Annotated in this window: 42 protein-coding genes (1 of these 42 running past the window's edge); 24 read left to right on the top strand and 18 right to left on the bottom strand. The window is 71.4% G+C overall.

The genetic code is table 11. The features are described from left to right. Both ALMP_RS22470 and ALMP_RS22465 read left to right on the top strand, forming a co-directional pair. Positions 1-908, top strand: the 3' portion of a protein-coding gene (locus tag ALMP_RS22470) for a Rieske 2Fe-2S domain-containing protein (RefSeq protein WP_264931072.1). It extends 124 nt beyond the left edge of the window; only the last 908 of its 1,032 coding nucleotides appear in the window; its start codon lies beyond the left edge, outside the window; the stop codon is at positions 906-908. A 226-nt stretch (positions 909-1,134) separates the two neighbouring features. After that, positions 1,135-2,745 carry an adenosine deaminase gene (locus ALMP_RS22465; protein WP_264931070.1) on the top strand — a complete coding sequence of 537 codons (1,611 nt, stop codon included), beginning with the start codon at positions 1,135-1,137 and terminating at the stop codon, positions 2,743-2,745. Between the two features lie 73 nt (positions 2,746-2,818). Here ALMP_RS22465 and ALMP_RS22460 read toward each other — a convergent pair whose 3' ends face one another. Beyond that, positions 2,819-2,968 (bottom strand): hypothetical protein, encoded by a 150-nt coding sequence (locus tag ALMP_RS22460; RefSeq protein WP_264931068.1) that lies wholly within the window; start codon positions 2,966-2,968, stop codon positions 2,819-2,821. 71 nt (positions 2,969-3,039) lie between these two features. On the opposite strand from ALMP_RS22460, the gene ALMP_RS22455 reads away from it, so the two are divergent. Continuing rightward, positions 3,040-4,002 carry a nitrilase-related carbon-nitrogen hydrolase gene (locus ALMP_RS22455; RefSeq protein WP_264931066.1) on the top strand — a complete coding sequence of 321 codons (963 nt, stop codon included), beginning with the start codon at positions 3,040-3,042 and terminating at the stop codon, positions 4,000-4,002. Here ALMP_RS22455 and ALMP_RS22450 read toward each other — a convergent pair. Then, entirely contained in the window at positions 3,972-5,282 is a 1,311-nt protein-coding gene (locus ALMP_RS22450) for an acetyl-CoA carboxylase biotin carboxylase subunit family protein (RefSeq protein WP_264931065.1), read from the bottom strand. The two genes, ALMP_RS22455 and ALMP_RS22450, sit on opposite strands and share 31 nt — an antisense overlap. 5 nt (positions 5,283-5,287) lie before the next feature. After that, a complete protein-coding gene (locus ALMP_RS22445; protein ID WP_264931063.1) occupies positions 5,288-6,814 on the bottom strand; it encodes a PqqD family protein in 1,527 nt (508 codons plus the stop codon). Positions 6,815-7,213: 399 nt separating this feature from the next. Between ALMP_RS22445 and ALMP_RS22440 the strand changes: the two genes are divergently transcribed. After that, positions 7,214-8,059: a class I SAM-dependent methyltransferase gene (locus ALMP_RS22440; RefSeq protein WP_264931060.1), complete on the top strand. Its 846-nt coding sequence runs from the start codon at positions 7,214-7,216 to the stop codon at positions 8,057-8,059. A gap of 129 nt (positions 8,060-8,188) precedes the next feature. On the opposite strand, the gene ALMP_RS22435 is transcribed toward ALMP_RS22440, so the two are convergent. Beyond that, complete coding sequence (locus tag ALMP_RS22435; protein WP_264931058.1) at positions 8,189-9,955, bottom strand: trypsin-like serine protease; 1,767 nt, start codon at positions 9,953-9,955, stop codon at positions 8,189-8,191. Positions 9,956-10,611: 656 nt separating this feature from the next. Here ALMP_RS22435 and ALMP_RS22430 point away from each other — a divergent pair. The 3 genes from ALMP_RS22430 to ALMP_RS22420 all read left to right on the top strand — a co-directional run bounded on the left by ALMP_RS22430 (position 10,612) and on the right by ALMP_RS22420 (position 13,051). After that, positions 10,612-10,932, top strand: a complete 321-nt coding sequence (locus tag ALMP_RS22430; RefSeq protein ID WP_264931057.1) for a hypothetical protein — start codon at positions 10,612-10,614, stop codon at positions 10,930-10,932. A gap of 250 nt (positions 10,933-11,182) precedes the next feature. Continuing rightward, the gene (locus ALMP_RS22425) at positions 11,183-11,707 is read left to right on the top strand and encodes a GNAT family N-acetyltransferase (RefSeq protein WP_264931055.1); all 525 of its coding nucleotides are present in this window, start codon (positions 11,183-11,185) and stop codon (positions 11,705-11,707) included. Between the two features lie 192 nt (positions 11,708-11,899). Beyond that, positions 11,900-13,051 (top strand): hypothetical protein, encoded by a 1,152-nt coding sequence (locus tag ALMP_RS22420; RefSeq protein ID WP_264931053.1) that lies wholly within the window; start codon positions 11,900-11,902, stop codon positions 13,049-13,051. A gap of 83 nt (positions 13,052-13,134) precedes the next feature. On the opposite strand, the gene ALMP_RS22415 is transcribed toward ALMP_RS22420, so the two are convergent. Then, positions 13,135-13,659: a tetratricopeptide repeat protein gene (locus ALMP_RS22415; RefSeq protein ID WP_264931051.1), complete on the bottom strand. Its 525-nt coding sequence runs from the start codon at positions 13,657-13,659 to the stop codon at positions 13,135-13,137. A gap of 228 nt (positions 13,660-13,887) precedes the next feature. Here ALMP_RS22415 and ALMP_RS22410 point away from each other — a divergent pair, with 228 nt between their 5' ends. After that, the gene (locus ALMP_RS22410; protein WP_264931050.1) at positions 13,888-14,328 is read left to right on the top strand and encodes a hypothetical protein; all 441 of its coding nucleotides are present in this window, start codon (positions 13,888-13,890) and stop codon (positions 14,326-14,328) included. Then, positions 14,325-18,230, top strand: a complete 3,906-nt coding sequence (locus tag ALMP_RS22405; protein WP_264931049.1) for a tetratricopeptide repeat protein — start codon at positions 14,325-14,327, stop codon at positions 18,228-18,230. Before ALMP_RS22410 ends, ALMP_RS22405 begins: the two co-directional genes overlap by 4 nt. Positions 18,231-18,239: 9 nt before the next feature. Here ALMP_RS22405 and ALMP_RS22400 read toward each other — a convergent pair whose 3' ends face one another. Both ALMP_RS22400 and ALMP_RS22395 read right to left on the bottom strand, forming a co-directional pair. Continuing rightward, on the bottom strand, positions 18,240-18,917 hold the full coding sequence (locus ALMP_RS22400; protein ID WP_264931047.1) for a response regulator: 678 nt from the start codon (positions 18,915-18,917) through the stop codon (positions 18,240-18,242). Then, positions 18,914-20,563, bottom strand: coding sequence for an ATP-binding protein (locus ALMP_RS22395; protein WP_264931045.1), 1,650 nt, complete (start codon positions 20,561-20,563; stop codon positions 18,914-18,916). Before ALMP_RS22395 ends, ALMP_RS22400 begins: the two co-directional genes overlap by 4 nt. A 145-nt stretch (positions 20,564-20,708) precedes the next feature. Here ALMP_RS22395 and ALMP_RS22390 point away from each other — a divergent pair, with 145 nt between their 5' ends. The 5 genes from ALMP_RS22390 to ALMP_RS22370 are packed head-to-tail and all read left to right on the top strand — an operon-like array spanning position 20,709 to position 25,228. After that, entirely contained in the window at positions 20,709-21,671 is a 963-nt protein-coding gene (locus tag ALMP_RS22390; RefSeq protein WP_375803518.1) for a Bug family tripartite tricarboxylate transporter substrate binding protein, read from the top strand. Further along, positions 21,668-22,201 carry a tripartite tricarboxylate transporter TctB family protein gene (locus tag ALMP_RS22385; RefSeq protein WP_264931042.1) on the top strand — a complete coding sequence of 178 codons (534 nt, stop codon included), beginning with the start codon at positions 21,668-21,670 and terminating at the stop codon, positions 22,199-22,201. Before ALMP_RS22390 ends, ALMP_RS22385 begins: the two co-directional genes overlap by 4 nt. After that, positions 22,201-23,706: a tripartite tricarboxylate transporter permease gene (locus tag ALMP_RS22380; protein ID WP_264931040.1), complete on the top strand. Its 1,506-nt coding sequence runs from the start codon at positions 22,201-22,203 to the stop codon at positions 23,704-23,706. Before ALMP_RS22385 ends, ALMP_RS22380 begins: the two co-directional genes overlap by 1 nt. Next, positions 23,703-24,104, top strand: coding sequence for a universal stress protein (locus ALMP_RS22375; RefSeq protein ID WP_264931039.1), 402 nt, complete (start codon positions 23,703-23,705; stop codon positions 24,102-24,104). The genes ALMP_RS22380 and ALMP_RS22375 overlap by 4 nt, the downstream gene beginning before the upstream one ends. Beyond that, on the top strand, positions 24,101-25,228 hold the full coding sequence (locus ALMP_RS22370) for a DUF475 domain-containing protein (RefSeq protein ID WP_264931037.1): 1,128 nt from the start codon (positions 24,101-24,103) through the stop codon (positions 25,226-25,228). The genes ALMP_RS22375 and ALMP_RS22370 overlap by 4 nt, the downstream gene beginning before the upstream one ends. A gap of 22 nt (positions 25,229-25,250) precedes the next feature. Here the strand turns inward: ALMP_RS22370 and ALMP_RS22365 are convergent, their stop codons facing one another. Continuing rightward, on the bottom strand, positions 25,251-27,368 hold the full coding sequence (locus ALMP_RS22365) for a glycoside hydrolase family 36 protein (RefSeq protein WP_264931036.1): 2,118 nt from the start codon (positions 27,366-27,368) through the stop codon (positions 25,251-25,253). A gap of 71 nt (positions 27,369-27,439) precedes the next feature. Between ALMP_RS22365 and ALMP_RS22360 the strand changes: the two genes are divergently transcribed. The 5 genes from ALMP_RS22360 (at position 27,440) to ALMP_RS22340 (ending at position 34,157) form a co-directional block, all read left to right on the top strand. Beyond that, positions 27,440-28,477 carry a LacI family DNA-binding transcriptional regulator gene (locus ALMP_RS22360; protein ID WP_264931035.1) on the top strand — a complete coding sequence of 346 codons (1,038 nt, stop codon included), beginning with the start codon at positions 27,440-27,442 and terminating at the stop codon, positions 28,475-28,477. A 56-nt stretch (positions 28,478-28,533) separates the two neighbouring features. Then, entirely contained in the window at positions 28,534-29,856 is a 1,323-nt protein-coding gene (locus tag ALMP_RS22355) for an ABC transporter substrate-binding protein (RefSeq protein WP_264931033.1), read from the top strand. A gap of 2 nt (positions 29,857-29,858) precedes the next feature. Next, complete coding sequence (locus ALMP_RS22350) at positions 29,859-30,779, top strand: carbohydrate ABC transporter permease (RefSeq protein ID WP_264931032.1); 921 nt, start codon at positions 29,859-29,861, stop codon at positions 30,777-30,779. Continuing rightward, positions 30,776-31,600 (top strand): carbohydrate ABC transporter permease, encoded by an 825-nt coding sequence (locus tag ALMP_RS22345; RefSeq protein WP_264931031.1) that lies wholly within the window; start codon positions 30,776-30,778, stop codon positions 31,598-31,600. Before ALMP_RS22350 ends, ALMP_RS22345 begins: the two co-directional genes overlap by 4 nt. 88 nt (positions 31,601-31,688) lie before the next feature. Beyond that, the gene (locus ALMP_RS22340) at positions 31,689-34,157 is read left to right on the top strand and encodes a CBM35 domain-containing protein (RefSeq protein ID WP_264931029.1); all 2,469 of its coding nucleotides are present in this window, start codon (positions 31,689-31,691) and stop codon (positions 34,155-34,157) included. 99 nt (positions 34,158-34,256) lie between these two features. On the opposite strand, the gene ALMP_RS22335 is transcribed toward ALMP_RS22340, so the two are convergent. The 8 genes from ALMP_RS22335 to ALMP_RS22300 all read right to left on the bottom strand — a co-directional run bounded on the left by ALMP_RS22335 (position 34,257) and on the right by ALMP_RS22300 (position 47,364). Beyond that, on the bottom strand, positions 34,257-34,880 hold the full coding sequence (locus tag ALMP_RS22335; RefSeq protein ID WP_264931027.1) for a DUF998 domain-containing protein: 624 nt from the start codon (positions 34,878-34,880) through the stop codon (positions 34,257-34,259). A gap of 126 nt (positions 34,881-35,006) precedes the next feature. Then, positions 35,007-35,567, bottom strand: a complete 561-nt coding sequence (locus ALMP_RS22330; RefSeq protein ID WP_264931025.1) for a snapalysin family zinc-dependent metalloprotease — start codon at positions 35,565-35,567, stop codon at positions 35,007-35,009. A 364-nt stretch (positions 35,568-35,931) separates the two neighbouring features. Then, positions 35,932-38,049 carry a glycoside hydrolase family 127 protein gene (locus tag ALMP_RS22325; protein WP_264931023.1) on the bottom strand — a complete coding sequence of 706 codons (2,118 nt, stop codon included), beginning with the start codon at positions 38,047-38,049 and terminating at the stop codon, positions 35,932-35,934. Between the two features lie 45 nt (positions 38,050-38,094). Then, positions 38,095-42,228 (bottom strand): Ig-like domain-containing protein, encoded by a 4,134-nt coding sequence (locus ALMP_RS22320; RefSeq protein WP_264931021.1) that lies wholly within the window; start codon positions 42,226-42,228, stop codon positions 38,095-38,097. A 5-nt stretch (positions 42,229-42,233) separates the two neighbouring features. Further along, the gene (locus ALMP_RS22315; RefSeq protein ID WP_264931020.1) at positions 42,234-44,171 is read right to left on the bottom strand and encodes a glycoside hydrolase family 127 protein; all 1,938 of its coding nucleotides are present in this window, start codon (positions 44,169-44,171) and stop codon (positions 42,234-42,236) included. A 4-nt stretch (positions 44,172-44,175) separates the two neighbouring features. Continuing rightward, positions 44,176-44,997 (bottom strand): carbohydrate ABC transporter permease, encoded by an 822-nt coding sequence (locus ALMP_RS22310; RefSeq protein WP_309299521.1) that lies wholly within the window; start codon positions 44,995-44,997, stop codon positions 44,176-44,178. Positions 44,998-45,026: 29 nt separating this feature from the next. After that, positions 45,027-45,998 (bottom strand): carbohydrate ABC transporter permease, encoded by a 972-nt coding sequence (locus tag ALMP_RS22305; protein ID WP_264931017.1) that lies wholly within the window; start codon positions 45,996-45,998, stop codon positions 45,027-45,029. A 49-nt stretch (positions 45,999-46,047) separates the two neighbouring features. Continuing rightward, complete coding sequence (locus ALMP_RS22300) at positions 46,048-47,364, bottom strand: sugar ABC transporter substrate-binding protein (protein WP_264931016.1); 1,317 nt, start codon at positions 47,362-47,364, stop codon at positions 46,048-46,050. A 191-nt stretch (positions 47,365-47,555) separates the two neighbouring features. Here ALMP_RS22300 and ALMP_RS22295 point away from each other — a divergent pair, with 191 nt between their 5' ends. The 3 genes from ALMP_RS22295 to ALMP_RS22285 all read left to right on the top strand — a co-directional run bounded on the left by ALMP_RS22295 (position 47,556) and on the right by ALMP_RS22285 (position 53,473). Further along, a complete protein-coding gene (locus ALMP_RS22295; protein ID WP_264931015.1) occupies positions 47,556-48,584 on the top strand; it encodes a LacI family DNA-binding transcriptional regulator in 1,029 nt (342 codons plus the stop codon). A gap of 147 nt (positions 48,585-48,731) precedes the next feature. After that, on the top strand, positions 48,732-51,983 hold the full coding sequence (locus tag ALMP_RS22290) for a discoidin domain-containing protein (protein WP_264931013.1): 3,252 nt from the start codon (positions 48,732-48,734) through the stop codon (positions 51,981-51,983). Further along, positions 51,980-53,473, top strand: coding sequence for a family 43 glycosylhydrolase (locus ALMP_RS22285; RefSeq protein WP_264931012.1), 1,494 nt, complete (start codon positions 51,980-51,982; stop codon positions 53,471-53,473). Before ALMP_RS22290 ends, ALMP_RS22285 begins: the two co-directional genes overlap by 4 nt. Here ALMP_RS22285 and ALMP_RS22280 read toward each other — a convergent pair. Both ALMP_RS22280 and ALMP_RS22275 read right to left on the bottom strand, forming a co-directional pair. Beyond that, entirely contained in the window at positions 53,462-54,832 is a 1,371-nt protein-coding gene (locus ALMP_RS22280) for an alpha/beta hydrolase (protein ID WP_264931010.1), read from the bottom strand. The genes ALMP_RS22285 and ALMP_RS22280 overlap by 12 nt on opposite strands. After that, complete coding sequence (locus tag ALMP_RS22275; protein WP_264931009.1) at positions 54,829-55,608, bottom strand: hypothetical protein; 780 nt, start codon at positions 55,606-55,608, stop codon at positions 54,829-54,831. Before ALMP_RS22275 ends, ALMP_RS22280 begins: the two co-directional genes overlap by 4 nt. Before the next feature lie 101 nt (positions 55,609-55,709). Between ALMP_RS22275 and ALMP_RS22270 the strand changes: the two genes are divergently transcribed. Both ALMP_RS22270 and ALMP_RS22265 read left to right on the top strand, forming a co-directional pair. Continuing rightward, positions 55,710-55,997, top strand: coding sequence for a zinc ribbon domain-containing protein (locus tag ALMP_RS22270; RefSeq protein WP_264931007.1), 288 nt, complete (start codon positions 55,710-55,712; stop codon positions 55,995-55,997). Positions 55,998-56,132: 135 nt separating this feature from the next. After that, positions 56,133-57,611 (top strand): glutamate-cysteine ligase family protein, encoded by a 1,479-nt coding sequence (locus ALMP_RS22265; RefSeq protein WP_264931006.1) that lies wholly within the window; start codon positions 56,133-56,135, stop codon positions 57,609-57,611. Positions 57,612-57,671 lie beyond the last annotated feature (60 nt).

Here is a 57,671-nt window from a genome sequence, read left to right as displayed (position 1 = left end):
AGCTGCGACCGGGCCGGGTCGTCAGCCTGCACTACTTCGGACGAGCCCTCGTCGCCTTCCGCGGCACGGACGGTCGGGCGTCCGTACGTGACGCGTACTGCCCGCACTACGGCGCGCACCTCGGCGTCGGCGGGAAGGTCGTGGACGGCACTCTGCAATGCCCCTTCCACGGCTGGCGGTTCGCCGCGGACGGCCGGTGCGTGAAGGCCCCGTTCGCGGCCCGCACCCCCAAGGTCTCCCTCGGCGGCTTCCCGGTCCGGGAGCACAGCGGGCTCGTCTTCGTCCATGTCGGGCCGGGTGAGCCGTCGTGGGACGTGCCGGAGATCCCGGAGACGGTGTCCCGTGACTTCGCCCGGCCGATCGACGACGTCTGCCGGGCACGCGTCCATGTCCAGGAGATGCGCGAGAACATCGTGGACGAGTCCCACTTCCACTTCATCCACGGCCAGAGCGAACCCCCTGTCCAGGAGCTGCGGACGCACGGCCCGTTCGCCGAGGTCCGCGGCCGGATCCGCCGGCGCGTCCTCGGCTGGGACATCGACAACACCTTCGACGCGTTCATGTACGGGCCGGGCGTCATGGTGGTCCGCGCCCACGGCCCGGTCCTGTCGGTGACCGCCGTCGCCCTCACCACCCCCGTCGACGACCGCACCAGCGAGATGCGGATGCTCTACTACCTGCGCAAGCCACCGCGACTGCCCTTCCTGGCACCCGCCCTCAAACTCGTCTTCCGCGCGGAAGCGCTGGCCGAGGTGCGCGAGGAGGTCCGCATCTGGGACCACAAGATCCACCAGCCACGCCCGGTCCTGCTCTCCCACGAACGGGGCATCAGGGCACTGCGCCGCTGGTACGCCCAGTTCTACCCGCCGTCCGACACGACCGCCGGGCACCTGCCCGACCCGGCGTGAGCCGCGGCCTCCGGTCCGCGCGGACGGCTGTCGCAGCGCACCGCACCGGACTCCCCCGGCGGGCTCGGTGGGCTCCACCGCGCAGGTGCGCGTTCCGCTGCCAACTCCCGTGGCATGCCGCCGGTATGGGCTCACGCGTGCGAGTGAATCACCCGCCCGGGTGATCGCCCCGCACACACCGCCCCGGAACCGGGTTCCGACCGCCCGCGCTGGCGATCATCCTCCTGTGACTCACCGCATTCCTGGTCTCTCGCGCCGGACCCTCACCGTGGCCGTCACCGGCCTCAGCGCCTTGACGCTGCTCTCCTCGACGTCCGTCCATGCCGCCGGGTCCGTGCCCGGTGACGAGCGAGCCGCGCCTCCCCCGCGTCCGACGACCGCGCTGGAGACGGGCGCGGCTGCCTATATGGACGCCGTCCGCGGTGACCGGCGCCTGCTGCGTGACTTCTTCCGCCGCCTGCCCAAGGGCGGGGAACTGCACAACCACCTCTCCGGCGCGGTCAGGACCGAGTACCTGATCGAGCTGGCCGCCGAGGACGGGCTGTGCGTCGACACGGCGACGATGACCGCCGTCGCCCCGCCGTGCGGCGCCGGCACCCGCCCCGCCGCCGACGCCCGCACCGACCGCGCCTTCCATGACGCGATCGTGCGCGCCTGGTCCATGCAGGACTTCCCGCCCGGCGGCAACGGCCATGACCACTTCTTCGACGCCTTCGGCAAGTTCGGTGAAGTGACCTGGCGCCACCGCGGCAAGCTCCTCGCCCAGGTCGCCAACGATGTCGCCACGCAGAACCAGTTCTATCTGGAGACGATGGTCAGCCCGGCCTCCGACGGGGCGAAGAACCTCGCCACCGAGGTCGGCTGGGACGCCGACCTGGCCAGGCTGCACGGCAAGCTGACGGCCGGCGGCAAGCTGGACGAGCTGGTCGCCGAGGCCCGCAAGGAGGCCGACGACGCCGACGCCGAGTTCCGCGCCGCCGCCCGCTGCGACAGCGGCAGCCCCCAGCCGGCCTGCCGTCTGCCCGTGCGCTGGATCTCCCAGGTCTCCCGCGGCAGTTCACCGGAGCGGGTCTTCACCCAGATGGCCCTCGGCATGCGCCTGGCCGAGCGCGACCCGCGGTTCGTCGCCGTCAATCTCGTCCAGCCCGAGGACTGGGACAGCTCCCTCGCCCACTACAGCCTCCAGATGCGCATGCTGAACCATCTGCGCGGCGTCTATCCCAAGGCCCATGTCACCCTCCACGCGGGCGAGCTGTGGCCCGGTCTGGTGAAGCCGGAGCACCTGAAGTCCCACATCAAGGAAGCCGTCGACGTCGCCCGCGCCGAGCGGATCGGCCACGGCGTCGACCTCGTCCACGAGGACGACTGGCAGCGCACCGCCCGCACGATGGCCGAGCGTGAGATCGCCGTGGAGGTCCCCTTCACCAGCAACGCGCAGATCCTCGGTGTCCGCGGCGACAGCCATCCCTTCCGGACCTACCGTGCCCACGGTGTGCCCGTCGTCCTGGCCACCGACGACCCCGGCATCAGCCGTATCGACATCAGCCACGAGTACCAGTACGCCGCAGCGACCTACGGCCTGACCTACCCGGAGCTGAAGGACCTCGCCCGCGCCTCCCTGGAGTACGCCTTCCTTCCCGGCGCCAGTCTCTGGCGGGGCAACCCCACCCGCGACGGCTACCGCACGACCGCCGCCTGCCGGTCCGCGCGCCCCGGCGCCGCGGACCCCGGCCCGGCCTGCCGCCGCCTGCTGGACACCAGCCCGAAGGCCGCCGCCCAGTGGCGCCAGGAGACCGCCTTCCGCCGCTTCGAGCAGACCGTCGCCACCGGCCTCTGACAGCCGGCCCCACGACGTCCGTGACCCGCGCCGTCGGCCGAGCGGCGGCCGGCCGGCGCCGCTCATGGCGCGGTCACGGAGTCCGCCTGTTCGAGGCGGTGGCCGCGCAGGGCGCCGGCCCGGTCGGTGCGCGCCCTTCCGGGGAGCGGTGCAGGAGGCGGTACCGGGCGTCGCTGGCCTCCAGCAGTTCGATGAGCCGGGTATAGGTGTCGGTCGTCCTCATCGGCGTGCTTCCCTTCTCCGCGTCTCCGCGTCGCTGCCGCCGCCGGACACGCGGGCTCGTACATTTCTGGCATGACTCATGTGACGGCCGCCGTCGTGCAGGCGGGCTCCCGGCTCTTCGACACCTCCGGCATGCTGGCCAAGGCCTTGGACCTGGTGGCCGACGCGGTGCGGCAGGGCGCCGAAGTGGTGGTGCTGCCGGAGGCGTTCCTGGGCGGGTATCCCAAGGGCCTGGACTTCGGGGTCACGGTGGGCAGGCGGACGGCTCCCGGGCGGGAGGAGTTCCGCCGTTACTGGGAGTCGGCCATCGACGTGCCCGGGCCGGAGACGGAGGCGCTGGCCGCGCTGACCCGGGATCTGGGCTGCCATCTGGTGGTGGGCGCGGTCGAGCGGAGCGGCCGGACACTGCACTGTGCGGCGTTGTTCTTCGGGCCCGGGGGTTTCCTGGCCAAGCACCGCAAGCTGATGCCGACCGGGGCCGAGCGTCTGGTGTGGGGCTTCGGGGACGGCTCCACGCTCCCGGTGATCGACACCGGCCGTTCGCGGTTGGGGTCGGCGATCTGCTGGGAGAACTACATGCCGCTGTTCCGCACGGCCATGTATGCCAAGGGCGTGGACATCTGGTGCGCCCCGACCGTGGACGACCGCGACAACTGGCAGGCGTCGATGCGTCATGTGGCGCTGGAGGGCCGGTGTTTCGTGCTGAGCGCCTGCCAGTACCTGCTGCGGGGTGATCTGCCGGCCGATGTGCATCCGGTGCAGGGCGAGGAACCGGACACCGTGCTGATCGGGGGCGGCAGTGTCATCGTCTCGCCGCTCGGGGACGTACTGGCCGGTCCGTTGCGGGACGCCGAGGGGACGCTGATCGCCGAGCTGGACCTCGGTGAACTCGCCCGAGCCCGCTTCGATCTGGATGTGACGGGCCATTACGCCCGGCCGGACGTGTTCACGCTCCATGTCGACGAGCGCTCCAAGGAGGGCGTGGTGCTGTGCGACCACAGCGATCAGCCCGCCTGCCCGCCCGCGGCGCAGTAGCGCAGCCGGCTCCGGAGGCGGTCGGTGCTGTCGTCCTCCAGCTGGACCTTGCCGAGGATCGTGGCGTGGCGTTGACGGTCGGGGGCGAGGGAGGCGAGGTCGGGTCCGGTGAACTCCTCCGTGCCGGGGGCCGCGGGGGCCGCTTCCACCCGCACCCGGGGGTCCTCGGCGGCCAGCCGCTCGGCCCGCTCCAGCTGCTTGGGGCGGGTCACGACGAGCTGGGCGACGGCCCGGCGTCGTGTGTCGCCGTTCGGCCGGGCCGGCTCCTGACGGTCCGCGTGGGCGGCGAAGGCCTGTTCCGCCCAGTCCAGCCCGGTGGCGCGTCCGACGAGGGCCACCAGCCCGAAACCGGAGAGCCTGAAACCCATCTCCAGGAAGTGCGGTCCCCGCGCGTTGTGGATCAGGTCGATGTGGAAGGGGCCCTCGCGATAGCCGGTGGCCTCGGCACACGCCTGCGCCACTTCCCGCAGCGTCGGCGGCGCCTGGTCCGCGTCCATGGCGATGTGGCCGCTCTCCCGGAAGCCGAGGAGGCCGCCGTCCTCCTCGGGCAGGACGACCTTCTCGCAGACACAGAGAACGTGCGCCTTGCCTTCCCAGGCGAGGCATTGCAGCGAGTACTCCGTACCCGTGACGCACTCCTCCACCAGGAGGCCGGTGAACGCCGCCCCTCCGTAGTTGGCGGCCGTGGCGGCCTCCGCCAGGGCCTGCCGGCGCTCGGTCTCGTCCCGCACCAGACGCACACCGAGGCCACCGCCCCCGTCGACGGGCTTCACGACCTGCGGGAAATCCAGTTCGCGCAGCGTCGCCGCGGTGCCCTTCCACACCCCGTCGCCGTCGTGGAGGCGGGGCGCGGTGCCGTTCAGTCGCATGTGGACGTACGGCGGCTGGGGTATCTCGGGTGCGCGACGGCTCAGTGCCGTGCGCTGCCCGGCTTTGTCCGGCGGGCGGAAGGCGGGGCCGACGTACGGCCACGGCGCCACGTGCCGCTGGGCCGCCAGACGGAACGCGGCCTCGACGTACCGCTCGAATCCGGCGAGCACCAGGGCCGGGGCGACGCCGGCGGCGTGCAGTGCGGCGGCCACCTGCTGCGGGTCCTCGGGGGCGGGCACGGCGAGTTCGGCGTCGAAGGGCCGTCGTCGGAGTTTGCGGCGCCAGGCCAGGTAGGCGGGCGTCTCCACCAGCACCGCCGGCATCTCGCGCCGCCGTGCGCAGGCGAGGTACGGGTCCAGTCCGTCGCGGGCCGCGCCGACCTGGACGAACGCGTTGTGGGTCAGGGTCATGGCACTCACCGTCCGGAGATGGTCTCGGTGACCTCCGGCCCCTCGGGGGCGTGCCGGGTCCGGATGGCGGCCTTGTGCGGGTCGCCCTGGAGGATGCTCCGCACCAGCGGGGGGTGCATGTCGCTGCCGTACAGGATCCGCAGCTGGTGCAGGCGCAGGCCGCTGAGTTCCTCCAGCTTCGCGGTGAGGGGGCTGCGCGCGTTCCGCTCCCCCGGGTCGTGGGCCGTCGAGGTGAGCAGGGCGCGGATGGCCCGTTCGTGTCCGGCGAGGTGCGCGGCCCGGCTCGTGAGGTAGCGGCCGAGATGGGCGCCGCGGGCGGTGAACGGCGCGTGGACCATACAGATGAGCTGCTCCTCGTCCAGCCCGTAGGCCTCGCGGGCGAAGGCGTTGACCCGGTCCCGCAGCGTCTCGTGCGCGTCCGTGGCGGCGTACCGTTCCGCCATCATGTCGACCAGGGCCTGCGGGAACTCCTTGCGCCGCATCAGAGCCAGGGCGAAGCCGACGTACTCCTGGAGTCCCTCGCGGTAGTCACGGCCGTACACGTGCCGGCATTTCAGGCCCCGCAGGTGTGCCATCAGTGCCGGGTTGGCGCAGTCGGACTCGGTGAAGCTGAACGCCAGGTCGTCGAAGACGAAGCCCAGGTGGCGGGTGAGGAGGTCCCAGTGGCTTCCGGCGTCGTAGTCGGTGTCCCCGTAGATGGAGAAGAAGCGCAGGGTCGGCGGTACGGAGGACTGGACCGCGTGCTCGGCCTCGGACGCCGCGGCGTCGGTGCCGTGGATGTCGCGGAAGTAGGCCTGGGCCACATCGTCCAGGGCGTCCAGCACCTCGGGGAACCCCGCTGCCCGCCGTGTCGGTTCCTTGCGCGGGACCTGGCGGGCCAGCCGGTTGATCCAGGCCGTGTACGCGCGCTGCTCGTCGGCGGAGTCACCGGTGATGATGACGTCGGCGCCCGTGCCGTGAGCGGCCGCGACCCCGAAGGCGTTGGCCATGCTCAGGTTGCACGCGTTGCAGAACGTGGGGCGGGCGTCGGCACCGGTACGGTGCCCGGTCATCAGGATGTCGAGGCGGTTGCGGGCGGTCACCGTGGGCGACGGCGGCGCGTCGACCCGGAACGGCGAAACCTCTGTTCCGTCGATGATCAGCAGCTCACAGGCCGGATCCGTGTGCATGTCCAGGGCCCGGTACGCCCGGTCGATGTTCTCCATCACCGCGCGCGGCATGCCCGCGTGCCGGTTGGTGGCGGCCCGGAGCGTGAAGGTGTGTCCGTACCGGTCGGCGAGGAGCAGTTGCATCGCCCGTACGAAGGAGAGGGTGTAGCTGCTGTCCTTGCCTCCCCCGTACGCGACCAGGACGCATCCGCTGTCTGCGGACCCCTGCTCCCGCAGGGTGCTCCGCAGGCGCTCGGCGGACCTGGTGACGGCGTCCCGGTCACTCGGGGAGAGGAAGGAGAACAGGCTGGTCAGCGCCTGTTTGCGCCGGGTGGACAGGGCGTCGGGGGAACCGCGGGAGACGGTGGCCGATGAGTTCTTCATGAGCTTCTCCATCCCTTGCCGACCTGGCCGCCGGTGTGCGGCCGGATGGTGGCCCAACGGTTCAGAAGTCTCACCAGCGGCGCCGGGCCGCGCATGTGCGCCCGGCGGGTTTGACACGGGAATCGCCGGGAGCGACCGGCCTTGCAGGTTGAAACATGAAGAGAATTAGGCCAAACGGGTGGACCGCGCGCGGTTTTTCACTGTGCGTGACAGCCCGTTCGGTGAGCGCGAGCTCTCGAGCGGAGGCACGTACCACGATGTCCGCGTATCCGCGCCGCCGGCCGGGGCGGTCCTGCCGTTCCTCGACGTCCCGGCCTGACGAGCGACGGCAGGACCGTGCTCCATATGCCGCGTTCAGTACAGTCGGCGGCCTCACCGACCTCAGGGAACGGAGACGTCATGCCCGACGGATGGCAGTGGGACAGCACGCTGTTCCAGGGAAGCGCGGCCCACTACCAGCGCGGTCGGCTGCCGTACGCTCCGGGCTTCACCGACACGCTGGCCACGGCGCTGGGCCTGGACGGCCGGGGCCGGCTCCTCGACGTGGGCTGCGGGCCGGGCATCGTGTCGCTGCCGATGGCGCGGTTCTTCACCGAGGTGGTCGGCGTCGATCCGGACCCGGACATGCTCGCCGAGGCCGGGCGACAGGCCGCACGCCTCGGGGTGACCGACATTCGGTGGGTGACCGCCCGTGCCGAGGACCTGCCGGCCGGTCTGGGCGAGTTCCGGGCCGTGGTGTTCGCCCAGTCCTTCCACTGGACGGAGCGTGACCGTGTCGCCGCCACCGTGCTCGGGATGCTGGAGCCGGGAGGGGCGTTCGTCCACCTGAGCGACTTCAAGAATCCGCCCGCCGAACCGACGCCGCTGCCGCGGCCCGCTCCCCCGTACGCGGAGATCCGGGAGCTGGTGCGCCGTTATCTCGGGCCGGTGCGCCGCGCGGGGCGGGGAAAGCTCGTCAACGGCACGCCGGACCGGGAGGACCTCGTCCTGGAACGGGCCGGTTTCGAGAACTTCGAACGGCATGTCGTGCCGGCCGGGGACGTGGTCGACCGGGCCGCGGACGACGTCGTGGCGTGGGTGTTCTCCCGTTCCGACTCCGCCCCGCACCTGTTCGGCGACCGGTTGGCGGACTTCGAGCGGGACCTGCGGGCCGTCCTGCGACAGGCGTCACCCGACGACCGCTTCGCGGAGCATCTCCCGCCCACCGAGATCATGATCTGGCGCAGGCCGCGCGGCGGGCGGTGACGGCGCCGTCGCGGCGGCTCAGGGGGCCGGGCTGAGCCGCAGGCCCAGGTGGTGACGAGCGAAGGGCCTGTGCGCCCCGTGTGTGACACGAAGCGCACAGACCCTTGTCACCCTGCGGTTTCGGACGGATCAGCCGAACAGGTTGTACGCCTGCCAGCCGGTGCCGAAGTCCTTGCGTGCGGCGAAGATCCCGCCGGACGCGGCACCGTTGCCGTTGCCCGGGTACAGCCAGAGCTTGCCGGCCGAGTCACGGGCCAGGAGGTCCGCGTGGCCGTCGCTGTTCACGTCACCGACGGTGATCAGAGCATTGAAGCTGCTGGTGGTGAACTTGCCGACGAGACGGCGGGCCGCGAACGGAGCGGAGGCCTTGCCGGTGCCCTTGTAGAGGTAGGTCGAGCCGTCGGAGCTGCGGGCGAGGATGTCGGCCTTGCCGTCGTTGGTGAAGTCACCGTGGCCGCGGACCGCGTTGTACTGGCCCCAGCCGCCGCCGACCAGGCTCGGCGCGGCGAAGCCGCCGACGCCGTTGCCCGCGTAGATGTGGAGGTAGCCGGTGGAGTTCACCGCGAGCATGTCGGGCTTGTCGTCGCCCGTGACATCACCGGGGACGAGGATCTGCTTGTGGCTGCCCCAGCCCTTGGCGACGAGCTTGAACTGCCAGTCGCCCTCGGCGCCGTTGGGCCCGGGCACGTAGTGGTCCCAGTACACGTCACCGTTGCCGATGCGGTACAGCAGGTCGTCGTAGTCGTCCACGTTCAGATCGTTCTGGACGAGCAGGTTGACGTTGCCGAAGTTGCCGAGGTCGTGGGTGCGGGTCAGACCCGTGACCTTGGAGTGCCAGCTGAACAGGGTGGCGTCCGACTTACGGCGCGCCAGCAGGTCGGCGGTGTGGTCGGCGTTCCAGTTGGCGTCGTTGACCCGGGCGCGGAGCGGAGCGGCGTACGTGCTCACCTTCGCGTACACGCCGTACTTGCCCGGCGCCGAGCAGTCGATGTCGCCCCAGGAGACGATGCCGACGAGCTTGCCGCCGGCCACCAGCGGGCCGCCGGAGTCACCGTTGCAGGTGGTCTCGGAGGTGGCGTCGTCACCGGTCGGAGGGGCACCGGCGCAGATCATGTGGCCGACGATGTAGTCCGAGCCGTACGCGGCCTGGCACGCGGCATTGGAGTTGATGTCGGCGTCCGCGACCTTGAGGGTCTGCGAGCCGCTGTTGGGGACGGTGGAGCTGGTGCGGCCCCAGCCGTACACCTTGGCGTCCGTGCCCGGGGTGTAGAGCGCCGTGTCGGTGTTCTGCATGATCGGCAGCGGCTTGGCCTTGACCGGAGCGGTCAGGGTGAGCACGGCCACGTCGTTGTCGATCGTGACGGGGCTGTACTGCGGGTGGTTCCACTGACGGTACGCACCGCGCAGCTCGCCGCCGTGGAAGTCCCAGCTGCCGTCGGGGTTCTCGGTGGGGAGCTGGTCCGTTCCGGTGATGACCGTGCCGGTCTCGTACCACTTGATGCCCTTGACGCAGTGCGCGGCGGTGGCGACCTTCGACGGAGCGACGACGACGCCGCCGCAGAAGTAGCCGTTGCCCTCCGCGTCCTCGAAGTGGAGCTGGGCCATCCATGGCGCCGCGGAGATGGTGGTCTCCTTGCCGCCGATGATGCGCGTGGCCGGCGCGGTGGTCCGGGCCGACAGCGGCGAGGTGACGAGCTTCTCCTTGCTGGCCACGTCGGCCTTCATCGCCGCGACCGCACGGGAGCGCAGTTCCTTCTGGGAGAGCGGAGCGGCCTTCTGCTGGGAGGCGGTGATCTCCGGACGCTCGCCGGCTTCCGCGGCGTGCGAGCCGGACATCGTCAGCGCCGTGCCGCCCAGGGCGAGCACGACGGCGGCGGCCGGTGCGGCAAGTGTCATGCGGCGCTTGTGCCGACCACCACGGGTGCGTATCTGCACGCGGTAACCCCTCGGGTTGTACCGGCGGAACGCAACCGCCCCACCGGTGAGAACTGGGCCATCGGTGGGGCGCGAAGAACATACGGGCAGGCCTGAGCTGAGACCCCCCGGCCTCTCATGGCACTGCGGTGGAACCCCCCCACCTCGATTCGGTGATGATACGCGCGTCAACTGACGGTTCGCCAGTGGCCGGTGGGATCACGGGCACAAACGAGCCCGCCCTGTCATCTCCCGTACGTGGGGCGGCAGCAGCCCGTTGCCGCCGAGGAGGGACCGAGCACGGCACTGCGCAAGCGCGGGGACAACGGCAACGGCGGACCGTCGACCGCATGAGCGACGGGACCTCTTCCGATGGCGGGTGCGCATGGAGCGCATCGGCAACATCCTCCCCCGGTACCGGGAAGCCCTGGAGGCCGTGGCCCGCGAGGAACCTGAAAATGCGTCACGGTCCTCGAATTCCGGGTGTTCGTGTATGTACACATCCGGCGCCCACAGTTAATTCCTTGATCTGCCGTTGAGGCGCCGCCGCCGGCTGCGTTGGATGGATTCCCGCCCGCCCGGTGAATTCGCACGGCCGGGCGGATTCCTCATTCGCGTGAACCCCCGGAGGTATCTAGATGAGCAGGATCGTCCGAGCGATCGGGGCCGCGGTGGCCGGGCTCGCGCTGGTCGGCGCCGTACAGGGCCCCGCGCAGGCGGCGGGGACGACGGCCGAGGCCGTGCCCAGTTGCGTGGAGGGCAGGGAGTACTTCATGATCACGGTCTTCCTCGAGATCACCAACAAATGCACGACGACCCAGCAGGTGAAGGTCGAGTACAACCGGCAGGGCCAGCACTACATCGCCGACAAGTGTTACACCCTGGAGCCGGGCCAGAAGGTCACCGCCACCATGCCGTGGTGGGCCGGGGAGCGTTTCGTGCAGTTCCACCCCTGCTGAACCCGCGTCCGGTACGCGCCGTGGCCCGGACCCAGACCTACTGGTTCCGGGCCAGCTCTGTTCCGGTGTCCGGCATGCCTTCACCCGCCGGAAGCGAGAAGCCGATTCTCCCGGCGGCCGGACAAATCCCCGATCCGTGAAATATGGAAAGACCGCCGCCCCACAGGCCGGAAATCCTTCCCAGGACTCCGTGAAGGCTCCGGGGAATTCGCTGGCGACCGCGCGGGGCGCTTCGGTAGCTTCGCCGGCCATGAGCCCTACTCTGCGCACCGAGCGCCTGCTGCTGGAGCCGTACGTCCCCGAGGACGAGGAGGCCTTCGTCGCCCTGTTCCAGGACCGGAGGGTGTCGCGGTGGATGGGGGACGGCCCCGCTGCCGAAGCAGAGGACCGTGCCCTGTTCGGGCGGATCTTCACGAAGGTCTACGCGCGGAACCTGTTCGACGTGTGGGCCGTTCGCCGGGACGGTCTGCTGGTGGGACACGCTGAGATCAAGCCGACCGACGAGGTCCGGGGCCACGAGATCGTCTACGCGCTGGCCCCGACTGTGTGGGGCGAGGGTCTGGGGACAGAACTGGCCGGGGCGATCGCCGCCTACGGCTTCGGCAGCCTCGGCCTCACCGAGGTGCACGCCACCGTGGCGGCGAAGAACGGCGCCTCGCTGGCCGTGCTGCACCGGATCGGCTTCGAGCACGTCAGGGACGTGACCGAGGAGGACGGCAGCACCACGCGGGTGCTGACGCGCCGTCGGGACGGGCCGCCCAGCCGACCGGAATGAACGGCCGGACACCTCGCGGGCCGCCGTCGGACACCGGTGGGGCCCGCGCCCCAGCCGAAGCGGGCGCGATCTCGGTGCTCAACACCCACATGTGTTCCATCCATTGACCCCGTGGCGCTGTGTTGCCAGACTCACCCGCCCCACAGGATGAATCGATTCAGTCGAATCGGATCGACGAGAGGACAGACCCTCATGGGACGCAGAGCCGCACTCCTCGCCGCCACCGGGGCCATCGCTCTCCTCGCCGCCACCGGCCCGCTGTCCGCGCCCGCCACCGCCGCCCCCTCCCTCGCCGCGTGCGGTGACGGTTCCTTCCACGCCGAGGCGGTGCTCAACGGTGGCACCTGGACCGCCCGGCGCGGCGGCAGCACCGTCTACACGGGCACCGACCTGCGCGCCGCCGTGCAGGCGGCGGTGAACAGCCTGACCGCCAACCGCACGGTCAAGGAGCGGGTCGTCGTGCGTGGTTCGGGCAGCATGTCCGCCGGTTCCCGCATCTCCCTGCCCAGCTACACCACGCTGGCCGTCTGCGGCACCATCAACGTCACCGGCTCGGGCACCGGCGACCAGGCCCCGGTCTACTCCCGGGGCACCCGGGACGTGGAGGTCCAACACCTCAACCTCACGGGCAGCCCGCTGTACGGCGTCTTCCTTCGCAACGTGCAGAACGTCGTCCTCGGGCAGATCGACATGCGGCTCTCCTCCGGCCTGGGCGTGCGCATCGACAACCGGGGCGACACCAGCCAGTGGACGCGGAACGTCCGCATCGACAACGTCTACGTCTCCGGCGCGAGGAGCCACGCGGTGGAGACGTACGGCGTGGACGGCCTGACCATCGGCACGGTGACCGCCCGCAACGTCGGCGAGTCCGGGCTGCTGCTGAACCAGACCGTCAACGCCACGGTCGGCAAGGTCGACGCGGAGAACGCGGGCACCGGCACGGGCTACGCGGCCTTCCGCATGGCCAACCGCAACGGCCGGATCGGCAGCGGCTATCCGACGAACATCCGCGTCGGGGAGGTCGTCGCCCGTGGCGGCGGGCGCGGGGTCTTCTGCGTCTCGGAGAGCGGAGGCGCGGTCATCGACCGGGTGACCCTCTCCAACACCGGCAACAACGCGGTCCTGATCGAGAACTGCTACAACGTGAATCTGGCGGCCCAGAGCGGCAGCGTCACCGGGGGCGGCGAGATCCGGCTCGCGGCCCGCTCGGAGTTCCCCAACAACTCCGACATCACCGTCCAGAACCTCACGGTGACCAACTCGTCGATACGTGAGAGCCCGTGCGGCACCAACACGACGTTCCGCAACATCAGGCTGGTGAACAGCACGCAGTCGATCTGCTGACTGGGCATCCCGGCAGCGCCCCGCAGGGTGCCCGGGTAGAAGGCGAGCCGTCCACGCTGCCCGTCGAGGTGCGTGTGGGGGCGTCACCACCCCCGCGCGATGCGCAGGTTGTTGGCGATGTCCTCCCGGACGGGGTGCCCGGCGGGGAGACCGAGACTCGCCTCGTACGCCTTCTGGAGCACGGCCACCCCTCTTGCGGTGGCGCCGGCCGTGTACAGGGTGGCGCCCAGCGCCTTCGCCGTGGCGAGAGTGGCCAGATCCCCCGGGCCGAGGGTGCGGCTCCGGCGGCCCAGGGTGTCCTCCAGGACCGCGATCGCCTCGCGGGCGCGGCCCTGGACGGCCAGCGCGGCGCCGTAGTTGTGCGCGTAGCCCAGGGTGTCCCGGTGGTCCGCGCCGAGGACGCGCGTGGCGCGTTCCATCGCCTCACGGTGCTCCGCGGCGGACTCGCGCAGCCTGCGCTGCTCGTAGAGGGCCGAGCCGAGCAGGTTGCGCAGCCCGATCGAGTCCACGTGGTACCTGCCGAACGCGGCCTCGTAGTCCGGTAACAGCTGACGGATCAGTTTCTCGGCCTGTTCGTGGGCACCCTCGTCGAACAGGGAACGTGCCATGGCGAACTGTCTGTTCAGGCCTCCGTGATCCGCGCGCCGTCTGCTCCTCCACATCGCGACCACCTCCAGCTCCGCGACCGGTGCTCCGGGTTGGGGCACTTACCCGCAAGTCGTCGCGGGGCAACCCGTGGCCCGGCGTCGGGCCGGAACTGTCCGACAGCGGGCTGCCCCGGCCCCGGTGTCGGTGGCACGATTGGGACACATGGGCAGCACGGGGGAAGGAAGCCGATGATCGACTCGATGGCGGCGCTGGCCGCGGCCGCCTCCACGGCCCTGGTCGCGGCGATGGCGACGGACACCTGGCAGGCCGCGCGCGACGGAATGCTGCGGGTGATGGGACGCGGCCGGGAGGACGAACCGGCGCAGCTGGCCGCGCGGTTGGACGAGGAGGCCGCGCTGGTGCGTGCCGCGGACGACTCCGACGCGGCACGGCGGAGTCTGCTGCCGGCCTGGCGGCTGCGCCTGGAGCAGTTCCTGCTCGCTCATCCGGAAGCCGTCGACGAAATGGACGAGTTGACGCGGCGACTGACCACCGCGCTGCCCCGGGCGCAGCAGAACTGGGTCCAGCACGTCGACGCGCGCGACCACGGCCAGGCCTTCGGGGTCCAGGGCGGCAATGTGATCATCCATCAGGAACCGCCGGCCGATCGCCCCGACCCCCGGCCGTGAGCACCCAGCACGTCACGGCGACCGGTGGGTTCGCCTACGGCGCCGTCGGCGCGGACATCCATGTCTTCGGGGACGGCACCCCGCTCTATCTCCTGCGGACCTGGCGTGCCCCGAAGGAGCCCGACCCGGCGTGGTTCAGTGAGCAGCCCAGCCGGATGCTCAACGCCCGTTTCGCCGTGGTGCCGTTCACCGGCCGGGAGGGCGAGCTGGCCTCCCTGCGCGCCTGGTGCGCCGAGGGGCCGCCGCGTGCGGCACGCTGGTTGCACGGCCCGGGCGGCCAGGGCAAGACGCGGCTCGCCCACCAACTGGCCCACGAGATGGGGTCGCTGGGCTGGAAAGTGGTCACCGCCGTGGAGGGGCCAGGCAGCGTCCTGCCCCCGCCGGGCAGTCAGGACCTGCGCCTGACGGACACGGCCGGGCTGCTGCTCCTGGTCGACTATGCCGACCGCTGGGCCCTGACCAGTCTGACCTGGCTGTTCAGCAACGCCCTGCTGCACCGGCCCGGAGTGCCGACCCGCGTCCTCCTCGTGGCGCGCGACACGACCCCCTGGCCGGCGCTGCGGGCCGCCCTGAGCAACGAGCAGGTGGCCACGTCCACGCAGGAACTGCCGCCGCTCGCCCCGGAGCACGGCGCCGAGGGCCCGGAGCACGGCCACGTGGACGGCCGGGGTTACGGCGTCACCGACGGCCCGGGGCGCGGCGTCACCGACGGCCGGCTGGAGATGTTCCGGGCGGCCCTGCACGGCTTCGCCGCCCGGTACGGGCTCGACCCGCCCCGGGACCGGCCGGAGCTGACGCATCCCGACTTCGGCCTCACGCTCGCCGTGCACATGGCCGCACTGGTCGCGGTGGACGCCCGGGCCACCGGCCGTCGGGCGCCGAAGGACCTGGCGGGCCTGACCGTCTACCTGCTGGACCGTGAGCAGCTGGCCTGGACGTTGCTGCACGACAAGCGGGGTCAGGGGCGTATCACCACACCGCCCCCGGTGATGAACCGGACCGTCTTCGCCGCCTCGCTGGGCGGTGCCCAGCCCCCTGAGCGGGGCGCCCTGCTCGTGGACGACCTGCGGTTGGACCACCCGACCGCCGAGGTCCTCGCCGATCACGCCGTCTGCTATCCGCCGCCCGCCGCCGCGGGCGACACCGTTCTCGAACCTCTCTACCCCGACCGCCTCGCCGAGGACTTCGTCGCCCTCACGCTGCCCGGGCACCCCGCCGACTACCCGTCCCAGCCGTGGGCGGCGGACACCGCGGCGACCGTGCTGCGGCACGGCACCGGACCCGCCCGGCCCGTCACGGCGCTGGCCGCCGCGGCGGGGCGGTGGCCGCACGTGGGGCCCTCCTGTCTGTACCCTCGGCTGTCCGCCGACCCCGGCCTCGCCGTCGCGGCCAAAGGCGCCGCCCTCACCGCCCTGGCCGGGCTGCCCGACATCGCGCCCGGCCTGCTCGAGGCCATCGCCGCCCGGCTTCCCGAACCCGTCCCCGCGGACCTCGCCGTCGGACGGGCGTCCGTCCTGGTCCGCCTGCTCGAACACCGGCTCGCCGCCACCGACGACCCGTTCCTCCACGCCAAGCTCTACGTCAATCACGGCAACTACCTGAAGGACCTCGGCCGCACGGAGGAGGCGCTGGAGGCCGCGCAGCGCGCAGCGGAGCTGTTCGGCGAACTCGCCGCGAGCGACCCGCAGCAGTACGAGGAACACCTCGGCCGTGCCCTGACGAACGTGGCGAGTTCCCTCAACGCCCTCGGACGGAACGCAGAGGCCCTGGACGCCCAGGAAAGGGTCTTGGAGCTGTTCGAACGCCTCGCCGCCACGGACGGTACGGAGTACGAGCCGCATCTCGCCACCGCGCTCGCCAACGTCGCCATCTACCGGGAGCGGGCCGGCCAGTGGGAGGAGGCGTACCGGGCCAACCACCGGGCGACGGAGATCTACCGCGCTCTCGCCGAGCACGATCCCCAGTACCGTCGGGGCCTGGCGATCGCCCTCACCAACGCGGCCGCCCTGACCTTCACACCACCGCAGGGGACCGACGCCCCGCGCAAGGCCGTCGAGCTGAGCCGGCGGCTGACGGCCGACGGTCTGCTGGTCGAGGAGACGGCGCTCTCCGAGGCGCTCGTCGCGCTGTACCGGTCGCTGTCCGCCGATGGCCGCTTCACGGAGGCCGTCGACGCGGCGCGGGAGGCGGTCGCGATCACACGGCGGCTGACGGAGGCCCACCCCCACCGCTACGCCGAGGCCCACGGCCGTGCCCTGGGCTCGCTGCGTGACGGACTCCTCGACGCGGGCCGTCCCGAGGAGGCGGTGGCGGTGGGCGGCGAGGCCGTCGCCGTATGGCGGCGTCTGGCCGACGAGTCGCCCGACACGTACGGGGGTCAGCTGACGGGCACGCTGCGCGAGCTGAACCGGGCCCGCCGGGCGGCCGGTCTGCCGGACGATCCGGAGGAAAACGCCCGTTCACGGCCGGTGAACCTCGACGACTACGTCCACCACTGGCCCGCCGTCACCCTCACCGTGCACGGCTGGTGGCCGCTGTCGCCTCCCCGGCGGCCCCTGCCGCCGCGGGAACTCGAGGACCAGGCGCACCGCCTCCTCCGCACCGGCCACTGGCCCGAGTTCTGGGAGCTGCTGTGCGAGGCGCCCCTGGCCGACGCGGTGCGGCTGGTGCGGCGCATCCCCCGGCGGCGCTGGTCCCCCTCGACTCCCGCGGACCGCTCCCTGCTGGACTGGCTGCGCGCCACGCCCGTCCGCCGGACCGCCGCCCTGATCGCCGACGCCGCGCGGGCCGCCACGACGGAGCTGCCCGAGGACTTCCACCTGTGGTCGGCCCGGTACTGCTCCTTCTCCCGTGAGCCCGGCAGCGCCGTCCTGGCGGTGGCCACGGTCGAGCCCGGCCCGGACCCGCGCGGGAGCGAGGGAGCCGAGGAGGTCATCGAGACCCTCGACATCGACACGGGCCGTCGGACCGTGCTGTCCCGTGGCTCCGTCGACCACTGGTCCTTCGCCTGCCTCGGACCAGCCGAGGTGGTGGCCGTGCGGTCGCCGAAGGGGCGGGAGAACAGCATGGAGCTCGTCCGTCACGGGCCCGACGGCACGACGGTGCTGGCCCGTGGGAAACGCCTGTCAGGGACGAACGTCGTGGCCACGGCCGAGGGGTTCGTGGCCGGGCTGGCCCTCGCACCGAGGGCGCTCGTGCAGGACGGCGGCGGGCACCTGCGGAACGTGGACCTGCGTGACTGGGGGCTGGCATCCGCCGTCCGGACCGCCGTCGCACCCGACGGCGACGGGCTGGTCCTGTGCGACGGCCAACGGCTCATCGCCACGGACGCGGAACTCTCCGAGGTGCTGGCCGCCGCCGCGGTGCCCCGCGACCACACGGGTGTGCGGGACCTCGTCTTCGCCGACGAGGATCTGCTGCTGACCGCCGGGCGGCGCGGCGGTGTGATGCTCTGGGAGCTGGACGGCACCGACCTGGAGCCGGTCGCGCGGCTCGACACACCACCGTTGTCGGAGCTCGCCGCCGTGCCGGCCTGGGGGATCGTCTGCGGCATCGCGCACAGCGAGGACCGTGTGCGCTTCTTCGACACGACCGACGGCCTGAGAGCGTGCGCCGCCCCCGATGTCGTCGCCGGCCGCGGCACCCTGCCGAAGACGGTGGTCGCGCCGCCCGGAGGGCGGTTCGTCGCCTGGTCCGGCCATCGCGATGTCACGGCCTGGGGACGGCGGCGGTCCACGGACCGGGTCACCGAGGTGCACGACCTGCACCACCCCGCCTCGATCCTGCGGCGTCCGCTCGTCCCGCTCGGCGACGCGGAGGTGTCCGCCCTGGCCTCGGCCCACAGCGACGATCCGCGACTGCGCGAACTGTTCCGGCTGGCCCACACCCTCGCCGTGCGGTGACCGGCCCCGCTACCGGACGCGCCAGTGGTAGCGGCGTTCCGGGCGGCCCGCCTGGCCGTAGCGCAGCGACACCTCCGCCTGGCCGGTGACCGTGAGGTGTTCGAGGTAGCGGCGCGCGCTGACGCGGGAGATGCCGACCCGCGTCGCGCACTCGGCCGCGGACAGCGAGCCGTCGGCCGCGCGCAGGGTGCGCTCGACCAGTTCCGAGGTCTCCACGCTCATGCCCTTCGGCAGGGTGGGCGCCACCGTCGGTGCCGCGACCCGGCCCAGTGCCCGGTCCACGTCGGCCTGTCCGCTGACCGTGCCGGCGCTCAGGCCGCTGCGGCGGGAGCTGTAGCGTTCCAGCCGGTCCTTGAGGTCGTCGGCGTCGAACGGTTTCAGCAGGTAGTCGACGACGCCCTGACGGACGGCGCCCCGGACCGCCTCCGCCTCACGGGCGGCGCTGATCACCATCACGTCGCAGTCGTGGCCGGCGTCGCGCAGCCGGGGGACGACGTCCAGACCGAACATGTCGGGCAGGTACAGGTCGAGCAGGACCAGATCGGGCTGGAGTTCCGCGACGGCGGTGAGCGCCCGCTCCCCGCAGTCCGCCGTCCCGACCACCCGGAAACCCTCGACACTGTCGACGAATCCACGGTGGATCCGCGCCACCATGAAGTCGTCCTCGACCACAAGTACGTCGATCATCCGACTTCCTCCGTCTCCCGACCGATGAGCTGACCTACGGACATCCAGGCGGTGAACATGGCCCCCTCCGGCGTGTTGGACACCGACACCTCGCCGCCCCTGCGGGTGCAGACCAGCCGGGTGAGCGCCAGGCCGATGCCCCGGTCCCCGCCCTGCGCGGCCTTCGTGGTGAAGCCGTGGGCGAACACTTCCTGCGCGAGTTCCGGAGCCACGCCCGGCCCGGAGTCGCGGACCACGATCTCCACGCTGGAGGCGTCCTGGCGCAGCTCGACCTCCACCCAGGCGTCGCCCTCGCGATCGGGGGCCGCGGCCGCGTCGAGGGCGTTGTCGACGAGGTTGCCGAGCACCGTCGCCACGTCCGCGGAGTCCGTCGGCTCCAGCCGGTCGAGGGCGGTGCGTTCGGAGATGCGCAGCCGGACCTTGCGTTCCGCCGCGAGTGCCGACTTCGCCATCAGCAGCGCTGCGACGGCCCGGTCGCGGACCCGGCTGGTGAGGGTCAGGTCGAGCGACTCGCGGTGCCGGCGCAGGGCGCGGACGTACCGTACGACCTCGTCGTGCTCGCCGATCTGGATGAGCCCGGAGATGGTGTGCAGCTGGTTGGAGAACTCGTGGGCCTGGGCGCGCAGCAGTTCGGTGCTGCTGCGGAACGAGCCCAGCTCCCGTTCCAGCTGGGCGAGCTCGGTGCGGTCCCGCAGGGTGGTGACCGAGCCGAGCCGACGGCCGTCCTTGGTGACGTCCATCCGGTTCATCACCAGCACCCGGCCCCGGCGCACCACGACCTCGTCGCGCCGCTCGGTGCCGTGTTCGCCGCCGGTCCCGGCCAGCACGTCGTACAGCCTGCCCTGGATGCCGAGGTCGGCCAGGCTCATGCCGACGCAGGTCTCGGGCAGGTCGAGCAGCTTGCGGCCGACCTCGTTGACCAGGGTGAGCCTCAGCTGGGGGTCGAGCGCGATCACACCCTCGGCGATGCCGAACAGCATGGCCTCGCGGTGTTCGGCGAGGCCGGCGATCTCGCGTGGTTCGAGGCCGAAGGTCTGGCGTTTGATCCGCCGGGCCAGCAGCCAGGAGCCGGCCACCCCGAGGACGCTGGCGATGCCGAGGTAGGCGAGCAGATACGACGAGGCGCCGTTCAGCCGCTGCCAGACCGTCGGTGAGACACGGCCGATCATGACCGTGCCGAGGTGCTTCCCGATGTGGTCCGGGTCGTCGCCGAGCACCGGGACCTGCGCGACCAGCTCACGGACCCCGCCCACCGCCAGCTCCCCCGACCAGCCGCGCGCCTTCGCCACGCTGGGGCCCGAGACCGGCAGCCGGGTCCCGACGAGGGTGGGATTGGTGGCGGCGACGATCTCACCGGACGCGTCCGCGACGGTGACGGAGGTGACGTTCGTCTGGGTGAGCCGGGTCTGCAACAGCGGCGCGAGGGTCTCGGCGGGGACGGGGCGGACCAGCTGGCTGCGCAACAGGGGATTTCCGGCCAGTTCCTCGGCTAGGGCGGTGACCCGCCGGCCCTCGACCCGGTCGAACGTCGCCTTGGACTGTGCCAGCGACACCGCGGCGACCGCGAACAGCACGATCACCACGATGGCGAGCTGCAATACCAGCAGCTCACCGGCGAGGGTATGGCGACGTGACGCAACGACCACTATGAACTCAACCTTCAATGGTCACACAAGGCAGACGGGCTGTCCGAGGAACCGCACAATCATGGCGCCGGACTCGCCCAAGCGAAAGAGATGAGCCATGAGATCTCGCAGAGCCGCACTTCTCGGTGCTCTTGCCACCGTGTCGATGCTCGCCGTCAGCGCCTGCGGCGCCACCGCGGACAAGGAGGAGTCGGGGAGCGGGAGCGGAGGCGGCAAGCCCGTCACCGGTCTGCGGCTGATGGTGCCCAACACCCCGGGCAGCGGCTACGACGTCACCGCCCGCACCGTCGCCCAGGTGATGCAGGACTCCAAGGTGGCGTCCGGCGTGCAGGTGTACAACCTGCCCGGCGCCGGCGGCACCGTGGGCCTGCAGCGCCTGGTGAACGAGAAGGGCAACGGCAAGCTGGCCATGCAGATGGGGCTGGGCGTGGTCGGCGCCGCGTACACCTCGAAGTCGAAGGCGACGCTGACCGACACCACGCCGCTCGCCAAGCTGATCGAGGAGGCCGGCGCGATCGTCGTGTCGAAGAACTCCCCGTACAAGACCATCGACGACCTCGTCACCGCGTGGAAGAAGGACCCCAAGAAGGTGGCCGTGGGCGGCGGCTCGTCGCCGGGCGGCCCGGACCATCTGCTGCCGATGCAGCTGGCGAAGGCCGTCGGCATCGAACCGAAGAAGGTCAACTACGTCAGCTACGACGGCGGCGGTGAGCTGCTGCCCGCCATCCTCGGCGACAAGGTCGCCTTCGGCGCCAGCGGATACGGCGAGTTCCTCGACCAGATCGAGGCGGGCCAGGTCCGGGTGCTGGCGGTGACCAGCGAGAAGCCGATCGACGCCGTGAAGGACGCCCCCACGCTCAAGGACTCCGGGATCGACCTGGTCTTCACCAACTGGCGCGGCATCGTCGCCCCGCCCGGGATCACCGACGACCAGAAGAAGACCTGGGTCGACGCCCTGACCAAGATGCACGACTCGGAGCAGTGGAAGGCCGAGCTGACCAAGCGCGGCTGGACCGACGCCTTCGTCACCGGTGACACGTTCACCACCTACCTGGAGGACCAGGACAAGTCCGTCGCCGGCCTGCTGACCGAGCTCGGCCTGGCATGAGCTCCCCGACGGACGAGCTGAGCACGCGGGACACCCGTCCGCCCGAGGGCAAGGACCGCGCACAGTACGGTGTGTGCGCGTTCCTCGCCCTGCTGGGCACCGCGGTGATCGTGGACGGGCTGAACATCCCGCACGTCACCAGCGGCACCGACCCGGTCGGACCGCGCACGGTGCCCCTGATCCTGGGCGTCCTGCTCGTGGTGGCCGCCGCCGTGTACGCCGTGGACGTGGCCCGCGGCGGCCGCGGTGAACCGGAGGCCGGCGAGGACGTCGACCTGTCCCAGCGCGGCGACTGGCGCACGGTCCTGCTGCTGACCGGCGTGTTCGTGGCGAACGCGCTGCTGATCGAGCCGCTCGGCTGGGTGATCAGCGGCACGCTGCTGTTCTGGGGAACGGCCTTCGCCCTCGGCAACCGGCACTACGTACGCAACCTCCTGATCGCGGTGACGCTGTCCCTCACCACGTTCTACGCCTTCGCGATCGGGCTCGGTGTGAACCTCCCGGCCGGTGTCCTGCAAGGAATCCTGTGATGGACAACCTGAACAACCTCATGCAGGGCTTCGCGGACGTCGTCGCCCCGATGAACCTGCTGCTGGCGCTGGTCGGCGTCGTCATCGGCACCGCGGTCGGCGTCCTGCCGGGCATCGGCCCGGCGATGACCGTGGCGCTGCTGCTGCCGGTCACCTACGGCATGGAGCCGGTCCAGGCGTTCATCATGTTCGCCGGCATCTTCTACGGCGGCATGTACGGCGGCTCGACCACCTCCATCCTGCTGAACACCCCCGGGGAGTCGTCGTCGGTGGTGACGGCCATCGAGGGCAACAAGATGGCCAAGACGGGCCGGGCGGCGCAGGCGCTCGCGACCGCCGCGATCGGTTCCTTCGTGGCGGGCACCATCGGCACGCTGCTGCTGGTGCTGGTGACCCCGTTCGTGGTCGACTTCGCGGTCAGCCTGGGGGCGCCGGACTACTTCGCGCTGATGCTGCTGTCGTTCATCGCGGTCACGTCCGTGCTGGGCGCGTCCCGCGTCCGCGGTCTGATCTCACTGCTGCTGGGTCTGACGATCGGCCTGGTCGGCATCGACGCGGTGTCCGGACAGCAGCGGCTCACGCTGGGGATACCCCAGCTGGCGGACGGGATCGACGTGGTCGTCGTCGCCGTGGGCATCTTCGCCGTCGGCGAGGCGCTGTGGGTGGCCGCGCATCTGCGGCGCAAGCCCGCCGAGGTCATCCCGGTCGGCCGCCCCTGGATGGGCCGCAGCGACTGGAAGCGGTCGTGGAAGCCCTGGCTGCGGGGCACGGCGTACGGGTTCCCGTTCGGCGCGCTGCCGGCGGGTGGCGCGGAGCTGCCGACGTTCCTGTCGTACGCGACGGAGAAGCGGCTGAGCAAGCACCCCGAGGAGTTCGGCAAGGGCGCCATCGAGGGGGTGGCCGGTCCCGAGGCGGCGAACAACGCCTCCGCCGCGGGCACGCTGGTGCCGATGCTGGCCATCGGCCTACCGACGAACGCGACCGCCGCGGTCATGCTCGCCGCGTTCCAGTCGTACGGCATCCAGCCCGGCCCGCTGCTGTTCGAGCGGGAGGCGAGCCTGGTGTGGGTGCTGATCGCCAGCCTGTTCATCGGCAACCTGCTGCTGCTCCTGCTGAACCTGCCGCTCGCGCCCGCCTGGGCGAGGCTGCTGCGGATCCCCCGTCCCTATCTCTACGCCGGGATCCTGTTCTTCGCGTCGATGGGCGCGTACGCCGTCAACGCGCAGCCGCTGGATCTGTTCCTGCTGCTGCTCCTCGGACTCATCGGGTTCGCGATGCGGCGGTTCGGGCTGCCGGTGCTGCCGCTGATCGTCGGCGTCATCCTCGGCCCGCGGGCCGAACTCCAGGGGCGGCGGTCCCTGCAACTGTCCGGCGGCGAACTGTCCGGGCTGGTGGGCGGGCCGGTGTCCTACGCGGTCTACACGGTGATCGCCCTGGTGCTGGTGTGGCCGCTGCTGCGGCGGTTCGTCCGACGTCCACTGTCCCGAGAGGGAGTGCGAGCATGACCATCCTGGTGGGATACGTCCCCTCGCCCGAGGGCGAGGCGGCCCTGCGGGCGGGGATCGACGAGGCGCGGCTGCGCGGCGAGAAGCTGCTGGTCGTGAACACCTCACGCGGTGACGCCTATGTGGACCCGCGCTTCGCGCAGGAACCCGATCTGACCCATGTCCGCGAGGACCTGGCCGCCCTGGGCATCGACTTCGACGTGCGCCAGGTCCTCGGCGGGGGTGACGCCGCCGAGGAGATCGTCGATCTGGCGGAGCAGGAAGGGGTGTCGCTCGTGGTGATCGGGCTGCGCCGGCGCAGCGCGGTCGGCAAGCTGATCATGGGTTCCGCCGCGCAGCGGATCCTGCTGGGGGCGCTCTGCCCGGTGCTCGCGGTGAAGGCGGCGGGGCAGGAATGATCCTGAGAACGTTCGGCTGGTCCTTCGCCGTCACGGCGCTCGGTCTCGCCTTCGCCGCGTGGCAGTGGGGCTGGGAGGCCTTCGGGATCGTCCTGATCCTGTCCGTCCTGGAGATCTCGCTGTCCTTCGACAACGCGGTCGTCAACGCGGGGATCCTGAAGAAGATGAACGCCTTCTGGCAGAAGATCTTCCTCACCCTGGGCATCCTGATCGCGGTGTTCGGCATGCGGCTGGTCTTCCCGGTCGTGATCGTCGCCGTCAGCGCCAAGGTCGGCCCCGTGGAGGCGGTGCGGCTCGCCCTCGACGAACCGGAGCGGTACGAGGGCCTGGTCACCGACGCCCACCCGGCGATCGCCGCCTTCGGTGGCATGTTCCTGCTGATGATCTTCCTGGACTTCGTCTTCGAGGACCGGGAGATCAAGTGGCTCGGGTGGCTGGAGCGCCCGCTCGCCAGGCTGGGCAAGGTCGACATGCTGTCGGTGTGCGTGGCGTTGACCGTGCTGCTGGTCTCGGCGATGACGTTCGCCGGCGATGCCCACGTCAGCACGGGCCACGCGGACCGGACGGCGACGGTGCTGCTCTCCGGTGTCGCCGGTCTGATCACCTATCTCGTGGTCGGGGGGCTCTCCGGGTACTTCGAGGACAAGCTCGAGGAAGAGGAGGAGCACGCGCAGGAGGAGGAACGGAAGGCCGGGGCCGAGGGCCGGCCGGTGTCGGTCGTCGCCCTCGCAGGCAAGGCCGCGTTCTTCCTCTTCCTCTACCTGGAGGTCCTCGACGCGTCCTTCTCCTTCGACGGGGTCATCGGTGCCTTCGCCATCACCAACCACATCTTCTGGATGGCGCTCGGCCTGGGCATCGGCGCGATGTACGTCCGCTCGCTCACGGTCTACCTGGTCCGCCAGGGCACCCTGGACGACTACGTCCACCTGGAGCACGGCGCCCACTACGCGATCGGCACGCTGGCGGTGATCCTGCTGGTCACCATCGAGCACCAGATCAGCGAGATCATCACCGGCCTGGCCGGAGTGGCCCTGATCACGGCCTCGTTCCTGACGTCCGTCCGCCGCAACAGGACCCTCGCGGCGGACGGGGCACAGGCGGCTCCGGCGGCGGCCGGGACGTAGAGCCGGGTCGGGCGCCGGGGCCTCAGCGCCCCGGCGTCCAGCTGAGCCGGACCAACAGGACGCCGGGGGCGTGCGGCAGTGACACCCGCAGGCCGTCGGCGGTCCAGTCCGCCTTGCCGGTGGTCGGTGCCGACGGGTGGAGGATCTCCGCGTGGACCTCCCTGCCCGTCAAGTGGGGTACGGGCAGGAGGAGTTCGGGAGCTCCGCCGCGGCGCCAGACGGAGATGTACGCGGTGTGGTCATCGGGTGTCCGCATGCCCAGGGCGAGCCAGTGGTCCGTCCAGCCGGGCAGGCCGAGCGGCCAGAACGGCACGGCTCGGGCGAGGTCGCCGCGCACCGACTTGTACACGGTGACCGCGTCCCGGACGAGGCCGAGTTGGTGTGCGGACATCCGGTCGAGGTGGCCCGACAGGTGGATGCGTCCGAGGAGTGCACCGCCCAGCGTGAAGCGGATCAGGTCGTCGTCGAACTCGGGCTGCGGGTAGGCCCAGACGGCGCCCTGCTCGGGCGGGACGGCGGTGGGCGCGGCGGCGGCGATCGGCGGGTAGCGCAGCGGGTCCTGCTGGTCGCTGGTGGACTGCAACTGGCTGACGGCCAGTGTGGCGCCGTCCATCCGCATGCCGCCGGAGGCGCAGTTCTCGATCACCAGGCCGGGATGCCGGTCCAGGACGTCGGACAGCCAGTCCAGGTACGCCTGGGCGTGGCCGAGCAGCCCGGCGCCCGGTGCGAGGTCCCCGGGGGCGCGGGTCCCCGGGTCGACGACGATGTTGTAGTCAAGTTTGAGGTAGCCGACGCCCCAGTCGCCGACGATCCGGTCCACCGTCCGGTCCAGGTGCGCGCGGGCGGCCGGGTGCCGCAGGTCCAGTTGGTGGCGGCCCTGTTCGGTCAGCCGGACACCGTCCCGCTGGAAGAAGGCCTCCGGCGGAAGCGCGGAGGCGACGGGGCTGCGAACTCCCACGACCTCCGGCTCCAGCCACAGCCCGGGCACCATGCCGTGGGCCCGGATCCGGTCCAGGACCACCTGGATGCCCCCGTCGGGGAAGCGGCGCTGCGAGGGCAGCCACTCGCCGACGCTGTCCCACCAGCCCTGGGTGTCGTCGTACCAGCCGGAGTCGACGCAGAAGTACTCCGCGCCGGCCTCGGCGGCCGCGTCGATCAGCGGCAGCAGCTTCGCCGTCGTCGGGTCGCCCATCAGGGTGTTCATGTAGTCGTTGAAGATCACCGGGAGCGCCGAGTGGTCCGGGTGCGGGCGGCGCACGGCACGGCGGTACGAGGTCAACGCGCCCATCGCGGCGTCGAAGCCGGAGCCCAGCGCCAGCACGCCCGGCACCGTGGTGAACTCCTCGCCCGGCGCGAGCCGGACCCGCCAGTGGTGCTCCGCGTCCGTGGGGCCGTTCAGCGCCAGATATGTACCGCCGGCGCGTTCGCCCAGGTCCCAGCGCCAGCCCGCCGGGGATTCGATCTGCCACAGCCAGGTCCGGTCGCCGTCCCGTTCGGTCAGCGCGCCCATCGGCAGGTGGCCGTCGGTGGGCCAGCTGCCGCGCCCGGTGAGGACGAGGGCGGCCCGGCTGTCGTGCTGGTGGGCGGCGACGTTGATGTCGGCGACGGTGTCGCGCAGCGGCTCGCCGTACCAACGGCACTCCGCGAGCCAGTCATTGCGGGCCCGGTGGACGTCGAGGGCGTCCGGGGAGGGCAGGCCGCCGAGCAGCAGGCTCGTGACGGACTGGACGTCGAGAGGCTCGGTGCCGTCGTTGCGCAGACGCGTCCGGGAGCGCAGCACGGGGATCCCGTCCGGTGAGGACAGCTCGGCGAAGGCCGTCAATCCGGTGGCCGGGTCGTGGAGTTCGACGGTCAGCCGCTCCAGGTCGCCGCGTCTCGCGGTGCGGTGACCTCGGTACTCCAGGCGCGTGCCGAAGGCCGTACCGGTGAAGCGCGGGCCGGACCAGCCGCTGCCGTGGCCGAGGGCGGTCAGCTCGACGAGCGGGAGGGCCGCTTCCGGGTCGGCCGCGGCGGCGTCGCCCAGCCGGACCAGCCGCGGTGTCCCGTCGGACGCGGTGGCGAACTCGGCCTCCAACGCCGTGTGACCCCAAGTGAACGTCTTGTGCTCATCGTCGAGATCCGCGTCCGCCGTACCGGTCAAGGTGCTTCCCCCTCGTGAATCTCTCGTTGCGTTCTCTTGACGACCTCTGTGTGACCGGTCACAATCCTGGCATGAATGTGACCGGTCACACAAGGAGCCCGGCGAGCATCCGGGACGTCGCCGCCGCCGCCGGGGTCTCGTACCAGACGGTCTCCCGCGTGATCAACGGCCACCCCAGCGTCCGGCCGGCCACCCGGGAGCGGGTTCTCGCCGCCATCGACGAACTGGGCTTCCGCCGCAACACCGCCGCGCTCGCGCTGGCCAGCGGGCGCAGCCGGGCCGTGACCGTGCTCACCGCCAACACCACGCACTACGGCTACGCCTCGATCCTCCAGGGTGTCGAGGAGGCCGCGCGGGCCGCGTCCTTCGCGGTCGGCATCGGTGTCCTGGAGTCGGCCGAGGAGGCCGCCGTCGCCGCCGAGGTGCAGCGGGCGGCGGACGCGGGCGGCGGGCTGATCGTGATCGCATACGACCCGGCCGGTGTCGGGGCCCTGGCCGCCGTCCCCGCCGGACTGCCGGTCGTCGGCGTGGTCGAGACCCCGGCGAGCCCGCCTTCCGGTGACCGTCCCTGGGTGTGGACCGACGACCGGGAGGCCGCCTACGAGGCGACCCGCCATCTGCTCTCCCTCGGCCACGAGACCGTGCACTACGTCGCCATCCCGTCCAGCACCCGGCGTACCAGCGCCCGCACCAGCGGCTGGCGGCAGGCCCTGAAGGAGGCCGGAGCCCCGCAACCGCGTCCCGCGCAGGGGAGCTGGGGCCCGGCCGGCGGCCATGCGGCGGGACTGAGACTCGCGCGGGACCCGGCCGTCACGGCGATCCTCTGCGGCAACGACGACCTCGCGCTCGGTGTGCTGCGTGCCCTGCACGAGACCGGCCGCGCGGTGCCGGACGAGGTGAGTGTCGCCGGGTTCGACGACGCCCCGCACTCCGCCTATCTGACGCCGTCCCTGACGACCGTACGCCTGGACTTCACAGGGCTGGGCCGGGCCGCGTTCGCCCTGCTGCACGGCGTGCTGGAGGAGTCCGCGCGGATCGCGCCGCATCCGGTCTCGGTGCCGGAGCTGGTGGTGCGGGAGAGCTCGGGGCCGCCGCCCGCCCGCTCCTGAGAGACCGGTACCGCCGTCCTGAACCACCCGTTCACGAAAGGCACTCGAGGTACGTGATGAAGAGTAGAGCTCTCCCCGCGCTGGCCCTGATATGTGTCTCGGCCCTGGCCGCCACCGCGTGCAGCGACCCCAGCGCCGCGGACTCCGACTCCGACAGCAGGCGGACGGCGGTCGATCCGACGGGCCGCCTCGACGGTGTGAAGCTGACCATGTGGACCGCGCAGAACACGGTGAACGCGCCCCGGCAGGTCATCGACGCCTTCGAGAAGGCCACCGGCGCCACGGTGGAGACCCAGGCGGTCCCGGACCTCTACGAGCAGAACGTGCCGACCAAGCTGGCCTCCGGCGACCGGCCGGACCTGATGTTCTGGCAGCCGTCCATCTCCACCCTGCCGTTCATCCAGCCGAAGCAGAACCTGCTCACCCTCGACGGCGAACCGTGGGTGCCGAAGCTCGGCGACACCGAGAAGTCGCTCGGCGTCATCGACGGCAAGCGGTACGCGGCGATCGTCACCAGCCCCGCCATGCTCGGCGTCTACTACAACAAGGACGTCTTCGCCCGGGCCGGGCTGAGCGAGAAGGACTTCCCCAAGTCGTACGACGACCTCCTCGCCCTCGGCCACAAGGTCGTGGACAAGACCGACGCGGCCGCCTTCTACGAGGCGGGCGGCGACAAGTGGCCCCTCCAGTGGCAGATGCAGGTCCAGCTCACCGACCTCGACAAGGCGTGGTGGGACGGCCTGAACCGGAACAAGGAGAAGTGGACCGACCCGGTCGTCGTCGACGCGGTCAAGAAGTACAAGGAGAAGCTGCTCGACGCCGGGCTCGCCCAGAAGAACTACCGGACGGGCACCTTCACCGGGCAGGCCGACGCCCTGTGGAAGGGCGAGGTCGGCATGGTCCTCAACGTCACCTCCTTCCAGAGCCAGTTGCAGGCCAAGTACTCCACGGCCGAGATCGACCGGAAGATCGGCTGGTTCCCGATCGCCAACTCCTCGGCCACCGGCATGTACTCCCCCGACCAGACCAACGGCGTGGTCGCCTTCAGGACGGGTGACGAGAAGCGGCAGAACGCGGCCCGGCAGTTCCTCGCCTTCTGGCTCGGCCCCGACTACCCGGCCTACATCAAGACGATGAAGATCCCGTCCGTCCAGCCGTCGGTGCCCACGCCCGGCGGGCTTCCGCAGACCTCCACGGCGCAGGTCGCGGCCCTGCCCACGGCCATCGGGGTCTTCCAGGCCAAGGCGATCGTCGCGCCGGACACGCATCTCTACCTCGCCGACATGATCTTCGGCAAGAAGAACCCGAGGCAGGTCGCCCAGGCGATCCAGGACCAGTTCGCGCAGGTGGCCAAGGCCCAGGGCGCTCCCGGGTTCTGACCATGGCGGACACGGTCGTACGAACCGAGCACGCGCCGGTGACGCGCGCGCCGAAGAAGGCGGGACGGCTGCCGCGCGCCGCCGTGCACCACCCCTGGTGGTTCGCGCTCCCCGCGGTCGTCGTCTTCGCGGGCTTCTTCCTGGTGCCGAACCTGCTGAACTTCTACTACCCGTTCACCGACTGGTCCTCGTACCACGCGGACATCGCCTTCACCGGCCTCGACAACTTCCGGACCATCGCCGACGACGGCTCGCTGCTGCGGGCCCTGCGCACGACGCTGCTGTACGCGCTGCTGGCGGCGCTGTTCCAGAACGGCTTCGGGCTGGCGCTCGCGCTGTTGCTGGAGGCCGACACCCGCTTCAACCGGTTCTTCCGCGCGGTCTTCTTCCTGCCGGTGCTCATCTCGGCGCTCGCCACCGGTTACGTCTTCCAGGCCCTGCTCGACCAGGACGGCGCCGTCAACTCCGTCCTGGGGACGGACGTTCCGTGGCTCGGTTCGACGACCTGGACGCTGGTGGTGGTCACCCTCATCCACGGCTGGAAGTGGATGGGACTGTCGATGCTGATCTATCTGGCCGGACTGAAGGGCGTCCCCGGCGACATGCTGGAGGCGGCGCGGATGGACGGCGCCGGGCCGTGGCGGACCTTCTGGTCGGTGCGCTGGCCGATGCTCGCGCCGGCCGTCACCTTCAACGTCACCACGGCGCTGATCGGCTCGATGAACACCTTCGACATCGTCCAGGCCACCACGGGCGGCGGGCCCGCGGCCTCCACGGAGGTCTTCAACATCTACATGTTCCGGGTCTTCGGCCAGGGCCTGTACGCCCAGGCGTCCGCGATGAGCCTCGTCCTCTTCCTGGTCGTGGTGGCCGTGGCGATCCCGCTGGTCGTCGGCCTCAGGCGAAGGGAGCAGATGCTGTGACCCCGGTGTGGCGGTACGGCCGCCCGGCCCTGGTGCTGCTGCTGGCCGGCCTGGCGGTCGGCGTACCGCTGTGGCTGGTGGCCGTCACCTCCGCCAAGCCGCAGGCGGAGGCCATCAGACCGAACCTGGACCTGCCCCGGCACTGGCAGCCGGGCGGCAACTACGCGGACGCGGTCGGCGAGGGCGAGATGCTGCGCGGGTTCGTCAACTCACTGCTGGTCGTGGTGCCCTCGGTGGTCCTGGTGCTGATCCTCGGGGCCGGCGCCGCGTGGGTCTTCGCGCGCCGCAAGTCGAAGCTGGTGTCGGCGGCGTACGCGCTGTGCATCAGCGGGCTGCTGCTGCCGCCGGCCGTGATCACCATCGTGATGGAGCTGCGGCAGCTGGGGCTGGCGAACACCCGGCCCGGGATGATCGCCGTCTACACCGGCATGTACCTGTCGACGTCGATCTTCTTCATGACCGGCTTCATCCGCGCCATCCCCATGGAGCTGGAGGAGGCGGCGCGGCTGGACGGCGCGACACCGGCGCGGATCTTCGGGCGGATCGTCCTGCCGCTGCTGCGCCCCGTGATCGCCACCGCGACGATCATGGTGATGCTCTACGCCTGGAGCGATGTCTTCTACGCGTTCTTCGTCCTCGGCGGCGGAGAGCGGGCGACCCTGCCGCTCAACCTCTACCAGGTCGCCAGCGCCCAGCTCTACCTCAACAACTGGCACCTCGTCTTCGCGTACGTCGTGGTGATGAGCCTGCCCATGGTCGTCGTGTTCCTCGTCGGCCAGCGAAAGATCGTGTCCGGAATCACCAGTGGAGCCGTCAAATGACCGGAGGTCCAGCAGCGTGATCACCCCCACCCGTACAAGATCGCGTACCAGGACAGCACTGACAGCAGCCGTACTTGGAGCAGCCGCGATGGCAGCGACCCTCCCCGCGGCGGGGCCCGCGACGGCCGCCGCCGAGCCCCAGCGCCTCACCGTCGACCTCGCCGCCTCCGAGGGCCCGGTGATGCTCGGCGCCAACGGCGCGCTCTACGGGCTCAGCGACGACGGCGTGCCCAGCGACGCCGCGCTGGAACCCCTGAAGATCACCAGCATCTCGCAGAAACCGGACGGCGGTGCCCAGCACCCCAACGGTGACGCGATGGCCGTCTCCGACGCGTTCTTCCGCAACGGCGGCGGCGAGATCAACGTGATGATGCAGGACGTCTACGCCAAGTGGCCCTACGAGAACCTCGGCATCGAGGACTACCTCCCCAAGGTCGACAAGATCACCAAGGAGATCTCGGCCCACCCGAACAGCGACCGCTTCGTCTACATCCCGTTCAACGAACCAGACTTCATCTGGTACAAGCTCAACGGCTCCGACCAGGCGGAGTACGAGGCCGAGCGGGACCGGTTCCTCGCGCACTGGAAGACGGTGTACCACCGCATCCGCGCCATCGACCCGGACGCGACGATCGCCGGCCCCAACGAGACCGGCTACTACCCCCGCTTCCTGCGGGACTTCCTCACCTTCGCCAAGCGCGAGAACGTGCTGCCGCAGATCATGACCTGGCACGAGCTGAGCTCCGGCTCGTTGCGCGACTTCCAGGGCCACTACGACAACTACCGCGCCCTGGAACGTGAGTTGGGCATCGGCCCGCTTAAGATCAATATCGACGAGTACGCCAACCGCCGTGACCTGTCCGTGCCGGGGCAACTCGTGCAGTGGGTCTCGATGTTCGAACGGAACAAGGTCTACGCCAACATGGCGTACTGGGACGCCGCCGGCAACATGAGCGGCCACGTGGTGCGCTCCAACATCCCCAACGGCGGCTGGTGGTTCTTCCGCTGGTACGCCGGGATGACCGGCGACACCGTCCGGGTGACCCCGCCGCAGCCGAACACCATCGACACCCTCCAGGGGCTGGCCTCCCTGGACACCTCCCGCCGCCAGGCGCAGGTCCTGCTCGGCGGGTCGGACGGTGACTCCGACGTCGTCGTGCGCAACGTCCCCAGGTCCGTCTTCGGCCGCACGGTCACCGCGACCGTCGCCGAGGCCGCCTGGTCGGGTTACGAGGGACAGCACGCGACGCCACGCGTCCTCGCCCGTACGAAGGTGAAGGTCGCCGCCGACGGTTCGGTGACCGTGCCGCTGCGCGGCCTGCACAAGATGTCGGCGTACCGGATCGTGCTCACCCCCGGCGGCGCGGGCACCCCGTCGGCGCCCTCCGTCCCCTGGTCGGCGTCGTACGAGGCGGAGAACGCGGCCATCACCGACGGCAAGGTCTACACCCAGGGCACGGTCGGCAACGCCAACGGATACGCGGCCTCCGGGACCAAGGACGTCGGCTCGCTCAACCAGGCCGGCAGCAAGGTGGAGTTCACGGTGTCGGTGCCGAGGGACGGCACCTACGACCTGGCGGTCCTGTACGGCAACCAGTCCGGCGCGCCCGCCACGCAGAAGCTGTCCGTCGACGGCGGCGCCCCGGTCACGGTGACCTACCCGTCCACCGAGAACTGGACCTACCGCGCCAAGAAGGACCTCACCGTCCCGCTTGCCGCCGGCAGCCACGTCCTGACGTTCGCCAAGGGCGACCGGGAGGTCACCCTCGACCGCGTCGACCTGACGGCCCGTACCGGCGCGCCGTCCGCGTCGTACGAGGCGACGCTGGCGGACATCGGCGGCCGGCCGTCGTACGACTACTCCTCGTCCGCCGGGGTGGGCACCGGCACTCTCGTCCTGCGCTCCGGCGACCGGGCGGTCTTCGACGTGTACGCCCCGCGCGACGGCTACTTCACGGTCGTGCCGCGCACCTCGGCGCCGGTGAAGCTGGCCCTGCACGGTGAGACGGTGACGGCGGCGCCCGGCCGGCCGCTGCGGCTGTACCTCGTGGCGGGCAACAACCGTGTCGCCCTGACCGCCAAGCACGCCGCCGTCCGTTCCCTCGACGTCTCCGGCGACGGCTCGACCGCCGGCACCCTCTCCTACGAGGGCGCCTCGGCCACCCTCGCGGGCGGCGCGCAGCTCGTCGAGTCCGCGCACGCGTCGGCCGGCTCGTACATCGGACAGCTCGGCAACGGCGCAGCCAGCACCGCCGAGTTCACGGTGGACGCGCCCCGCGCCGGCCGCTACCTGCTGGTCGTCCACTACGCGCACAACGAGCGGCGCGACAACGGCCACGCCTACAACACCGACATCATGTCCCGCACGGCGGACATCGCGGTCGGAGGCGGTGCGCCGCGGAAGGTCACCTTCAAGAACACCTGGAGCTGGGACGACTACTGGACGGTCGGCGTGCCCGTCGACCTGAGGAAGGGCTCCAACAGCATCCGGTTCGCGAACGCGGACGCCTGGGCCCCGAACATCGACCGGATCGAACTGGGCCGGGTCGTCGGCTGACGGACCGACTCGTCGCCGTGACGGCTCCGGCCCCGGATCCTCTGGTCCGGGGCCGGAGCCGTGTGCCGTGCCGGCGGCCTCAGGAGAGAGTGAAACGCTTTACCCCCGGTCGAGTGACGGGCTGGCCGCCGAGCGTTCGCCGCGCCGCGGGTGACGGAGGCAGGAGGCGACGACCACGAGGGGCCACAGCGACTGAACGGTCGTCACCACGCGTTCGGCGACCCCCATCGCGCCCTGACGGTGCGCCTCGAACAGGAACCACGCCGCGCCGGCGGCCATCACGGCGGTCACCGCGATCGAGGGCGCGGGCCGCAGCGCCCAGGGGGCGACCTCGCTGCGGTCGGCGGCCAGGACGGGCCACACCGCCAGCAGCGTGAATCCGACCGTGACGACCGAACCGTGTTCCAGGGAACCGCCCTCGCTCGGCACCGGGACCAGTGCGACCACCAGGGCCGCCACACCACCGCCGCCCAGCGCCAGACGTCCGGCGAGCGCGGCGGCGCGCAACCCCCAGGCGGTCAGCAGGTGACAGACCCCCAGGGCGAACAGCGCGCCGGTCATCACCCAGGACCCGGCGGCACCGTAGGCCGCCAGGACGCTGATCGTCTGCCGGACGGGGTCGTAACGGGGCCCTTCGAGCAGCGCCGCGGCCGTCCAGCCGCCGATCAGCAGGACCGGCGCACACCCCGAGGTCAGCAGGGTCCACCCAGGAACAAGACGCATCGAACCAACGTAGAACGCCCATCGCTTTCCATGTCACGCACACGCGGAGGGGCGGTGCCGGGAGCGGACGAGCGCTCCCGGACCGCCGCGTGAGCCGGGGCTCGTGACGGGGCGGGAGCGGGTGGCTCAGGCTCCGGCCGTCGAGGTGTGCGGGATCGGCACCGGCACGAGCGCGCCACCGAAGTTCTCCTCGACCTCCGCCTTCTCCGCGGCGTTCGGATAGGGGTTCGTGCACGCGGTGCCCGCGCTGGAGCCGGACATCAGGCTGGAGCAGGGGCCGGGCTTGCGGTCCGGCAGGCCGAGGATGTGGCCGAGTTCGTGGGCGGAGATACGGATCGTGTCGTAGCCCTGGTCGACGGCCTGGCGGCCGATCCAGACGGTGCCGTTGCCCAGGCTGCCGGTCGAGGCGCGCGGCCAGCCGTTGTCCGCGAGGACCCGGATGTTCGCGCGTTGTCCGGTGGCGGCCGGCCGCAGTTCGACGGCGTCCACGCTCTCGTTCCAGATCGCCGCGCCCCGGTCGACGGCGCTCCTGAACTCCGCGGAGCCGCTCGCGTCGTACGTGAGGACACGGGCGGCCAGGGGGTGGGCCGCGGCGTCGGGGGAAGCGGCCGCGGCCGGGCCGCCGATCAGGGACAGGGACACGGCCAGGGCGGCGGCCAGGCCGCCGGTCAGGGTGGGGACGTGCATGATCGACCTCCTCGTAGGGGCAGGACAGTCGTGCTCATGACATTCTCGGGCTCTCTGCCCGGCGGGGGCGGACGTGAATCCGTCAATCCGGCCGCCGGTGGCGCGGGGCCCGTCCGCCCGGACCGGCACCGACCGAAGTCGCGGCCGTCGTAGACCAACGGCCGATGCCGGGGCGTGCCGCCGCCCGCCGGACTCGTGGCGTGCGGCGGACGTCGAGAAGCGTGGGCAGACCCCGGGCGCGGGCGCGGCGTGCGGCCACGGGACGATCGGCAGCCACACCGTCCGGGCGGCGGACCGTCCCGGACGGTGTGCGGTACAGCCTCAGCGGTGCAGGCCTCAGCCGTACAGGCCTCCGCCGCAGGCCTCAGCGCCGCAGGTCCGCGGCGGTCGCGGCCGTGATCACCCGGTCGCGTTCCGCGCGCGTGAACAGGCCCTCGGACAGCCAGGTGTCGGCGAGGGCGCGCACCGCGCGCACGAAGCGGCCCGGGGTCGTGAAGGGGGCCTGGGCCCACAGCACGTCGAGGAAGGTCAGACCGTCACCGCGGGCGCGGTTCGCCACACCCGAGTCGCTGGTGCCGAAGACGACGACGGGTTCGGAACGCCGGAAGTAGGCGTGGTAGCGGGTGTCGTCCGCGATGTGGAACGGGGCGAGGGTCAGGCCGTGGGTGGTGAAGTGCAGCGGGCGGCCCTCGGGGGTGACGGCGTCGGCGACGTCGCCGCGGAGCGTGAAGTCCTTGTAGAAGGAGAACGTGCGGAACTCCGCCGCCGGGCTCTGCGCCACCAGCAGGACCGGCCCGTGGAAGAGGGACTGGACGGAAGGGTCGTCCAGGGCCCTTTCGACGCGCAGCCGGTAGGGGGCGGAGATCGCGACGCGGTCGCCGCGCCTCCAGTCCCGGCTCAGGGTGAGGTAGCTGCCGGGCGCGGCCCGCACCGGCTGCGGCACCCCGTTGACGGTGACGGTGAAACCGCCCGTCGCCCAGGACGGCACGCGGAGTTTCAGGTCGAGCCGTCCCCCGCCCTCCCGGAAGGTCAGCGTGCGCGGCCCCTCGGCCGGGTAGGCGCTGGTCTGCTCGATGACGAGACCGCGCTCCGGCCAGCGCAGGGTCGAGGCGAGATACAGGTTGACGTACAGCGCGCCGCCGTCGGCGGAGTGGAAGTAGACCGAGTCCTGGTACTTCGTGTGGTTCTCCATGCCGGTGCCGCCGCAGCAGGTGCCGATGTTGCCGTACTCGCGCACCACCCCCGGCCCCATGCCGACGAAGTAGGTGACCTCCGGGCCGCTCGTGCTCGGGGCGTCGCGGCGGGAGGCGAGGATGTGGTTGGTCAGACCCCGCTCGTAGTGGTCCATGTAGGCGGGATCGGGGCCGTGGAAGAACAGCTGCCGGCTCAGCTTGAGCATGTTGTACGTCGCGCACGTCTCGGCGTTCTTGGCGTCCAGGGTGGCCGCGATGGCCCCGCGGGCCCGGAACATCTCGCCCTGGCCCGTGCCGCCCAAACTGTAGGTGCGGGAACCGGTGACCATGCCCCAGAAGTTGCGGGCCGCCGCGGCGTACCGCTCCTGACCCGTGTGGTCGAACAGCCGCAGGTAGCCGGTGAACTGAGGGATGTGCTGGTTGGCGTGCCGGCCCTCCAGGATGTCCCGGTTCTCCGCACAGGCCTCCAGCAGCGCGGTGTTGTCGAAGCAGCGGGCGGCGGCGAGGTGCTCCTGCCGTCCGGTGAGGGCGTACAGGTCCGCCATCACCTCGTTCATCCCGCCGTACTCCCCGGCGATGTAGATCGACCACATGCGCTCCAGTTGCGCCCGCGGCAGCCGGCCGAGCCGGCTGTGCACCCAGTCGCCCATCGCCGAGGCGATCTGCAACGCCTGCGCGTTCCCGGCCAGGACGTGCGCGTCGAGCAGCCCGCGCATGATCTTGTGGCAGGTGTAGTACGGCGCCCAGATGGTGGGGTAGGTGGTGTAGCTCTCCAGGAGGACGAACTGCGTCTCCGGGTACGCCGCCAGATAGCCGGGGTGGCTCGGCGTGGGCGAGCCGTGCTCCGCCAGGGCCCGCTGGCACTCGCCGAGCGCGGCGACCAGGTAGTCCAGCTTGGTCTTGAGGGCGGCCTCCCGGGTGTCGGCGTACGCCTGGGCGACGAGGGTGAGGAAGTGGCCGCCGTAGTGGCCGCGCAGGTTGCCGTCGGAGGTCTCCCAGCCGCCGGGCGGTCGGGCGCCACGGGTGTCGAGCCCGGCGTTGGCCCGGAAGACGGCCAGGATGCGGTCGGCCGGGTAGGACCGGGCGTAGTCGAGCATCAGGTCGCGCTTGCGACGGAAGACACCGTCGCCGAGGCTCACCTGGTCCAGGGGGAAGGGGCGCACCGGCCAGGCGGGCGGCACGGCCGCGGCACCCGGGGCGGCCTGCGCCGCCGGGGGCACGCCCACGGAGGCGACGGGGGCGACGGCCGCGAGCGTCAGCACACTGCGGCGGGAGAGGGGGTGGGGCATGCTCGGTCTCCGATCGTCGGTCGGGACTGCACGGGCCTTGCGGCGTCATGAAGGGGCTGGGGTGACGGTGACCGTGGCGGTCGCGCGGTGGCCGGTGCCCGCGACGGTCCCCATCACCTCGAAGGTCCCCGGCCGGGCGTACCGGTCCGGCTCCACCGGGTCCCAGGTGACGGGGACGCGGCTGTCCTTGGAGCCGTCGTTGTAGGTGGCGACGACGGTCGCCGGGAGCGTGGGCGCCCGGCCGGCCGGGGTGGCGATCCGTTCCTCCGCGACGCTCGTGATCTCCACGGCGCCGGTCTGCCGCACCCACACGGTCGCGGTCACGGGCCGCGCGGTCCGGTCGGCGAGCCCGGTGATCCGTACGCTCGTGCCGCCCTCGGCGACCTGTTCCTCGGTGAGGGCGGGCCAGGCCACGGGGGAGCGTGCCGTGGAGCCGTCGGCGTAGACCAGCGTCACCTGGCCGGGCAGGTCGGGGACGGTGCCGCGCGGGGTGGGGACGTGGACCTCGCGCACGGACTCCGGTGTCTCGGCGTACACCTTCCACTCCTGCACCCCCAGCGCCAGCTCGGGGTGGCCGGTGAGCCGGGCCCGCAGCGCCGTGGTGGTGACAGGGGTGAAGGTGGTGGTGTTGTAGGCGTCCTCGGCGGTGCCGTAGCCGCTGGGGGAGCCGACCTCGCGCCAGCTGTCGCCGTCCCGGTACTCGATGACCCAGGAGGCGGGGACGCCGACGCCGTCGGCCGCGCCCGGCTGCGCGTCGCGGAAGAAGTACAGGTCCGAGCCGTCGACGCGGACCGGGTCGTCCCAGCTGTACTGGACCCACTGGGTGCCCTTCTGCGGCCAGCTGCCCCAGCGCGGGGCGTCGGAGGACGAGGTCGGTTCGCGGCCGTCGTTGATCGCGGCGACCGACTCCCAGCCGGAGGTGTAGGACGCGGTGGGCGTCGCGGACGGCGCGACGTTCACCTGCCCGTCCGTGCGGGCCTCGGCCTCGACCACGACCTTCTTCGACGACTCCGACGCGCCGTCGGTGGCGGTGAGTCGGAGGGTGTACGTGCCCGGCTCGGTGAAGCGTGCGACGGTCGTCGGGGCGTGCGGGTCGTCGAGGATGACGGTGCCGCCGTCCGGGGCGCCCACCGTCTTCCAGGTGGCGGAGAGCTTCCGCTGCGGGAGCCCGTCGTCCTCGACGATGCCCGTGAGTCTGACCTGACCGGGACGGGTGTAGGTGGTGTCGCGCCACGCCTCGACGTACGGGGCCCGGTTGCGGGCCGCCGGGACCCTGGCCCCGGTGGCGAACGCCTGGACCTCCTTCAGCCCGCTCGTATGACCGTCCCGGTGCCGCATCAGCACCCGCAGCTTCTGGGTCGTCACGGCCTTGAAGCGCACCTGGTTGAGGTTGGCCCTCGGAACGACCGGTGACTTGACCGGTCCGGTCACGTCCTTCCACTGTCCGTCGCCGGCCTGGTACTGCACGGCGTAGAGGGCGGGTTCGGCGTATCCGCCCGGCCGTTTGTCGCTGTAGAAGTGGAGCCGGACGTCGTCGACCGCGCGCGGCCGGCCGAAGTCGATCTCGTACCAGTCCTCGGCGTCGCCCGACCCACGGGCGCCCCAGAAGGGCTCGTTGGCGGTGGAGCCGTCGACGGCGCCGACCGCCCCGCGTCCCAGCTCCTCGTGGGAGGCCCGGGCCGTGGCACCGGCGGCGAGGTTGTCCTTCGCCGCTCCGGTCAGGTCGCGGCCCGCCTTGGCGAAGAGGTCGGTGACGCGCTCCCCGGGGCCGTAGCGGACATCCCGCGGCTCCGCCACGGCCGTGCGCAGGCCGGTGGCGCGGACCTCGGCGTCTCCGCCGTCGGGGAGGGTCACCTCGCGGGTGGCGGGATCGTAGAGGAGGTGGGTGAGGCGGTCGGAGGTGAGGGCGAGCCTGCCGTCGAGGTAGAGGGAGTAGCCCTCGGGGACCCGCTTTCCGTACGGCCGCTTCCCGTCCCCTGGTTCGTCCCACAGGACGGCCACGTCGGTGCCGCGGTAGTTGATGTCCGTGACGGCGAAGTGCGGCCAGTCGACGTCGATCGGCCACAATTCGATCTTCCGGTCGTCGCGCGGCCGGAAGCCCATCGCGTCCTCGATCACCGTCCAGTTGGTGGTGCCGAGCATGGTGTGGTGGATCCAGGAGCGGTAGCCGATCTTCTGCGGGTCGGCGCTGCCGTCGGCCCAGAACTCGTTCTGGTCGGGCCACCGGTTGTCGCCGTCGATGTAGTGGGCCCAGGCGTTCCAGGACAGCAGCTTCTTGTACCAGGTGCGGTCGATGTACCGGTTGGGGTACTTGCGCAGCACCGAGGAGAGGAAGCGGAAGGTGACGGTGGAGTTGATGACGGAGAAGTTGTTGCTCCCCGGGTGGCCCTGCTCGGCCGCCTCCGCCTTGTCGGCCTGGTTGGCGGTGAAGAACGGGAAGACGGGGTACTGCTTCGCGTCCGCCCACAGCCGCAGGGCCTCCAGGTACTGGGGGTCCTGGTCCGGCGTGGGCATCAGGCCGACGCTGTACGGGTAGTAGTTGTTGATCTCCTTCCAGGGCACGAGGCTGTCGGTGGCGACGTGCCGGTGCTTGAGCAGCTTGTCGTCGGGGTCCCACAGGTGCTCCAGGACCGCGTCCTTCACCCGGTTCGCGGTCGCGCGCATCCGGTCGGCGTTCGCCCGCTCGCCGAGCAGGTCGTAGGCGTGGGCCGCCGCCGTGGCGTTGCTGAAGACGTACGCCGATTCGGCGCGGTCGAGCCGTCCCGGCTTCCAGTCGAAGGACACCGCGTCGGCGTCGTTGCCGGTCATGGCGCCCCAGTCGTACTCGATCAGCCCGTTGCCGTCGTGGTCGTAGGCCGCCAGCTGGCCGCGCACGTCGCCCTCCGCGTACCGGGCGAGGTTGCGCACGATGCCGTCGGGCCCGCCGTGCACCTGGTAGGAGCGCCAGGCGGCCTCGGAGATGTACTGGGTGTAGCTGTTGGACCAGTTCTCCGGGTCCCCCGGGTTGTCGGTGTACTTGCCGTTCTTCGACACCTCGCCGGCCGACACCCACGGGCCGTAGGAGTAGCTCGGGTCGCGCAGGTACTTGAGGTCGTCGACGAACATGCCGACGGTCAGGGCGATGGCGTTGTTGTAGCCGAGGACGCCCTCCATGGAGGTGGGGAACTGGTAGTCGTTGCCCGGGATGTCGGCGTCGAGGTAGTTGTAGCGCAGCAGCCACCAGCGGTAGTACAGCGTCTTCTCGATGTTGTCGTCGGGCAGGTCGGTGTAGGGCAGGTTCTCGGCCCACCAGCGGTTGTACGTCTGGACGTGGCGCCGGAAGGCGGTCGCCGGGGTCGCCGTGCGCACGGCGTCGTACTCGGGGCGCGAGGAGGTGATCTCCTCGGTGACGAAACCGAGTTGGACCTTCACGGTGACGGTCGCGCCCGCGGGCACCGCCAGCGCACGCGTCAGGCTCGCGCCGTCGGCTGTCATGCCGTCGCCGCTGAGGCGGGGGAAGACGGTGGTGAGGTTGTTCTTCGCGGCCACCGTGCCGGTGAGTTCCCGGCCCTCGGCGGTCGTGGTGTACGGCGAGGCGGCGCGCAGTGTGATCTCGCGGCGTACGGGGCCGGTGTTGGTGACGGCCAGGTTCGTCACGGCGACGTTGGCGTCGGTGATGAACTTGGTCTGTGTCACCTTCAGTCCGGTGGCCTCGTGGGTGAACACGCCGCGCCAGTGGCTCGGGGTCTGCGTCCTGGCGCCGGTGTCCTCGCTCAGGGCGAGCTTCTCGCCGCCCACGGCCAGGTCGACGGTGTAGGCGGAGCGGTTGTCGATGCTCTCCCAGTAGGCGACCTTCCCGGCGAAGCCGAGCCGGGCGGGGCCGTGTTCCTTCATGAACACCGCCCGGCCCCGGGTGAACAGCCAGTCGCCCGCCGGGTCCTCGCCCTTGCGGGCCAGCATCCGGTCCATCCAGAAGTCGGTGCCGTCGCCCGCCCTGCGGTCGGCCTCGTACTGGGCGCGCAGGGTGCGGTAGGTGGTGAAGCCGGCCGGGAGTTCGGGCACGGGGTCGGTGGCTCCGGAGTACACGGGGTAGCCGATGGCCGCGTTGTCCGCGGCGGCGGGCGGGGCCGCGGCGAGCGAGGTCAGCAGGCCGAGGCCGAGCAGCGCCGCCAGGACGGCACGGTGGTGGTGTCCTCGCACGGCCGCTACCTCCCCGCCCCGGTGGCGTCCGGTTGCGCCGTCGGCAGCCACACGCGCATCGTCGAGGGGCCGCGGCCGGCCCAGGAGTGGTACGGCACCAGGACGATCCCGGCGCTTTCGCCGGGGGGCGCGGCGGGCCCGTCCAGCGGCGCGTAGGGCCACTCCGTGTCGCGGGGCGCGGCGAGTTCACCGGGTACGACGACGGTGTCGCCGGGCCCGTCCTGCGGCGCGGCGGCCGGATCCACCCGTACGGCGTCGACGTCCCGGCCGCCGGGCAGGTCGACGGACTCGGCGCAGTACACCAGCGGCCCGCGCTGGACGGCGACCGTGCCGCGTACGGCGTCGACGCGGGGGTCGGGTGTGATCCAGCGCGGTGCGACGGGCAGGTCGAGCCGGATCTCGTCGCCGGGGCGGAAGAGCCGGGTGACCTCGGCCGTGCCTTGCGCGACGGGCCGGCGGACGCCGTCCGGGCCGGTCAGCCAGGCGGTGGCGCCCCCCGTCCAGGCGGGGACGCGCAGCGACAGGGTCCAGGGCCGGTCCGGGGACCGGGCGATCCGCACGCTCACGGTGCCGCCGGAGGGGTAGTCGGTGCGCACGCGCAGCGCGACCTCGTGACCGCCGGTGAGGACGGTGGTGATCTCCGCGTCGGCGTACTGGTGCAGCTGGACGCCGTGGTCGTCCGCCGTCGCCAGGTACGCGGGCAGCAGGGCCAGGGTGCGGGCCACGTTGGTCGGACAGCAGGACACCGCGAACCAGGGGGCGCGCAGGCTCGACTCGGCGCGCGGGCTCTCCGCGTCCGGCCGGGGGACGGTGCCCCGGCGGCGCCGGTGCAGGGTGTTGGCGTAGAAGAAGGCCCGGCCGTCCTGCGAGGGGGAGGTCGCCACGACGTTGAACAGGGTCCGTTCCGCCAGGTCGGCGAAGCGCGGCTCGCCGGTGGCCAGCAGCAGCCGCCAGGCGAGCATCACGGAGGCGACGCCGGCGCAGGTCTCCGAGTAGGCGCGGTCGGGCGGGAGGACGAAGTCGTCGCCGAAGGACTCGTCGCGGTGGTGGGAGCCCATGCCGCCGGTGAGGTAGGTCCGCCGGGCGACCGTGGTCTCCCACTGCCGTACGACGGCGGCGAGCAGGGCGTCGTCGCCCGTCTCCACGGCCACGTCGACGGCGCCGGCCGCGAGGTAGAGGGCGCGCACGGCGTGGCCGCGCAGCACGGTGGCGTCCCGCACGGGAATGTCGTCCTGGTAGTAGGCACGGCCGAACTCGATGTCGGCGAGGGTGCCGTGGCCGCGGCGGGCGACGAAGAGCGCGGCCTGGTCGAGGTAGCGCTGCTCCCCCGTGACCCTGGCGAGTTCCACGAGGGCCGTCTCGATCTCCGGGTGGCCGCAGACGCCCTCGATGCCGCCCGGACCGAAGGCGGCACACACGTGGTCGGCGGCGCGTCGGGCGATCTTCGTCAGCTCGCCCTCGCCGAGGGCCCGGGTCTGGGCGACGCCGGCCTGGATCAGGTGCCCGTAGCAGTACAGCTCGTGGCCCCATTCGAGGTCGCTGTAACGGGGCTGCTGGCCGGGGCGGCCGAAGGCGGTGTTGAGGTAGCCGTCCGGTTCCTGGGCGGGGGCGATCACCTCGGTGACCGCGTCGAGCGCGCCGCCCGTGTGCCGGCCGCCCTCCCAGGCCATGGCTTCGAGCAGCTTGTAGACGTCGGAGTCGGCGAACTCGCGGCCCCGCCGGTCGCGGTGGACGCGGCCCTCGACGGCGGCGCGGAAGTTGCCGATCCAGCCGACGCGTTCCATCCAGTCGTGGCAGTGGTCGAGAGTGGCGGTCGCGTTGGTGTGCCGGCGCCGGGCCCAGAAGCCGCCGGTGATCCGCACCTCGTCGAGCCCGAGGGGCCGCAGCCGGCCTCGGGTCGGGGCCACCGGCAGCAGGGGGGACCCCGCTGTGTTCTCCTTCACCACGTCATCCCTTCAGCGCGCCCGACATGAAGCCGCGCACGTAGTGGCGTTGCAGCAGCAGGAAGAGGAGCAGGCAGGGCACGGCGAGGACGACCACGCCGGCCTCGGTGGCGCCGTAGTCGACGGCGCCCATGCTCTGCTGGCGCAGGTTCGCCACGGCCAGCGGCAGGGGCGCCTTCTCGCTGTCGGAGATCAGGATCAGCGGTGCGATGAAGTCGTTCCAGGCGGCGAGGAAGGCGAACAGCCCGACCGTGATCAGTCCGGGCCGTACCGCCGGGAGGAGGACGCGGCGCAGCGCGCCCGCCGATCCGCAGCCGTCGACGAGCGCCGACTCCTCCAGTTCGCGCGGCACCGCCTCGAAGGAGATCCGCATCATGAAGGTGGCGAACGGCAGTTGGAACATGGCCAGCACCAGACTCAGCCCGATCAGCGAGTTCTGCAGGTGCAGTCTGCCGAGCAGCACGTAGAGCGGGATCAGCAGCGTGGCGTAGGGGACCATGAGGATGGCCAGGGTCAGCAGGAACAGCGGGTTCTTGCCGGGGAAGTCGAAGCGGGCGAAGGCGTAGCCGCCCAGCAAGGACACGCCGAGGGTCAGGGCGACGGTCAGCACCGACACGAGGGTGCTGTTGAGGAGGTATCGCCACAGGCCCGCGTCGTAGTCGAGCAGGGTGCGGTAGTTGCCGAGGCCGTAGCCGGACTCCTGCGCGGTGCCGGGCTGTGGGCTGACCGAGGCCCAGGCGTTCCACAGCAGGGGGAAGAGGAAGATGACGGCCAGTCCTCCGGCGACGACGTAGTACGGCGTCCGGCCGAGGGCGCGGGTGAGCACCGTGGGGTCCCTTCTCCAGGAGGGGTGGGTCATGACTCGTCGGCGCGGCGCAGACCGCGGAACTGCGCGATGTTGAGCAGGAGCAGCGCGGCCAGCACGATGATCGACAGGGCCGCCGCGGTGCCGAGGTCCAGCCGCTGGAAGGCCTCCCGGTAGACCAGCTGCACCATGGTGACGGTGCTGTTGTCGGGTCCGCCCTTGGTGAGGACGAAGAACTGGTCGAAGGCGAGGAGGGATCCGGTGACGCACAGCAGCAGGGACAGGGCGAGGGAGGGCCGCAGCAGCGGCAGGGTGATGGAGCGGAAGATCTGGCCGCGGCTCGCGCCGTCCATGCGTGCCGCCTCGTACACCTCGTGGGGGATGCGCTGGAGTCCCACGAGCAGGATCAGCATGTAGAAGCCGGCGAATTTCCAGACGACCAGGAACACCGTCGACAGCAGCGCGGAGGTCGGCGTGCCGAGGAAGGACACCGGGTCGTCGACCAGTCCCAGTTTCTCCAGGGTGCGGCTCAGGGGGCCGGTGGTGGGGCTGTACAGGCCCCAGAACAGCAGGGAGGCGGAGGCCAGGCCGAGGGCGCCGGGCAGGAAGTACACCGTGCGGAAGAAGCCGGCTCCGGGGCGGGACTCCTGCACCAGCAGGGCGAGCAGCAGGGCCAGCCCGAGCAGTACGACGGTGACGATCACGGTGTACAGGAGGGTGAAGCGGACGGCGGGCCAGAACAGGGGGCTGTCGGTGATGTCGGTGTAGTTCTCGGGGGCGTTGCCGCCCTGGTCGCCCGCGAGAAGCGGCCAGTCGCTGAGCGACATCTGAGCGACGAGCAGCAGGGGCAGCACGAAGAAGACGGCGACGAACAGGGCGGTGGGGGCGGCGTAGCCGAGGCCCTGGGCGGTGCGAGACCGCCATCGGGGCGCGCGGGCGGGTCGGGGCGGCGGGACCTCGTTCCCGGGCCGGGCCCGGGCCGGGGGGTCGGCCGCCGCGGGGTCGGCTGCCTTCACCTGCATGGCTCTCCTTGGCCGTGCGACGGGGGTGTCGAGGGCGGGGCAGGGCCGCTCAGTCGGCCAGTGAGGCGCTGACCGCCTCGTTGTTCTTCTCCAGGGACTTCCCGTCGCCGAAGACGGCGTCGCGCATCAGGGTCAGCCAGGGGCCGTTGGGGTCGTTGAAGGTCTGGCCGAACTTCAGCGCGTACGGGGTGCGGCCGTCCGCCACGAGTTGGTTGATGGTGACCAGGCGCGGGTCCGCGTCGGAGTACTTGTTGGACGCGAGGTCGGTGCGGGCCACCACGTCCTTGTGCGCGGCGACGACCTCGACCTGCGCCTCGTCGTCCAGCGACCAGGCGAGGAAGTTCCAGGCCTGGTCGGCCTTGTCGCTGGTGGCGGAGATGCCGATGGCGTCACCGCCGACGAAGGTCGACCTGCCGCCGTCGGGTCCCGGGATGGGCGCGACCCCGAGGTCGAGGCCCTTCGGCATCAGTCCGAGGGTGGTCGACGGCATGGGCATCACGCCGACCTTGCCCTTGGGAAAGACGCCGGTCCAGGTGGTGCCGGTCTCCTCGCGCGCGCCGGGGGCGACGATGTCGTCCCGGACCCAGCCGCGGTAGGTGTCGTACACCTTCCGCGCGGTGGCGGAGGCGAGGTCGGCCTCGGTGCCGTCCTCGTCGAGGACGTCCTCGCCGGCCGCCCAGATGGACGGCCACCAGGTGAAGACGCCGCAGCCGCCGCAGTTGCCGCCGAAGAAGGTGCCGTCGACGCCTGAGCCGAGCGCGTCCACCGCGCGTGCGTGCCGGTCCCACTCGGCGAGGGTGGTGGGAGGCTTCGCGGGGTCGAGCTTCGCCCGCTCGTAGAGGTCCTTGTTGTAGAAGAGCACGGACAGGTCGAGGGTGTGGGGTACGACGTACTTCTTGCCGTCGTGGGTGCCGGCCTTGATGTGCGACCGGGCCAGGTGCCGGGCGAAGGGGAGGGCGTCGACGCGTTCGGTGAGGTCGGCGAAGAGACGGCTGGAGGTGTAGTTGGGCACGAACACCACGTCGGAGGCGAACAGGTCGGGCAGGTCGCGGGAGCCTGCGGCGGCGCCGACCTTGGCCTGGTAGTCGTCGGTGGGGACGACGGTGAGTTCGATCTTGTTCTTGTGGCCGGCGTTGTACGCCTTGACCAGGGCCTCGCTCTGCGGCCGGGTGGCGGCGCGGGTCCACATCGTCAGTGTGGTGCCGTCGTCGACGCCCTTGGCGTCCGCCGCCGCGCCCCGGTTCCCGCCGCTCGGACCGTCATCCCCCGATCCGCATGCCGTGACCAGGGTCGCGGCGGCGAGCAACGCGACGGCACCGGTGACGAGTCGGCGTATCTGTCCACGTGGTCCGGTCGTGCTCCGCATGACGATCCCCCTCGACAGAAATGAACCGAAAAGGCTTTCTGAAAGCTAGGACTCTGCTCACTGCCCGTCAATCCCCTTGCACTCACCGCTTTCGAAGCACCACGGAAACCCGCGAAAGCACACTTGTCGCCCCTGCGCCGAAACTCATCGCGTACGGTTTTGGCACGCGACGCGAGACAGGAGAACCCCCAATGCCCCAGACCGCCGGCCCCTCTCGTCCGCATCCCGCCACGCTCGGCGACGTCGCCCGGCTGGCGGGCGTGTCCATCGCCACCGCGTCGAAGGCCCTCAACGGCCGCAGCCAGGTGCGGGCCGAGACCCGGCAGCGGGTGATCGAGGCGGCCGAGCGGCTGTCGTTCCGGCCCAACCAGCTGGCGCGCGGGCTGCTCGCCGGGCGCACGGGCACGGTGGGTCTGCTCACCAGCGACCTGGAGGGCCGGTTCAGCATCCCGATCCTGATGGGCGCCGAGGACGCCTTCGGCGCGGGCGAGGTCGCGGTCTTCCTGTGCGACGCCCGGGGGGACGCGATCCGTGAGCAGCACCATGTGCGGGCCCTGCTCGGGCGCCGGGTGGACGGTCTGATCGTGGTGGGCAGCCGGACGGATCCGCGTCCGTCCCTGGGGCGTGAGCTGCCCGTTCCGGTGGTCTACGCGTACGCGCCGTCGGACGATCCGGAGGATCTGTCCATCGTGCCCGACAACGTCGACGCCGGCCGGATCGCGGTGGAGCACCTGCTCGCCTGCGGCCGTACCCGGATCGCGCACATCACCGGTGACCCCGGCTACCTCGCCGCGCGGGACCGGGCCACGGGGGCGGCGGCCGCGCTCGCCGAGGCCGGTCTCGCCCCGGTGGGCGAACCGCGCTTCGGGGCGTGGTCGGAGGGCTGGGGCCGGGCGGCGACCGCGCTGCTGCTGGACAGGCACCCGGACGTGGACGCCGTGCTGTGCGGCAGCGACCAGATCGCCCGCGGTGTGATGGACGTGCTGCGCGAGCGCGGCCACCGGGTGCCGGAGGACGTGGCGGTCATGGGCTTCGACAACTGGCGGGTCCTCACCGCCGCCTCCCGCCCGCCGCTGACCAGTGTCGACATGAATTTGGAGCAGGTCGGACGCGCCGCCGCGCACGCGCTGTTCACCGCGATCTCGGGGGCGCGGCGCTCGGGCGTCGAGACGCTGCCCTGCCGCGTGGTGATCAGGGGGTCGACCGCTCCGCTGTCCTGAACCCGACGGTCGGCGCCCTCGGGTGCCACCGCCCTCCCTTGACACTTCATCAGCTCGCTCCTACGTTGCGAAAACCTTTTAGGTCGGTTTCCTACGCATGTCAGGCGCATGACATCCGCTTGCCGTCAACCGGAGAGGGAGCACCTCATGAAGCGCCTCCTCGTCGCCCTCGTGCTCATCCTCTGTTCCCTGGTCACCGTGACCCCGGCCGCCGCCGCGCAGACCATCGGGTTCCCCACGTTCAGCGGGCCCGCCGTCCCGGCACCGCCCGTCGCCCACACCCCGCACGACATGATGCGGGCGATCTACGACGCGGAGAGTTCGGGGACCGACTTCTGGATGGACCGCCTGCTGGCCCGCCCCGGCAACGACCCGGCCGGGCCCTGGCTGATGAGCCGCGGACGCGCGCTCTTCATGAAGGAGCACGACCCCGCCCGGCTCGGCTTCGGCGGCAAGGTCGCCTACTGGGAGAGCGTCGACGGCAGCAGCGCCTACACCGTCGCGATCACCCCGGGCACCTTCACCGAACAGGTCGCCCAGCGCCGGCAGACGCCCAGCCACTGGAAGAGCGTCCACACCAGCGGTTCGGTCACGGTCGACCAGACCAAGTTCATCACCGACAACAACGTCGCCGTGACCAACCTGTCGATCAAGAACAACGGCACGAGCGCCACGACGCTCCAGGTGCGGGCGACGTCGCCCTACGCCACCACGGGCACCGGCAGCGAGCTGACCGGCCAGGTCAACGCCCACAACAACCTGACCACCCTCCGCCCCCGCCTGACCGGCGACGGTTTCACCGTCTCCGGCGGAGGGCTCAACCGGTCGGTGACGGTCGCGCCCGGAGCGACGGTGACCACCAAGGTGGTGATGGGCTTCGTCACCGACGAGATCCCCGCCTCGCTCACCGAGTACAACGCCTACGCCGGCCACTCCCCCGCGACCGCGTTCGCCACCCACGTCAGGGCCTACAACCTGTGGTGGGCGCAGAACGTGCCCTACATCGACGTGCCCGAGCCGGCGATCAAGAAGAACATCTACTACCGCTGGTGGCTGATGCGCTTCAACCACCTCGACGCCGACATCCCCGGGCAGACCTTCCAGTTCCCGACCTCGACCGAGGGCGTCCTGGGCTACAACAACGCGATCGCGCTCACCCAGCCCATGCACATCGACGACCTCAAGTACCTGCGTGACCCCTCCTACGCCTTCGGCGACTGGCTGAGCGTCGGGCAGACGTCCAAGGGCGGACGTTTCCTGGACAACCCCGGCGACCCGGAGAACTGGTCCAACAGCTACACGCAGTACATCGCCGAGGCGGCGTGGAAGAGCTACCAGATCCACGGCGGCCAGCCGGCGATCGCCAGGAGCCTCGCCCGGTACGCCGAGGGAGACGTCAAGGGCCAGCTCGCCCACTACGACCGCGACGGCAACAAGCTCATCGAGTACGACTGGGGCGCCCTGACCGGCAACGACGCCGACGCGGTCTCCTTCCACTGGAAGCCCGGGAACATGGACCGCGCCGAGTCCGCCTACCAGTACAGCGGCGCGCTCGCCGCCGCGCAGGCCTACGAGGCGACCGGCGACACGGCAAAGGCGACCGAGATGCGCGCGCTCGCGACGCAGATCAAGGACGCCATCGTCAACGTGCTGTGGAACCCGAACCGGCAGCTGTTCGAGCACCGGCTGAAGTCGACCGACGAGTGGGTGCCCTGGAAGGAGATCAACAACTACTACCCGTTCTCCGTCGGAGCCGTCCCCAACACCGCGACGTACCGGCAGGCCCTGCGTCTGTACGACGACCCGGCCCAGTACCCGGTGTTCCCCTTCTACACGGCCAACCAGGCCGACAAGAAGGCGGCGGCCGAGGCCGGGGAGCCGGGCTCCAACAACTTCTCCACCATCAACTCCACCGTCCAGTTCCGCCTGTACTCGTCGGTGCTGCGCAACTACCCCAACGCGTGGATGAACCCGACCGACTACAAGAAGCTCCTCTACTGGAACGCGTGGGCGCAGTACGTCGGCGGCAACACCCAGTGGCCCGACGCCAACGAGTTCTGGGCCGACTGGAACGGCAGCTCCGTCAACTACCGCTCGTGGATCCACCACAACATCCTCGGCAGCAGCAACTGGACGGTGATCGAGGACGTCGCCGGCCTGCGGCCGCGCAACGACGCGAAGGTCGAGCTGTCCCCCATCGACATCGGCTGGTCCCACTTCACCGTCAACAACCTCCGCTACCGGGGCGCCGACCTGTCCATCGTCTGGGACGACCCGGCCGACGGCGTGGTCCGCTACCCCGGCATCCCGGAGGGCTACTCGATGTACGTCAACGGCGGCCGGGTCGCCACCGTCGGCTCCCTGGTGCCCTTCACCTGGGACCCGGCCACCGGTGACGTCACCACCGCCGGGACGGTCACCCACCGCACGGCCGCCCCCGGGCTGCGGGCACCGACGCAGGTGGTGCACAGCAGCCCCCGGATGGTCGACATGCTCGCCAAGGCGGGCGTCGACCTGACCGCCGACCTGGCCGACCTGGCCTCCGGGGCGACGGTGACCGCCTCCCACACCGGCTCCGGCAGCAGCGTCTCGGGCGCGGTCGACGGCCTGCCCACCAACGAGCCCTTCTGGGGCGCGGGCGGCTCGCCGGGCGCCCAGGACTGGTACGAGCTGAACTTCGGCACCGCCCGCACCTTCGACGAGGTGCGCCTGTACTTCAAGGACAGCCGTCCCGCCAGTACGACGTACCGGGCGCCGTCCGCGTACACCGTCCAGTACCTCAACGGCGGCAGCTGGGTGAACGTGCCGGGCCAGACGAGGAGTCCGTCGGCACCGCGCGCCAACTACAACCTGGTGCGGTTCCCGGCGATCGAGGCGCAGCGCGTGCGGATCCTGGCCACCAACGCCTCCGGGGCCAAGACCGGCCTCACCGAGGTCGACGTCCACCACCGGGGCGGGGCGCAGCCGCCGGCCAACCTGGCGACGTCCGCGACGGCGTCCGCGTCGTACACCTCCCCCTGGGAGAGCGTCACCGCGGTCAACGACGGGATCGACCCGCCCTCGTCCAACGACACCGTGAACCCGCGCTGGGGCACCTGGCCGGAGAGCGGACAGCAGTGGGCCGAACTGACCTGGCCGACGGCGAAGACCCTGAACCGGGCCGAGGTGTACTTCTTCGACGACGACCAGGGCATCGACATGCCGGCCTCCTGGAAGCTCCAGTACTGGACCGGCAGCGCCTACGCCGACGTGCCCGGCGCCGGCGGCTACCCGCTGGCGAAGAACCAGTACAACACCGTCACCTTCGACGCCACGAGCACCACGCGCCTGCGGGTGCTGCTCACCAGCAACGGCACCAACTCCGTCGGTCTCCTCGAAACGAAGGTGTACAGCCCATGACCCGGACCAGATGCCTGTCCGCGCTCCTCGCCCTGCTCACCCTGGCGGTCGCCTTCCTGGTGGCGCCGCCCGCGTCCGCCGCCGTCGCGTTCACCTCGACGGCGGTGAACCAGAACGGCGGCAACTGCGTCGATCTCCCCGGCGGTTCGACGGCCAACGGCACGCAGCTGCGCGCCTTCGCCTGCTCCTCCGACGCGAACCAGAGCTTCGCCCACACGCCGGTCCAGGGGACGAGCGACACGTACACGATCACCACCCGGTCCGGCCAGTGCGTCGACGTGCACGGCGCCTCCACCGCGGACAACGCGGCGATCATCCAGTGGCCCTGCCACGGCGGGACCAACCAGCGGTGGCGGCTCGTGCCGGTGTCGGTCGGCGGCACCGACAAGACCTTCAACGTGGTCTCCGTCAGCTCCGGCAAGTGCGTCACGCCGAGCGGCGGTTCGTCGGCCTCGGACACCGGCCTGGTGCAGCTGCCGTGCTCCGCCGCGAACGGCAGGGTGTGGCGGCTGCCCGCCTTCACCGGCGGCGGCACCACCCCCGGCACCTTCACCAACCCGATCGCCCAGCGAGGGCCCGACCCCTGGCTGACGTACCACGACGGGTACTACTACCTCGCCACCACGACCTGGAACTCGACGGTCACCATGCGCAAGTCCAGCACCCTGGCGGGCCTCGCCACCGCCCCCGAGCAGGTGGTCTTCAACCTGACCCGGCCCAACGGCGCGGGCACCATGTGGGCCCCGGAGTTCCATCTGCTCGACGGGCCCAACGGCAAGCGGTGGTACTTCTACTACACGGCCGGGCGGGAGCCGTTCGACCTGGGCACGCAGCGGATCCACGTCCTGGAGAGCGCCGGCCTCGACCCGATGGGGCCCTACACCTTCAAGGCCGACCTGCTCGACCCCACCCAGGACAACACCTGGGAACTGGACCCGGGCATCCTCCAGCTGAACGGCAAGCTCTATCTGCTCGGCACCTTCTACAACGGCTCACAGCCGATGTTCATCCGGCCGCTGTCCAACCCGTGGACGGCGAGCGGCACCCGCCGGGTGCTGTCCACCCCCACCTACAGCTGGGAGACGGTGGGCGGCGCGGTGAACGAGGGCGCCGAGGTGCTCCAGCGGAACGGCAGGACGTTCATCGTCTACTCCGCCAGCCACTGCTCCACGCCCGACTACAAGCTCGGCATGCTCACCTACAACGGCGGCGACCCGCTGAGCTCCTCCTCCTGGGTGAAGTCCCCGAACCCGGTCTTCCAGCGGTCCAACGCCAACGGCGTGTACGGCCCCGGTCACAACGGCTTCTTCAAGTCGCCGGACGGGACCGAGGACTGGATCGTCTACCACGCCAACAGCTCCGCGAGCGGCGGCTGTGACATGAACCGTTCCACCAGGGCGCAGAAGTTCACATGGAACGCGGACGGCACGCCGAACTTCGGCACCCCGGTGGCCCTCGGAGTTCCCCTGACCGCCCCCTCAGGCGAGTAGCGCTCCGGTGAGGAACGGTACGAGCGTGCGGGTGAGGGTGTTGTGCGACGGCGCGGCGAACAGCGGATCGAGGTGGTTCATCCCGTTGTCCGTCTCGTAAGCCGCGTAAGGGACACGGGAGTTCGCGACGACCTCGCGGGCGGCCGACACGATCGTCCCCTGGGCGTAGCTCGTCTGGAAGGCGTACAGGGGAACGTCCAGGTCCGCGGTGTGCCGCAGCCGCAGGCCCAGCGAGCGCGCCAGGTCGGTGTCGGCGTAGGGATCGACGACGTCGAGGTCCACCGACAGCCGGGCCGGCCAGTACCACTCCCACACGGCCGGCTCGGGGCCGCCCGCGTAGGCGGTGGCGACCCGGCCGAGAGGGGTGATGCCGGTGTCGACCCACCCGCGTACGTCCCCGCTGTCCGCGAGGTGCCCGGAGTGGACGCTGATGTCGTTGGGCCAGCCGAACCCGGCGTCCACCAGGGTGCCCAGCAGACCGGCGTTGGTGACCGGGACCGCCGGTCGCAGCACGTCGGGCATCCGGGGCTGGAGGACCGAGCGGCCGTCGGGGTCTCGGTGGGCGTACCAGCCGGCGAGCTGGTACCAGATCTGGGTGCTCTCGGCCCGGGCGCCCAGCCCGACGGCGCTCAGCGTCATGTCGAAGACCGCGCCGCCGTCGATGGCCGCGAGCCGTTCGCGCACCTCCTCCGGCGAGTTGCGCACCGGCTGCCCGGTGCCCGCGAACGCCCCGCGCACACCGCCGTCGATCAGGACGAGGGCCGTGAGGTCCCGGTGGCCGGGACGGCCGTCGAAGTCCCAGGCGGCGTACGTCATGGCGGTGGTCGCGCCCCAGGAGTGGCCGCCGAGCACCACCCGCCGCCGGCCTCCGTCGGCGGCGGCCCGCACGACCGTGCGCAGGTCGTCCAGGGTGCGGGCGAGGCCCCAGCGGGCGGCGAACGCCGAGGCGGCGGGGTCCTGGGAGCGGTAGTGACCGTCGAGGTAGTACGCGACCGGGTCGGCGGTGGCGAACCCGGAGCGGTCGGCGAGGTTCTCCTCGCGCCGGTCGAACGCCCACACCTGCACACCGGGCACGGCGGCGACGAGATCCCGGGCGAGCAGCCGGAAGTCGTTGGCGGCCCCGAACATCCCCGGGACCAGCACCAGCACGGTGGGCGCCGAGTCCGGCCCGATCTTGAGGACATGGACCCGGTCCGTCCCGGCCGGACCGCCCCCGGCGCCCACCGTCAGCGGGACGTACGGCTCGCGGCCGCGGCGCCCTGCCCCGGCGGCGGGGGCGGGTGCGGTCGCCGTGGCGGTCAGGGCGAGGGCGCCGGCGATCCCGCCCAGTACCGCTCTGCGCGGCAGTCTCCCGGTCATGAGGCGCACCCGCCCACGCGCTTGCCGCTCAGGGCCACGTCGTCCATGCGGACCTCGTACGAGGAGGGGGTGGGGTCGGCCTGGTAGAGCTGCCATCCCAGCTTGAGCGTGTCGAAGCGGGGGAAGACGAAGTCGCCGGCCGCGCCGCCGTGTTCCTTGGTGGAGACCGTCAGGTCGGACCGCTCCTCGCCGTCCAGGTAGACGGTGACGCGGTTGTCCGTGGCGTCGAGGTGGAACTCGACGCAGCTCCAGGTCCCCCCGGTGGCGGGCGCGGAGGTCTTCCAGGCCGTCCAGTCGCCGGTGGGCCCGAGGTCGGAGCCGACGCCGAAGAAGTTGGCCCGCTCGGTGGGCACGTACTGCCCGCCCAGCGGTCGTACCAGGGTGGGGGTGTCGGAGCCGGAGGCCTCGGCGAGTGTCCAGTGCGCCCAGTCGGGGGCCGTGGGGAACCGGTCCACGCGCACCCGCAGCCGGGCCCAGAAACTGTTCCCGGCGGGTGCGAGGCCGGACAGGACGAGGAAGGCGCGGCCATTGCCTTCCGTGCGGAGCGCCAGTTCACGGCCGCGGCCGGTGGTGCTGGGGACGACGGTCAGCGAACCGTCGGAGGTGTCGGCGGTCCAGCCGCGGCCCGCGGTGACGGGGCCGAGGGGGAGGCGGTCGAAGGTCTCCCGGACGAAGGGACCGTGCGGGGAGGGGGTTGCTGAGGCGGTAGGGGGTATCGCGAGCAGCGCGGCCGAGGCGGCTAACAGCGAGGCTGCGATCTTCCTCATGCGTGTCATGAAAGTACAGTCTGCAACATCCGCCCCAGGGATCACATAGGTGGTCCCGTCACCGCAGGGCCGGGTACTCGACAGGTACCGACCCGAAAGGAACCCGCGTCATGATCATCTTCGGCACCAAGGGCTATCTCTACCAACTCGCCATGCTGACGCTGGTCTGCGGTCACTGCCGCAACCCGTCCGCGCACGCGCTCCGCAAGCGCGTCACGAAGTTCACCCTGTTCTTCATACCGCTGTTCCCGATCTCCACGAAGTACATGACGCAGTGCACGTTCTGCGGCGCCGAGCAGAAGGTGGGCAAGGAGCAGGCGGAGCAGCTGCAGATCCAGGCCGCGAGCGGCCAGGGCGGGCAGCCGTACGGGCAGCCGCAGCAGCCGTACCAGGCGTGAGCCGGGCACCTCGGCCGTCGGAGCGGAGTCGTCGGCGCGGGGCGGTCGGCCGCCGTTTGGCCGGCCCCCGAGGTGGTGCGACCCTGGAGGTGTGAGGGGTCCGAGTGGCCGAGGAGGACGACTCCGGGAGGGCCCATGGGACGGGACGTGCCGGCGATGGTCTTCACCCGTGAGGACCGCCGGCGGTACCGGATCAAGATGCAGCAGTGCCTGGAGACGCTCGCGCAGATGCTGCGTGAGGCGCGGTTCGAGTCGGAGCGGCCCCGGGTCGGCCTGGAGATCGAGCTGAACCTCGTCGACGACGAGGCGAGACCGGCGATGCGCAACAGCGACGTCCTGGAGGCGATCGCCGATCCCGCCTGGTCCACCGAGCTGGGCCGGTTCAATCTGGAGATCAACATCCCGCCCCGCCGGCTGACGGAGGGCGGCCCGGACTCCTGGGAGTCGGAGATCCGTGCCGCGCTGAACCACGCCGAGGCGCGTGCCCGGTCGGTCGGTGCCCGGCTGATCATGATCGGCATCCTGCCCACGCTGCGGCAGGAGGACGTCGACGAGACGGCGCTGTCGGAGAACCCGCGCTACCGGCTGCTCAACGACCAGATCTTCGCCTCGCGGGGCGAGGACCTGCGGATCGAGGTGGACGGTGTCGACCGGTTGCGGACCTACGCCGACACGATCACACCGGAAGCGGCGTGCACCAGCACGCAGTTCCATCTCCAGGTGTCCCCGGAGGAGTTCGCCGCCTACTGGAACGCGGCGCAGGCGATCGCGGGCGTCCAGGTCGCGCTGGCGGCCAACTCGCCGTTCCTCTTCGGCAAGGAGCTGTGGCACGAGACCCGGGTCCCGCTGTTCGAGCAGGCCACCGACACCCGCCCGCAGGAGATCAAGGTGCAGGGGGTGCGGCCCCGGGTGTGGTTCGGGGAGCGGTGGATCAACAGCGTCTTCGACCTCTTCGAGGAGAACCTGCGCTACTTCCCGGCGCTGTTGCCGCTGTGCGACGAGCAGGACCCGGCGGAGACGCTGGACCGCGGCGACATCCCCGAGCTGGGCGAGCTCACGCTGCACAACGGGACGATCTACCGCTGGAACCGTCCGGTCTACGCCGTCGCCCACGACAAGCCCCATGTGCGGGTGGAGAACCGGGTGCTGCCCGCCGGCCCGACCGTCGCCGACACCCTCGCCAACGGCGCCCTCTACTACGGGCTCACCCGCGCTCTGGTGGAGGAGGAACGGCCGGTGTGGTCACGGATGTCCTTCTCGGCCGCCGAGGACAACCTGCACACGGCGGCGCGGCACGGCATCGAGGCCCGGCTGTACTGGCCGGGGATGGGCGAGGTGCCGGCCCCGGAGCTGGTCCTGCGGCGACTGCTGCCGCTGGCGCACCGGGGCCTGGAGCGCTCCGGCATGGACGCGGCCTGGCGGGAGCCGCTGCTCGGCATCATCGAGCAGCGCTGTGTCGCGGGCCGCAACGGGGCGCTGTGGCAGAAGGAGATGGTCCATCACGTGGAAACGGCCACGTCGACGGGCCGGCAGGAGGCGCTGCGGCGGATGACGCAGCTGTACATGGACTACATGCATCTCAACGCCCCGGCCCACACCTGGCCGGTGGACTGACGGCCGGGCCGCCCGCCGTGCTGACGCGGCGGGCGGCCCGGGACCGGGGGGGCCGGCCGC

The sequence above is a fragment of the Streptomyces sp. A012304 genome (assembly GCF_026008495.1).
Taxonomy (GTDB): domain Bacteria; phylum Actinomycetota; class Actinomycetes; order Streptomycetales; family Streptomycetaceae; genus Streptomyces.
The sequence above is the reverse complement of the archived record's forward strand: the minus strand, read 5'-3'. Positions and strand labels throughout refer to the sequence as shown.

Coding starts and splice junctions, on each gene's coding strand:
- ALMP_RS22460 (WP_264931068.1), bottom strand. CDS start 2,968: ATGAGGACGACCGACACCTATACCCGGCTCATCGAACTGCTGGAGGCC.
- ALMP_RS22455 (WP_264931066.1), top strand. CDS start 3,040: ATGACTCATGTGACGGCCGCCGTCGTGCAGGCGGGCTCCCGGCTCTTC.
- ALMP_RS22450 (WP_264931065.1), bottom strand. CDS start 5,282: ATGACCCTGACCCACAACGCGTTCGTCCAGGTCGGCGCGGCCCGCGAC.
- ALMP_RS22445 (WP_264931063.1), bottom strand. CDS start 6,814: ATGAAGAACTCATCGGCCACCGTCTCCCGCGGTTCCCCCGACGCCCTG.
- ALMP_RS22440 (WP_264931060.1), top strand. CDS start 7,214: ATGCCCGACGGATGGCAGTGGGACAGCACGCTGTTCCAGGGAAGCGCG.
- ALMP_RS22435 (WP_264931058.1), bottom strand. CDS start 9,955: ATGACACTTGCCGCACCGGCCGCCGCCGTCGTGCTCGCCCTGGGCGGC.
- ALMP_RS22430 (WP_264931057.1), top strand. CDS start 10,612: ATGAGCAGGATCGTCCGAGCGATCGGGGCCGCGGTGGCCGGGCTCGCG.
- ALMP_RS22425 (WP_264931055.1), top strand. CDS start 11,183: ATGAGCCCTACTCTGCGCACCGAGCGCCTGCTGCTGGAGCCGTACGTC.
- ALMP_RS22420 (WP_264931053.1), top strand. CDS start 11,900: ATGGGACGCAGAGCCGCACTCCTCGCCGCCACCGGGGCCATCGCTCTC.
- ALMP_RS22415 (WP_264931051.1), bottom strand. CDS start 13,659: ATGGCACGTTCCCTGTTCGACGAGGGTGCCCACGAACAGGCCGAGAAA.
- ALMP_RS22410 (WP_264931050.1), top strand. CDS start 13,888: ATGATCGACTCGATGGCGGCGCTGGCCGCGGCCGCCTCCACGGCCCTG.
- ALMP_RS22400 (WP_264931047.1), bottom strand. CDS start 18,917: ATGATCGACGTACTTGTGGTCGAGGACGACTTCATGGTGGCGCGGATC.
- ALMP_RS22390 (WP_375803518.1), top strand. CDS start 20,709: ATGCTCGCCGTCAGCGCCTGCGGCGCCACCGCGGACAAGGAGGAGTCG.
- ALMP_RS22385 (WP_264931042.1), top strand. CDS start 21,668: ATGAGCTCCCCGACGGACGAGCTGAGCACGCGGGACACCCGTCCGCCC.
- ALMP_RS22380 (WP_264931040.1), top strand. CDS start 22,201: ATGGACAACCTGAACAACCTCATGCAGGGCTTCGCGGACGTCGTCGCC.
- ALMP_RS22375 (WP_264931039.1), top strand. CDS start 23,703: ATGACCATCCTGGTGGGATACGTCCCCTCGCCCGAGGGCGAGGCGGCC.
- ALMP_RS22370 (WP_264931037.1), top strand. CDS start 24,101: ATGATCCTGAGAACGTTCGGCTGGTCCTTCGCCGTCACGGCGCTCGGT.
- ALMP_RS22360 (WP_264931035.1), top strand. CDS start 27,440: ATGAATGTGACCGGTCACACAAGGAGCCCGGCGAGCATCCGGGACGTC.
- ALMP_RS22355 (WP_264931033.1), top strand. CDS start 28,534: ATGAAGAGTAGAGCTCTCCCCGCGCTGGCCCTGATATGTGTCTCGGCC.
- ALMP_RS22350 (WP_264931032.1), top strand. CDS start 29,859: ATGGCGGACACGGTCGTACGAACCGAGCACGCGCCGGTGACGCGCGCG.
- ALMP_RS22340 (WP_264931029.1), top strand. CDS start 31,689: ATGGCAGCGACCCTCCCCGCGGCGGGGCCCGCGACGGCCGCCGCCGAG.
- ALMP_RS22335 (WP_264931027.1), bottom strand. CDS start 34,880: ATGCGTCTTGTTCCTGGGTGGACCCTGCTGACCTCGGGGTGTGCGCCG.
- ALMP_RS22330 (WP_264931025.1), bottom strand. CDS start 35,567: ATGCACGTCCCCACCCTGACCGGCGGCCTGGCCGCCGCCCTGGCCGTG.
- ALMP_RS22325 (WP_264931023.1), bottom strand. CDS start 38,049: ATGCCCCACCCCCTCTCCCGCCGCAGTGTGCTGACGCTCGCGGCCGTC.
- ALMP_RS22305 (WP_264931017.1), bottom strand. CDS start 45,998: ATGCAGGTGAAGGCAGCCGACCCCGCGGCGGCCGACCCCCCGGCCCGG.
- ALMP_RS22300 (WP_264931016.1), bottom strand. CDS start 47,364: ATGCGGAGCACGACCGGACCACGTGGACAGATACGCCGACTCGTCACC.
- ALMP_RS22295 (WP_264931015.1), top strand. CDS start 47,556: ATGCCCCAGACCGCCGGCCCCTCTCGTCCGCATCCCGCCACGCTCGGC.
- ALMP_RS22290 (WP_264931013.1), top strand. CDS start 48,732: ATGAAGCGCCTCCTCGTCGCCCTCGTGCTCATCCTCTGTTCCCTGGTC.
- ALMP_RS22285 (WP_264931012.1), top strand. CDS start 51,980: ATGACCCGGACCAGATGCCTGTCCGCGCTCCTCGCCCTGCTCACCCTG.
- ALMP_RS22280 (WP_264931010.1), bottom strand. CDS start 54,832: ATGACCGGGAGACTGCCGCGCAGAGCGGTACTGGGCGGGATCGCCGGC.
- ALMP_RS22275 (WP_264931009.1), bottom strand. CDS start 55,608: ATGACACGCATGAGGAAGATCGCAGCCTCGCTGTTAGCCGCCTCGGCC.
- ALMP_RS22270 (WP_264931007.1), top strand. CDS start 55,710: ATGATCATCTTCGGCACCAAGGGCTATCTCTACCAACTCGCCATGCTG.
- ALMP_RS22265 (WP_264931006.1), top strand. CDS start 56,133: ATGGGACGGGACGTGCCGGCGATGGTCTTCACCCGTGAGGACCGCCGG.